The sequence below is a fragment of the Pseudomonas schmalbachii genome (assembly GCF_017589465.1).
Taxonomy (GTDB): Bacteria; Pseudomonadota; Gammaproteobacteria; order Pseudomonadales; family Pseudomonadaceae; genus Pseudomonas; species Pseudomonas schmalbachii.
Genome location: NZ_JAELYA010000006.1, coordinates 114,802 through 172,472 on the forward strand (window position 1 = coordinate 114,802; position 57,671 = coordinate 172,472).

Consider the following 57,671-nt stretch of genomic DNA (forward strand, 5'->3'; position numbering starts at 1 on the left):
CCTGCTGCGCAACGGCGAGCAGAGCATCGAGTGGCGGCGCGCCTGCGCGGTGGCCGAGCAACTGGTGTGGAGCGTCACGCCGCAGGACAGCGACGGCCGCGAGCACCTGCAGGCGATCCGCCCCGGCCTGCTGGAGGACCTGCGCAAGGGCCTGGAGGTTCTCGGCGGCTACCACGAGGACACCATCCGCCGCCTGCTGCAGGACATCGTCACCTGCCAGCACGCCATCCAGGCGAAGCAACCGCAGATCGCCGCCAATCTCACCCCGGACCTGCCGGAAAGCCCGCTCGGCGCGATGTTGGGGGACGAAACGGAGGATGCGGGTGGCGAGCCGGAGCTTTCCCACCGCGCCCGCACCTTCATCAAGGAACTGGAACAGATCGGCTTCGGCGTCTGGTTCGAGTTCAGCGACACCACGCCGCCGCGCCGGCTCAAGCTGTCGTGGTTCAGCCCGACGACCCACAACTACATGTTCGTCGATCAATCCGGTCAGCGCGCAGCGGTCAAACCGATCATGCAGCTGGCCCTAGAGATGGAGCGCGGCCAGGCCCGTCTGGTCCCCGAGGACCAGAACGCACCGCTGATGGACCGCGCCATGACCGCCATATACCGCATGCTGCAGCGCATCACCGCGCGCCCGCCGAAAACCAGTTGAGGGATAGCCGATGGATGAACGTCGCCAGCACGATCGACACGAGATTGCCTTGACCGTGGAAGTGTTCGATCGCAACTCGGGGCGTTACATGGGGCGCCTGGCGAATCTTTCCGCCGATGGCTTCATGCTTTGCGGCGCGGAGGTCCCGGCCGCCGACTCGGTATGGGAATGCCGCCTGGTGCCGGCGCCACCGCTGAGCGACCTGGGCGAAATCCACCTGGGCGCGGATTGCCTGTGGAGCCGCTACGGAACCGACGGCCAGCTCGGCTGGGCGGGCTTCCACATCATCGACATCGCCGAAGATCAGGCCGGGCTGCTGGAAGAGCTGCTTTCGCGGCTATAGGAACCGGGGCCGTTCTTTTTATTGGTTCCCCCTTCGGCTGAGGAAGCGTCTGTAGGAGCGCCCCATGGGCGCGAATCGCGGGCATGGCCCGCTCCTACGGATGATGTTGAGCTTGCGATACCCATCATTGCCGAACCCGCATGGGTATCGCTGCGCTCAACCCATCCTACGGGTCATCAGCCTCCGTAGGTTGGCGCTGAGCGCAGCGAAGCCCAACATTTGCAGAACCACCACACCACGCAGAACGAGAAAGCCCCGCATCGCGGGGCTTTCTCGTAGGTTGGGGGCCGGATCAGGCGAAGAGGATCTCGTCGTTTTCCACCTTGGCATGGATCTTCGCGCCCGGGTGGAACTTGCCGGCGAGGATCAGTTGCGCCAGCGGGTTCTCGATCCAGCGCTGGATTGCCCGCTTCAGCGGACGCGCGCCGTATACCGGGTCGAAACCGACGGCGATCAGCTTGTCCATCGCCTCCGCGGTCAGGTCCAGGCTCAGCTCGCGCTCGGCCAGGCGTTTGCGCAGGCGGCCCATCTGGATCTCGGCGATGCCGGCGATCTGCTCACGGGCCAGCGGCTCGAACACCACCACCTCGTCGATCCGGTTGATGAATTCCGGCCGGAAGTGCACGTTCACCGCATCCATCACCGCCGCACGCTGCGCCTCGCGGTCGCCGACCAGCTCCTGGATCTGCGCCGAGCCGAGGTTGGAGGTCATCACCACCACCGTGTTGCGGAAGTCCACGGTGCGCCCGTGGCTGTCGGTCAGGCGGCCGTCTTCCAGCACCTGCAGGAGGATGTTGAACACATCCGGGTGCGCCTTCTCGACTTCGTCCATCAGCACCACCGAGTACGGTTTGCGCCGCACGGCTTCGGTCAGGTAGCCGCCCTCTTCGTAGCCGACGTAGCCCGGAGGCGCACCGATCAGGCGGGCCACGGAGTGTTTCTCCATGAACTCGGACATGTCGATGCGTACCAGCGCTTCCTCGGTATCGAAGAGGAACTCGGCCAGCGCCTTGCACAGCTCGGTCTTGCCCACCCCGGTCGGGCCGAGGAAGAGGAACGAGCCGCTCGGCCGGTTCGGGTCGGCCAGGCCGGCACGGGAGCGCCGCACGGCATTGGAAACCGCGACAACCGCCTCGTTCTGGCCGATGACGCGCCGGTGCAGATCGTCTTCCATGCGCAGCAGCTTTTCGCGCTCGCCTTCGAGCATCTTCGCCACCGGGATGCCGGTCCATTTGGACACGACCTCGGCGATTTCCTCGTCGGTCACCTTGTTGCGCAGCAGCTGGTTTTCCTTCTTGCCGTGCTGGTCGACCATCTGCAGGCTGCGTTCCAGATCGGGAATGGTCTGGTACTGGATGCGCGCCATGGCTTCCAGGTCGCCCTTGCGCCGCGCGGCTTCCATCTCCTGCTTGGCCTGTTCGATCTTTTGCTGGATCTGCGCGGAGCCCTGCACTTCGGCCTTCTCCGACTTCCAGATTTCTTCGAGATCGGCGTATTCGCGCTCCAGCTTGGCGATGTCATCCTCCAGCTTGGCCAGACGTTTCTTGGTCGCCTCGTCCTCTTCCTTCTTCAGCGCCTCACGCTCGATCTTCAGCTGGATCAGGCGGCGGTCCAGACGGTCCAGTTCTTCCGGCTTGGAGTCGATTTCCATGCGGATGCGGCTGGCGGCTTCGTCGATCAGGTCGATGGCCTTGTCCGGCAACTGGCGGTCGGTGATGTAGCGGTGGCTGAGCTTGGCCGCGGCGATGATCGCGCCGTCGGTGATGCTCACGCCGTGGTGCACCTCGTAGCGCTCCTTCAGGCCGCGCAGGATGGCGATGGTGTCTTCCTCGCTCGGCTCGTCCACCAGCACTTTCTGGAAGCGCCGTTCCAGCGCGGCGTCCTTCTCGATGTATTGGCGGTATTCGTCCAGCGTGGTGGCGCCGACGCAGTGCAGCTCGCCGCGCGCCAGGGCCGGCTTGAGCATGTTGCCGGCATCCATGGCGCCTTCGGCCTTGCCGGCGCCGACCATGGTGTGCAGTTCGTCGATGAACAGGATGATCCGCCCTTCCTGCTTGGACAGCTCGTTGAGCACCGCCTTCAGGCGCTCTTCGAACTCGCCGCGGAACTTGGCGCCGGCGATCAGCGAGCCCATGTCCAGCGCCAGCAGGCGCTTGTCCTTCAGGCCGTCCGGCACTTCGCCGTTGACGATACGCTGCGCCAGCCCTTCGACGATGGCAGTCTTGCCGACGCCGGGCTCGCCGATCAGCACCGGGTTGTTCTTGGTACGACGCTGCAGGACCTGGATGGTCCGGCGGATCTCGTCGTCACGGCCGATTACCGGGTCGAGCTTGCCGTCTTCGGCGCGCTTGGTCATGTCGACGGTGTACTTGTCCAGCGCCTGGCGCGATTCCTCGGCGTTCGGGTCGTTCACCGCCTCGCCGCCGCGCAGGTTGGCGACGGCGTTTTCCAGCGCCTTCTTGCTCACCCCCTGCCCGAGCAGCAGCTTGCCGAGGCGGGTGTTCTCGTCCACCGCCGCGAGCAGCACCAGTTCGCTGGAAATGAACTGGTCGCCCTTCTGCTGGGCCAGGCGGTCGGCCTGGTTGAGCAGGCGCGCCAGATCCTGCGACAGGTTCACGTCGCCGGTGGGGCTCTGGATCTTCGGCAGCGCGTCCATCTCTTTATTCAGGGCGGTGCGCAGGGCTGCAATGTCGAAGCCGACCTGCATCAGCAGGGGCTTGATCGAGCCGCCTTGCTGCTCCAGCAGCGCGGAAAGCAGGTGCACCGGCTCGATGGCCGGGTGGTCGTGGCCGACAGCCAGGGATTGGGCATCGGAGAGGGCAAGCTGCAGCTTGCTGGTCAAACGGTCTATTCGCATGGGGTCGTCCTTCCTTCGTATAGCGGGCCGGAGCGATGAGTGCCCCTGGTCAAGAAATAACCCACCGGGATGCCAGATAGATAAGGACGATTGTGGCCGCTTCAAGCCTTCAGGCAATGATTCCGGTCAGATTGCAGGAAGGAGCCGATGTTTCCGTAGGTTGGCGCTGAGCGCAGCGAAGCCCAACATCTGCCAAACCGTTACATCGTTGGGCTTCGCAAGCTCAGCGCCAACCTACGCGAGCCAGACCAGGCTGGCGAAGCGACCGGTGCGGGCGCTGCGGCGGTAGGAATAGAAGCGTTCGGTGTCGCTGTAGGTGCAGAAACCGCCGCCATACACGGACTCGACACCGCGCGCGGCGAGGCGGATGCGTGCCAGTTGGTAAATGTCGGCCATGTAGCGCCCGGCATTGCTGCTCGGCTGGAAGGCCACGGCGGCTTGCGGATGTGTCGCGAGGAAGGCTTCGCGTACTTCGGGGCCGACTTCGAAGGCCTGCGGGCCGATGGCCGGGCCGAGCCAGACCAGCACCTGGTCCGCCGGCAGCGCCAGGGCGTCGAGGGTGGCTTCCAGCACGCCACCGGCCAGCCCGCGCCAGCCGGCATGGGCAGCCGCCACGCGGGTCCCGGCGCGGTCGCAGAACAATGCAGGCAGGCAGTCGGCGGTCAGCACGGCGCTGGCGATGCCGGGCGTCGAGCTCCAGCTGGCATCGGCTTCCGCCACCACGACCGGATCGGCCTCGGCCACGACGACGCCATGCACCTGGCGCAGCCAGGCCGGCTGGCAGCCCAGTTCGGCAGTCAGGCGCCAACGGTTTTCCGCGACAGCCTGCGGATCGTCCTCGACATGATCGCCGAGGTTGCGGCTATCGAACGGCGCCTGGCTGACGCCGCCCTCCCGGGTGGTCACGCAGGCGCGGACATTCGCCGGAGCCGGCCAGTCGGGAGTCAGCCAATCCGTCATACGAAGGACTCGTTATCCTGGCGCAGCAGGCTGAGCAGCCAGGTGAAATCGTCCGGCAGCGGCGACTCCCACTTCATCCGCACGCCGGTGGCGGGATGATCGAGCTCGAGGAAACGCGCGTGCAGCGCCTGCCGGGGATAATCGCGCAGCGCCTCGACCAGGGTCGGGTTGGCGCCCGGCGGAATGCGGAAACGCCCGCCATAGACCGGATCGCCCACCAGCGGATAGCCGATGTGCGCCATGTGCACGCGAATCTGGTGCGTACGGCCGGTCTCCAGCTTGACCCGGGTATGGGTGTGCGAGCGGAAACGTTCGAGCACGCGGTAATGGCTGATCGCCTGCTTGCCGGTGGGAATCACCGCCATCTTCTGGCGCATCACGCCATGGCGCCCCATCGGCGCGTCGATCTTGCCGCCGGAGACGATCACGCCGACCACGATGGCCTCGTAGATGCGGCTCACCGAACGCGCCTGTAACTGGGCGACCAGATTGGTGTGCGCCTCCAGAGTCTTGGCGACCACCATGAGGCCGGTGGTGTCCTTGTCCAGGCGGTGGACGATGCCCGCGCGCGGCACGCTGGCGAGCCCTGGCACATGGTGCAGCAAGGCGTTCAGCAGGGTTCCGTCCTGATGGCCGGCGGCCGGGTGAACCACCAGTCCGGCAGGCTTGTCGATGACCAGGATCTGCTCGTCCTCGTAGACGATTTCCAGGTCGATGTCCTGGGCCACCCACTCGCCCTGAACTTCCAGCTCGACCTCGAGTTCCAGGCGCGAACCGGCATGCACGATATCGCGCGGACGCAGCACGGCACCGTCGACGGTCAGATAACCGTCCTTGATCCAGCCGGCAAGGCGCGAGCGGGAGTGATCGGAAAAGAGTTGCGCGGCGATCTGGTCGAGACGCTGGCCGCCCAGCTCAAACGGCACTTCGGCCGCGAGTTGAATGCTATCGGACATGAGGGGACACGATGGGCGCGCGGCCTTTTGGTTTCGGCTACGCGCTGTGGTTAAATACGGGACTTTGTTCCAGGGAGGCCCTGGGGCACCAATCATAACAGACGGCTGCGGCCACGACAGCCGACCGTCCAGGGATGCAAGCCGCCATGCAAGTGAAACACCTGCTGCTGATCGCCACCCTCGCTTTCGTCACCGCCTGCTCGTCCAAGGGTGACAAGGTCGACGAGAACCTGAGCGAAAACCAGCTGTACCAGCAGGCGCAGGAAGATCTCAACAACAAGAGCTACACCAATGCCGTCAATAAACTGAAGGCACTGGAGTCCCGCTATCCGTTCGGCCGCTATGCCGAGCAGGCGCAGCTCGAGCTGATCTACGCCAACTACAAGAACATGGAGCCCGAGGCCGCGCGTTCCGCCGCCGAGCGTTTCATCCGTCTGCACCCGCAGCATCCCAACGTCGACTACGCCTACTACATGAAAGGCATGGCGTCGTTCAGCCAGGACCGTGGCCTGATGGCGCGCTTCCTGCCGCTGGACATGACCAAGCGCGACCCGGGCGCCGCCCGCGACTCCTTCAACGAGTTCGCCCAGCTCACCAGCCGCTACCCGAACAGCCGCTACGCCCCGGACGCCAAGGCGCGCATGGTCTACCTGCGCAACCTGCTGGCGGCCTACGAAGTGCATGTCGGCCACTACTACCTGACGCGTCACGCCTACGTCGCCGCCGCCAACCGTGGCCGCTACGTGGTGGAAAACTTCCAGGAGACCCCGGCCGTCGGCGATGGCCTGGCGATCATGGTCGAGGCCTACCAGCGCCTGGGCCTGAACGATCTGGCCGACAGCAGTCTGCAGACCCTCAAGCTGAACTACCCGGACAGCCCCAGCCTGCAGGACGGCCAGTTCGTCCCGCGCGAGGAAGCGGAGGACAACCGCTCCTGGCTGGCCAAGGCCACGCTGGGCCTGATCGAATCCGACGTACCGCCGCCGGACCAGGTGCAGACCCAGGCGAGCAAAGACGTGATCCGCCAGTACGAGGACGCCGTGCAGGCGCTTCCCTCCGAGCTGAAGCCGGAAAACCAGGCCGACGAGCCGGAAGAACAGCCGGAAGCGGAAGAAGAGCAACCCCAGGGCCGCTCCTGGTGGAGCCGTCTCACCTTCGGCCTGTTCGACTGATACGCCAGGGTTGCAGAAAAGGGAGGCCGAGGCCTCCCTTTTTCGTGGCCGACGATTGGCCTGCTCCGCACCCGATGAGCCGCCGCAAGCCACACATTGCAACGGAAACAATCCACAACTCCTGCACCGCGCGCCTGTGTTCGGCGCGCCGGCTTGGATACACTGCTGCAATCGATGGATTAAGGGGAAGCCATGATCCGCCTGCTCTTCTGGATCGCTCTGTTCGCCCTGGCCTGGTGGCTCTGGCGCAAGGCCACTCGTCCGGCCCCCCAGGCGCCACGCCGGGATGAAACCGCGGAGCCGATGGTGCGCTGTGCCCAGTGCGGCGTGCACGTTCCCCGCACCCAGGCGCTGCAGGACGATCAACGCTGGTATTGCAGCCGCGCCCATCTCGAACAGGACCATGCCAAGCGTGAGCGTTGAAGGCATCTCCCTGACCAGCCAGCAGGGACGGAACATCCTTCGCCTCTATCACCTCTACCGCCTGACCATCGGCCTGCTACTGGTGCTGCTGATCTCCAGCAACCTCGATGACGACCTGCTCAACCTCAGCCACGCCCAGCTGTTCCATATCGGCTGCTGGGTCTACCTGATCGTCAACATCCTGGTTGCCGTGCTGATGCCCGGCCCGCTGCATCTGCTGCCGATCTTCCTGCTGGCGGTGGTCGATATCCTCATGCTCAGCGGCCTGTTCTACGCGGCCGGCGGCGTGCCCAGCGGGATCGGCAACCTGATGGTCGTCTCCGTGGCGATCTCCAATATCCTCGTGCGCGGCCGCATCGGCCTGCTGATCGCGGCATTCGCGGCCAGCGGCCTGATCTACCTGACCTTCTATCTCAGCCTCAGCCTGCCCAGCTCGATGAACTACTACGTGCAGGCCGGCGGGCTCGGCGCGATGTGCTTCGCGTCGGCGCTGCTGATCCAGGCGCTGACCCGCCGCCAGCGTTTCAGCGAATCCCTTGCCGAGCAGCGCGCCGCCACGGTCGCCAGCCTCGAAGAGTTCAACGCGCTGATCCTGCAGCGCATGCGCACCGGCATCCTGGTCCTCGACCACCAGTACCGCGTGCTGCTGGCCAACCAGAGCGCACTGACCCTGCTCGGCCGGCAGGAGCTGGTCGGCCAGTCGATCGACCAGAGTTTTCCCGAACTGACCGCCAGCCTGCAGCAATGGCAGCGCAACCCCACCCTCCGCTCGCCGAGCTTCCAGGCGCAGGACACCAGTCCTGCACTGCAACCAGGCTTCATCCCGCTGCACCGCGGCAACGAGCAGCACATCCTGGTGTTTCTCGATGACATCTCGCAGATCGCCCAGCAGGCCCAGCAGCTCAAGCTGGCGTCCCTCGGCCGGCTGACCGCCGGCATCGCCCATGAAATCCGCAATCCGCTGGGCGCGATCAGCCATGCGGCGCAGTTGCTGCAGGAATCCGAGGTGCTCGACGTCCACGATCGCCGCCTGACGCAGATCATCCAGGACCAGTCGCGGCGCATGAACCTGGTGATCGAGAACGTCCTGCAGCTTTCCCGCCGACGCCAGGCGAATCCGCAACTGATCGACCTGAAGTACTGGCTGTACCGCTTCGCCGGCGAGCTGCGCGAGAGCCTGCGCGAGACCGAACGGCTCCATCTGCAGGCCGGCAGCGGCAGTATCCAGACGCGCATGGACCCGAACCAACTGACCCAGGTACTGACCAACCTGGTCCAGAATGGTCTACGGTACAGCACGCAGAAACATGGCACCGGCCAGGTCTGGCTGAACCTGTTCCGCGACAGCGAAAACGACCTGCCGGTGCTGGAAGTGCTCGACGACGGCCCCGGCATCAGCCCCGAGCAGCAGGCCAGGCTGTTCGAGCCGTTCTTCACCACCGAAACCAAGGGTACGGGCCTGGGTTTGTACATTTCCCGCGAACTGTGCGAAAGCAACCAGGCCCGCATCGATTACAAGACGCGCAACGTGGGCGGCAGCTGCTTCCGCATCACCTTCGCCCATCCGCGCAAACTCAGTTGAAAGAAGCCGAAAGCATGAGCCGCCAGAAAGCCTTGATCGTCGACGATGAACCGGATATCCGCGAGCTGCTGGAGATCACCCTTGGCCGCATGAAGCTGGATACCCGCAGCGCCCGCAACGTCAAGGAAGCCCGCGAATACCTCGCGCGCGAGCCGTTCGACCTGTGCCTGACCGACATGCGCCTGCCCGACGGCACCGGGCTGGAACTGGTGCAGCATATCCAGCAGCGCCACCCGCAGGTGCCGGTGGCCATGATCACCGCCTTCGGCAGCCTGGACACCGCGGTCAACGCCCTGAAGGCCGGCGCCTTCGATTTCGTGACCAAGCCGGTCGACCTCGGCCGCCTGCGCGAACTGGTCAACACCGCCCTGCGCCTGCGCACGCCCGACGCCGAGGAGGCGCCGATCGACAATCGCCTGCTGGGCGACTCGCCGCCGATGCGCCTGATGCGCAACCAGATCGCCAAGCTGGCGCGCAGCCAGGCGCCGGTCTACATCAGCGGCGAATCCGGTAGCGGCAAGGAGCTGGTAGCCCGGCTGATCCACGAACAGGGACCGCGCAGCGAAGCGACCTTCGTGCCGGTCAACTGCGGCGCGATTCCTTCCGAACTGATGGAAAGCGAATTCTTCGGCCACCGGAAAGGCAGCTTCACCGGCGCGGTGGAAGACAAGCTCGGGCTGTTCCAGGCTGCCAATGGCGGCACCCTGTTCCTCGACGAAGTCGCCGACCTGCCCTTGCCGATGCAGGTCAAGCTGCTGCGCGCCATCCAGGAAAAAGCCGTGCGCGCGGTGGGCGGCCAACAGGAAGTGGCGGTGGACGTGCGCATCCTCTGCGCGACGCACAAGGACCTGGCCGCCGAAGTCGCCGCCGGACGCTTCCGCCAGGATCTGTACTACCGCCTGAACGTCATCGAACTGCGGGTTCCGCCGCTGCGCGAACGCCGCGAGGACATCCCGCTGCTGACCGAGAGCGTGCTCAGGCGCCTCGCCAGCGACAGCGGCCTGCCCGCCGCGAGGATCAGCGCGGATGCCCTGGAAAAACTGAAGAACTACCGCTTCCCCGGCAACGTACGCGAGCTGGAGAACATGCTGGAGCGCGCCTACACCCTGTGCGAGGACGACCTGATCCAGCCCCACGACCTGCGCCTCGCCGAGTCCGCCTCGGCCGACGGCAGCGGGCAGGCCACCCTGGCGCAGATCGGCAACCTCGAGGACTACCTGGAAGACATCGAGCGCAAACTGATCATGCAGGCGCTCGAAGAAACCCGTTGGAACCGCACCGCCGCCGCCCAGCGCCTGGGCCTCACCTTCCGCTCGATGCGCTACCGCCTGAAGAAGCTCGGCATCGATTGAAGTAGGTTGGCGCCGAGCGCACATCCGCCAAGCCCCGCACCGATCGACACGTAGGTTGGTGCTGAGCGCAGCGAAGCCCAACACCTGCCGGGCCATTACACCGTTGGGCTTCGCAAGCTCAGCGCCAACCTACGAAATCACGAAACCCGGCGTCAGATCCGCCCCTCCGGCGCATAGGGCAGCGGATCAATGATCGCCTCCCGCCCCTGCATCAGATCGACCAGCAAGCGACAGGACGCCGGCGCCAGCACCAGGCCATTGCGGTAATGCCCGGTGTTCAGCCACAGCCCGGAATGTCCCGGCACCGGACCGATGAACGGAATGCCTTCCGGCGATCCCGGCCGCAATCCGGCCCAATGGCGGATCGGCTGCTGGCCGGCCAGCGCCGGCAGCAGTTCCTCGGCCGAAGCGCGCAGGCTGGCCAGCGCCTCGTCAGTGGGAGTCTTGTCGAAACCGGCATGCTCCAGCGTGCTGCCCACCAGGATATGGCCATCGCGGCGTGGAATCGCATAACGCCCCTTGGCCAGCACCATGCTGGAAAGGAAATCCGCATCGCACTTGTAAAGGATCATCTGCCCCTTCACCGGCTCGACAGGCAATTCCAGCCCAAGCTTCGCCAGCAGTTCGCCGCTCCACGCACCGGCCGCCAGCACGACCGACTCGGAGCGAATATCACCCTGCGAAGTACGGACGCCCAGGATGCTGCCAGCCGACTCGATGAAACCATCCACCTCGCAGCCTTCCCGCAAAGTGACATTGGGCATGGCTCCCAAAGCTTCCCGCAGCGAGCGAGTCAGTCGCGGATTGCGCACGTTGGCCACATCCGGCATGTGCACGGCACGGCCAAAGCCTTCGCCCAGCGCCGGCACTGCCGCCCGCACACTGTCGATATCGACTTCATGCAAGGGACGGTGGTTGACCCTGGCCCACTCCAGCGCCTCGGCCTGGTCTTCCAGGTCCAGCCAGTAAAGCCCGGTGACATGCACCTCGGGATCGACGCCGGTATCCGCCAGCAGGCGCTGGCCCAATTGCGGGTAGAAGTCCTGCGACCAGTGGGCCAGATTCGCCACCGCGCGGCTGTAGCGCCATGGATAGAGCGGGGAAACGATGCCACCGCCCGCCCAGGAAGCCTCGCGCCCCGTCTCGCCGCGCTCCAGCAGCGTAACCCTGGCGCCCTCCTGCCCAAGCAGCCAGGCGCTCAACAGCCCGACCACTCCCCCACCCACAACGATTACATCCGGCATGCCACACACCTTCTGGCCCAAGGAAAAACATGGCGCTCATGCGCGCCGCCACTATACCGGCCCGATTCCACTGCTGACCAATCGGTAAAAAACCCGAAGGCGCCCACGATTTCCAAGGCAACTCCCTACAAGATTCCCTGTAGGCCAGCCCCTCAAGGCCGCGCGAACAAGCCGATACTCCCGAAGCAGACCAACGGACCACGGAGCGGGCCATGTCGAAGACTCGGGGATTCAGCCTGGTGGAAATGCTCATTGTCTTGAGCATCCTGACAATCGCCCTGTCCTTCGCGGCGCCCTCCTTCGGCGACTTCATCGCCAAGCAACGTATTCAAACTGCCTTCGACAACCTGAATGGCGCCATCCACCAGGCCCGCTCGACCGCCGCCCTAACCGGTCGGTCAGTCAGCCTGGCCGCCACCAGTGGCGATTGGGCAAAGGGCTGGAGCCTGTTCTACGACGCGAACAACGATGGCATTCGCCAGGAACATGAAGAACTGATCAGCGTTCACGAAGCGCTGCAGGACATCCAGGTGCTGGCCGACAGTACAACCCGCCGCTACATCCACTACGTACCCGCCGGCTACAGCATCCAGAAGAGCGGCGCCTTCCACGCCGGCAACCTGGCAATCTGTGGAAAAAGCGCTCGCGGCTACAAGATCGTCATCAACCGCGCCGGCCGGATACGCCACGAAACCGCGGCGACCAGCGAGCTGTGTCCAGGCTGAAAACCTCACGGCCCTTGCGCGACCTAGTTCACAGGAAGCAAAACTCGACGACCGGATATCGCCCGAACGGTAACGGTCATCCATAGAGAAAGGAAATTTCCCTCTGAAGCAGGCAGCATTTCCGCTATCCAGAATGTAAGGAATGCGCCTATGCCCTCCCCCCTGAAGTCCGCGGGGTTTTCGCTGATCGAGTTGATGGTGGTGGTTGCGATCATCGCAATCCTCGCCTCCATAAGCGCACCCAACTTCCGCAACCTTATCCTCGATAACCGTCTGGCCAACACGACGAATATGCTGCTCGGCTCGCTGCAACTGGCCCGCAGCGAGGCGGTCATGCAACGTACGACCATCAGCGTCTGTGCAGCCAACGATGGCAAGAGCGCCTGTGCCACCAGCACCAACTGGAGCAATGGTGCATTGGTCATGAAGGGCTCGACCGTGCTGAAGGTGGTCAATCCGGTGAGCGACCAGGTCACCATCACCAGCTCAACGAACAAAGTCGACTACCTGCCTGACGGCACCACCACAGCAGCAACCATTTCGATCAGCGACACGCGCCCGGCATCCCGCCAGATCAAGGTCAACGCCATCGGACAGGCGTGCAGCGGGAGTGCCTGCTCATGAGACTCAGGAAGAAAAGCGGCGGCTTCACGCTGATCGAGGTGCTCATCGCGCTGGTCATTCTTGCAGTCGGGCTGCTTGGAATGGCCACACTGATGACCTCCAGCATGCAGTCCAGCCAGGGGGCCTATCGCCGCAGCCAGGCGAGTCTGCTGGCCTACGACATCGTCGAGCGGATGCGTTTCAATCGCGAGCAGGCCGTCACTACCAATGACTACGTCCTCACCACAACCTCTGGCGCAACCACCGAGCCTAGTTGCGGCACCGGCGGCTGCACCGCCACGCAACAGGCACAACTGGATATGTTCCAGTGGCGACAAGCGCTCTCCGCTGCCCTGCCGGGCGCGGTCGCAAGCATCAGCCGCAGCAATGACTTCCAGTACCAGATAATCATCGCCTGGGATGAAGTCGGCTCGACACTCAAGAAGCAGGACGACTCGACCGTCACCCCCACCTTCACCCTGAGAATCGACCTATGAAGCGGCAACTCGGCCTCTCCCTCATCGAGTTGATGATCGCGATCCTGATCAGCTCGCTGCTGTTGCTCGGTGTACTGCAACTGTTCAGCAACACCTCCGCTTCGGACCGCACCAACACAGCACTCGCTCGCGTCCAGGAAAGTGGTCGGATTGCCCTGGAAATCATCGGTACCGATGCCCGGCGCGCGGGATACCAGGGCTGCGGCTCCGCGGCGGAAACGACTACCGTGGGCAGCCTGACCTTCCCGGAAGCGGCAATCGCCACCGCCACCTCAAGTATTACCTTCCGTTATGCAACAGGCGTCGATACCGGGACGGCGTTTGCCTTCAAGACGGCTTGCAGCGGCGGTGCTCTTTATCTCAATACGATTACCTATAACAGTTGCCCGAATAATGGAGTGGCACGGTTGTGCAAGACGGTGAATGGCGCGACTGCCACGCCGATTCTCGACAATGCGAACATCACCGCAATCAGCTTCGGAATCCCCAGTGGCGGAACCTTCAAATGGAAGGACAACACCTCCATCACCACTGCCGAGCTAGCGGAGGCTCATGCGGTTCGCGTAACGCTGACTGTCAGTGACGCCCGAAACGAAATTTCCCGCTCGTTCACCGGCACCTACGAACTCAGGAATCGCCTCTGATGAAAACGCATGCATCCCAGACCGGCATGGCCCTGCTAGTCAGCCTGGTTCTGCTGCTCCTGCTTACCATCATCGCCATCACCGCCGCGACCCAATCCTCATTGCAGGAACGCATGGCCGCAAACAGCCAGCAACAGAACGTGGCGTTCCAGGCCGCGGAGAGCGGGATTCAGGGCTGGATCGAGAAGTTCAACCGCAATCAACTCATCGTCGCCATGTCCACTGAAAAAGTCAGCCTAATGCCGACTGTTTCCTACACAGCGAGCGCTGCTAAACCCAGCGACTGCACGGCCGTAATGCCACCTTTCTCCCTAAGCGCCAATGAGGACGGGGCTCCAGCACGATACGCCTGCTTCAACATAGAAAGTACCGGCAAATCGTGCGCCGACGCAGACTGCGCCGACGCCAACAATCCTGCCCGCGCCAAGCACCAGCAAGGCCATCTGGTTCGCTACTTCTAAGCCCTGTGATCAAGGACCTGGAGTCTTCATGAAAGCACCGATCTTCCTCCGCTCCGTTCTTGCATCCTGCATGGGAACCCTTCTGCTTTTGCAGGGAGCGATCAGCTATGCCGACGATACGGAAATCTTCTTCGGAGGATCGACCATCGATTCGGGTATCCGGCCCAATGTGCTGTTCATTCTCGACGACTCCGGGTCAATGAATGACAACAAGACCCCAACCCGCATGGCACAGTTGAAGAGCGCCTTCAGCACCATCATCAACAGCGCCGGTAGCATCAACGTCGGGGTCATGGCACTGAACACCAAAACCGGCGGCTCTCGACTGCTCTCTCCAGTCCGCCCGATCGACGAATCAATTAACGTCAAGCTATCCAGCCCGGTGCTTCTGGCCAGTGGCGATGATGCCAGTTATTTCAGCAGCGGCACGGCGAATATTACCGATCCGACACTGGTCATGGGTTACACGGGAAACAGTGAGCAAAGCGTTACCCGTTCGCTAGGAACCAGTTCCACTTATTCGACGGAGTTCGCCTCGTACTATGTAGTGCGCAAGGACAGCGTCGACTATGCCTGCTCATCCAAGATTGCAGACGCAGGAACGGTATGCCCGAGCGGCACCAAGGCCACGATCGATTCCACGACAGGCAGTTCCGGCAACGACGGAATACTGTTGTTCCGCAACCTGAATATTCCGGCGGGAGTCAAGATCGAATCCGCCCGACTGGTTCTGACACGTGCCAGCACTGGCACCACCAGGTCTTTTTCGGTAAAGATCGAAAACACAAAAACTGCGGCAGCCTTCAATAACGATGAAAGCATCGGTAGCGACCGGAGCTACAGCAACGGGGACTTGAATATATCCTCGATCACCCCCGCACTAAACGGAAATGAGCTGACCTTCGACCTCAAGAGTCAATTCGAGAAATTGCGGGTACTGTCCCCAGCGGCCAACCCCATCAGCGATGTCTCCCTGCGCCTACGAGGAACTGGCAGCAACAGTTACTCCTGGTACTTGGGCAATGGCACCACCTCCTCTCCAGAGAACACTCCCCGCCTGGAAGTCACATGGTCAAGCAGTGAAAGCGTAAACCGCACTACCGGCCTGCGTTTCCAGAATGTCGCCATTCCCAAGGGCGCCATCATTACTTCTGCCCGCATCGACTTCGTACCAGCGGCCTCCGATGATCGTCCCGTGACATTCAGTGTCACCGCACAGGACAGTTCGGACACAGCAGCCTTTACTGGTACCGCTGCCGACTTCACCGGCCGGGCCAAGACCGCGAACAGTTCAACATGGACACCTGCTGAATGGCGTACCACCAGCCCGCAGGTATACGTAGAAGGCCCCACTGTCACAGCCCTGGTGCAGACGGTCGTCAACAACACCGATTGGTGCGGCAACAATTCCATGGCCTTCTTCATCACCCCAACAGCTGGATCGGGAAACCGCACTGCCTTCAGTGTCGATGCGGCCAAGGATCTTCAACCCGTGCTGAACGTCAAATATGAAGGTGGTGACGACGGATGCCTGGACCCGATACTCAACATATCCGTCATCGACAATAAGGATGATGGTACGCAGGAAGGAACCACGTCAGGCGAAAGAACCCCCAACCTGACTTCATCCACACTTTCTTTCAGCAACGACTACATCGTCAGCCGCTATCAGAAGGTGCCTATCAAGAAAGGGGCCAAGGTAAAAGAAGCACAGATAATTGTTACTCCAAACAATACCAGCAGCGGAACTGCGACTGTTTTCATTGAAAATACAGATAACTCATCCGAGCTCAACACCAATAGCCGCAACCTGAGCAATCGTTTCCCTAGCAGCGGCAGTACTACATGCACCTTCTCCCCCAGTACCGCTGGAATTCCAGTCAGTTGCTCGGCTGCGGGAATCAAGACTCAACTGGAAGCCCTTTTCGCTCGCGACGGATGGGCTGACGGTAATGCACTCAGCCTCCTGCTCAAGCCCAGCAGTGGCACTCTGGCGTTGAAATCACGGGACAGCGGTGCGGGCAACAGCATCGTCCTGCGCGTCAAGCTCGCGTCCGGGGGATTGGGTACGAACAGCTACACGATTCGCGACTACACCAACGGTATCGTACAAGGGCTGTCGGCTAGCGGTAATACGCCTATCGTACCCGCCCTGAACGACGCCGCTGGCTATCTGAACCAGACACAGGGTAAACATTCCGGCTCCGTCCCCAGTCCCATTACCAGCTCGTGCCAGGCCAATTATCTGGTTCTGCTGACCGATGGCGAGGCCAACAACGGCAACAACTCGACCGAGGCAGGTCCAGCACGAACCAGCATTGCCAGCCTGACCGGCAAGACCTGTACAGGCGACGCAACGGACAGCGACGAGAAATGCGGGCGGACGCTGGTTGAATGGATGGCGACCGCAGACCAAGCAAGTTTCGATGGCCTGAATACCATCACGACCCACACCATCGGCTTCAACACCAGCAACAATGCCCAGGCCACGACCTTCCTCAAGGACCTGGCCAGGCTGGGCAAAGGCAAGGACTATCAGGCAGAAAACGCCGGTGAGCTGGCCAGCGCCTTCGACGATATTGTCCAGGCAGCCCTGGCCACCAACACCACATTCGTGAACACAAGCGCCCCGGTGAACACGTTCAACCGTGCCGACAACCGGGACGAGCTCTACTTTGCCCTGTTCCGCCCTTCCGAAACGGATCGCTGGATAGGGAACCTGAAGCGCTACCGCCTGCAAACCGAAGGAACGGTCGCCACTATCGTCGATGCCGATAACGCACCGGCCATTGATGCCAACACCGGCTTCTTCAAGAGCAGCGCACGCAGCTTCTGGACCCCCAACCAGGACGGTGCCGACATTGCCAAAGGTGGCGCTGCTCTCAACCTGCCGGCGCCCGACAGTCGCAAGCTGTTCACCTACTTCGGTAATTCCCCGGCAGGAGTTCCAACTGCCTTGGAAAGTCTGGTGGCTAGCAATACCAACGTTACTGCTGGAAAACTTGGCGACAGCAGTATGACCACGGTCGAACGCGCCAACCTGATCAAGTACATCCGTGGTACCGATACAGACGTAAATGGAAACGACACGAATCGCCAGGCACTCGGCGACCCCATCCACTCGTCCCCACGCCTGGTGACCTATGGGTGCCACACATATACCGACGACGAATGCACCGATCCGGATCTGAGCGCAATCATTGGTACCAATGAGGGCTTCGTCCATGCCCTCGATACCAAAACCGGTGCCGAGCAATTTGCTTTCATGCCCGAAGCGTTACTGCCGAATATCAAGCAACTTCGGACCAACGCGAAATCCACCTCGGGCAAACCCCGCCTGTATGGCATGGACAATACCGTGACCGTCTGGGTGAACGATGCCAACAACAACGGTGTCATCTATGGCGACCCAACCACCAGCACCACCACCGGGCTGAACACGGGAGAGTTTGTCTACGCCTATCTCACCATGGGCCGAGGCGGTAACAATATCTACGCGCTCGATATTACCAACCGAGATACACCACGCATGCTGTGGCAGATCCTCGGCGGCACGACACCAGGCTTCGAAAAACTTGCCCAGACCTGGTCCACCCCTGTCAAGACCCGGATCAAGGTGGGCACTACCATCCGGGACGTGCTGATCTTTGCAGGTGGATACGACAAGGACCAGGATGACCTGAATACCTCCACCAGCGTGTACGCCGAAGACAATATCGGCAACGCCATCTACATCGTCGACGCCAAGACTGGCGAAAAGATCTGGTCCGTCAGCAACACCAGCGGCCATGACCTGACACTGGCGAAGATGAAATACAGCATTCCCAGTAGCGTCCGGGCAATCGATATCCAGGAGGAAAATGGAGTGTTGGTGACTGACCCTGACAGACTGGCGGATCAGTTCTTTGTCGGGGATATGGGGGGCCAGGTCTGGCGCTTCTATATCAACAATGGCAGCAGCGGCGCCAACCTGGTAACTCCTGCCGGCACCAGTGGCGACGGCGTTTTCGCAAGCATAGGTGGCACAACGGCCGCCTCGGCAAGACGCTTCTACAACGAACCGGATGTCGCCGTACTGAACCTCAACGGCAACCGCTCCCTGACCGTGAACATTGGTAGCGGTTACCGGGGACACCCGTTGAACGAATACATCGAGGATCGTTTCTATTCATTCCGCACCTCGGTTCTATTCAAAAGCACCGGTGAAGGAACCCTGCGCGAAAGCGACCTCTACAATGCCACCCAGAACCTGGTACAGGCCGGTGACACGGCGCAAAAGAACACCGCCAATACAGCCTTCCAGCAAGCCTCTGGTGGCTGGTTCATCACGCTTACCAACTCCGGAGAGAAAGTGTTGTCACGCGCGCTGACTGCTGGCGGCATACTGTTCTTCAACACCTATGAGCCCACCACCAGCACGGCAGCGTGTAGCGCAGCAGTCGGCAAGAACCGCTCCTATTCGGTACGTCTACTCGATGCCACACCAGCCTCGATAGAAGCGAACGGCAACGGAACGCCTGCCGATCGCGCCGAACTCAGTAATAGCGGTGGCATTTCCGGTGACCCGCAATTGTTCTGTAGCGGTAACAACTGCTGGATCTTGAAGGACTTTCCGATACCACCTTCTTCTGCAAAAAATCCGCCCCTAGGAAAGACATACTGGATCGACACCTCCAACCCCGACTAATCAGGACGTCCAAGGCAGAGAACATCGAACCAATGAAAAAACAATGCGGATTCACACTGATCGAACTGATGATTGCCGTAGTCATCATCGGCATCCTCGCCGCCATAGCTATCCCCAGCTATCAGGGATACGTCCGCCGCTCTGCCTGCGAGGATGCCAAAGCCGTACTGATTGGCGCAGCCAATGTGATGGAGCGCTTCCGCGCGCAGAACAATACCTACGCCAACGCAGCGCTTGGCGCCTATGCCGCCAGTCCGGTCGATGGGGCGAGCAAGCAGGCGGATATCGCCATCAGCGCCTCAACCGCCACCACTTACACCCTGACGGCGACGCCTCGCGATAGTGGTCTGCTGAAGGGCAAGGGCACCCTGACCCTGGATTCCACCGGGGCTCGTGGCGGCACCGGTGCGCTGGCCAATACCTGGGGGAGTTGTAGCGGGATCTGAGCATCCGCCGGTGGGGGCGTTGGGCTTCGCTGCGCTCAGCGCCAACCTACAAATACGAAAAAGCCCGATCGTTTGATCGGGCTTTCTTGTTTCCGGGTGAGGCTTATACCGCCTTCACCCTCAACTCCTTCGGCATCGAGAACGTGATGTTCTCCTCACGCCCATCCAGCTCCACTTCCGGCTCGGCGCCCCATTCGCGGAGTTGTTCGATCACACCGCGCACCAGCACTTCCGGGGCGGAGGCGCCGGCGGTGATGCCGACGCGCTGGATTCCATCGAACCATTCGCGGCGCATGTCTTCGGCGCCGTCGATCAGGTAGCCGGGGGTTCCCATGCGTTCGGCGAGTTCGCGCAGGCGGTTGGAGTTGGAGCTGTTCGGGCTGCCTACCACCAGCACCAGTTCGCACTGGTCGGCCAGTTCCTTCACGGCGTCCTGGCGGTTCTGGGTGGCGTAGCAGATGTCGTTCTTGCGCGGGCCCTTGATGTGCGGGAACTTGGCGCGCAAGGCGTCGATCACCTTGGAGGTGTCGTCCATCGACAGGGTGGTCTGGGTGACATAGTGCAGCTTCTCGGGGTTGCGCACTTCGAGGGCAGCGACGTCTTCCTCGTCCTCCGCCAGATAGATGTCGCCGCCATTGGCCGTGTTGTACTGGCCCATGGTGCCTTCCACTTCCGGGTGACCTTCGTGGCCGATCAGGATGCACTCGTCGCCGTCGCGGCTGTAGCGCACGACTTCCATGTGCACCTTGGTGACCAGCGGGCAGGTGGCGTCGAACACCTTCAAGCCGCGATTCTCGGCTTCCTGGCGCACGGCCTGGGAGACGCCGTGGGCGCTGAAGATGACGATGGTGTCATCCGGCACCTGGTCCAGCTCTTCGACGAAGATGGCGCCACGATTGCGCAGGTTCTCCACCACGAACTTGTTGTGCACGACTTCGTGGCGCACGTAGATCGGCGGGCCGAACACGTCCAGCGCGCGGTTGACGATCTCGATCGCGCGATCAACGCCGGCGCAGAAGCCGCGGGGGTTGGCGAGTTTGATTTGCATGACGGGATATCTCGGCGCGCGGGAAAGGTTGCCAGTGTACTTCGAAACTTCGATGGGCATCGCTTTGCTCAACCCATCCTACGCGGAACATGCAGGCTGGGTTGAGCCTGCGAAGCCCAACGTAAGCAGACACCATTGTTGGGCTTCGCTGCGCTCAGCGCCAACCTACGACGCTGGCTTGACCTCGATGATTTCGACTTCGAAGGCCAGGGTCTTGCCGGCCAGCGGGTGGTTGAAGTCGATGGTGACCTGCTGCTCGTCGAAGGCCTTGACGATGCCTGGCAGCTCGGTCTTGGCGGCGTCGTGGAAGATCACCAGCAGGCCTTCGGCGAGTTCCATGTCCTGGAACTGCTCGCGCGGCATCACCTGTACGTTGGCCGGGTTGGGCTGGCCGAAGCCATGCTCCGGCTCGATCTGCAGGGTGCGCTTGTCGCCGGCCTTGAGGCCGTACAGCGCCTGCTCGAAGCCCGGCAGCAGGTTGCCGTCGCCGACCTTGAAGGTCGCCGGCTGCTTGTCGAAGGTGCTGTCGACGACGTTGCCGTCTTCCAGCTTGATGGCGAAATGCAGGGTGACTTCCGTGTCCGCTCCAATGCGCTGCATGTTTTCAGAAGACTCAACCATGAGCGGTCTCTCCGGATTTTTTCGATCTGAACATGTCCAGCGCCAGCATGACGGCGCCGACGGTGATGGCGCTGTCCGCCAGGTTGAACGCCGGGAAGTACCAGCGGTTCTGCCAGTGCACCAGGATGAAGTCGACCACGTGGCCGAGCATGATGCGGTCGTACAGGTTGCCCAGCGCACCGCCCAGCACCAGCGCCAGGGCGATGGCCAGCCAGGTTTCATTGGCCTTCAGGCGCTTCAGCCAGACCACCAGCACGACGCTGACGACGATGGCGATCAGGGCGAACAGCCAGCGCTGCCAGCCGGAGCTGTCGGCGAGGAAGCTGAACGCCGCGCCGGTGTTGTAGGCCAGCGTCCAGCTGAACAGATCGGGAATGACCACGATCTGCTGGTACAGCGTCAGCTCGTTCTGGAAGAACACCTTGCTGGCCTGGTCGAGGATGAACACCAGTGCGGTTATCCACAACCAGGGCAGGCGACCGAAACGGTCAGGCATAGTGGCGTACCTCACCCTCGCCTTCGATGTTCTCTACGCAGCGGCTGCACAGGGTCGGATGCGCGGCATGGCTGCCGACATCGGCGCGGTGGTGCCAGCAGCGGCCGCACTTGGCCTCGCCGGACTTGACCACTTTAAGCTTCAGGCCCGGCAGCTCGCTTTCCACTGCATCGGCCGGCGCCTGGGCCAGCGGAGCGACGGCAGCGGTGGAGGTGATCAGCACGAAGCGCAGCTCGTTGCCCAGCTTGTCCAGGTCCGCAGCCAGCGCGTCCTCGGCGAACAGGGTCACTTCAGCCTGCAGGTTGCCGCCGATGGCCTTGGCCGCGCGCTGGTTCTCCAGCTCCTTGTTGACCGCAGCCTTGGCCGCCATGACCTTGTCCCAGTACTCGCGACCCAGCTCGGCATCGGCCGGCAGCTCGGAAAGGCCTTCGTACCAGGTGGTCAGCATCACCGACTCGGCACGCTCGCCCGGCAGGAACTTCCAGATTTCCTCGGCGGTGAACGCCAGGATCGGCGCGATCCAGCGCACCAGCGCCTCGGCGATGTGGAACAGCGCGGTCTGGCAGGAACGACGGGCGACGCTGTCGGCCTGGGTGGTGTACTGGCGGTCCTTGAGGATGTCGAGGTAGAAGCCGCCCAGTTCCTGCACGCAGAAGTTGTGCACGCGGGAGTAGACGTTCCAGAAGCGGTAGTCGCGATAGGCCTCTTCCAGCTCGCGCTGCAGCAGCAGGGCGCGGTCGATGGCCCAGCGGTCCAGCGCCAGCAACTGGTCGTTCGGCAGCAGGTCCTTCGCCGGATCGAAGCCGCTCAGGTTGGAGAGCAGGAAGCGCGCGGTGTTGCGGATGCGGCGGTAGGCATCGGCGCTGCGCTGCAGGATGGTCTGGGAAACGGCCATCTCGCCGGAATAGTCGGTGGCGGATACCCACAGACGCAGGATGTCGGCGCCGAGGGTGTCGGTGACCTGCTGCGGGGCGATCACGTTGCCCAGCGACTTGGACATCTTGCGGCCGGACTCGTCGACGGTGAAGCCGTGGGTCAGCAGTTGGCGATACGGCGCGTGGTTGTCGATGGCGCAGCCGGTCAGCAGCGAGGAATGGAACCAGCCGCGGTGCTGGTCGGAGCCTTCCAGGTAGAGGTCGGCGGCCGGACCGCTGGCGTGGCCGAGCTCGGCGTGCGAGCCGCGCAGGACGTGCCAGTGGGTGGTGCCGGAATCGAACCAGACGTCGAGGGTGTCGCTGATCTTGTCGTACTGGCCGGCTTCGTCACCGAGCAGCTCGGCGGCGTCCAGCTTGAACCAGGCCTCGATGCCTTCCTTCTCCACGCGCTGGGCGACGGCTTCCATCAGCTCGACGGTGCGCGGGTGCAGGTCGCCGCTTTCCTTGTTCAGGAAGAACGGGATCGGTACGCCCCAGTTGCGCTGGCGCGAGATGCACCAGTCCGGACGGCCGGCGATCATACCGTGCAGGCGCGCCTGGCCCCAGCTCGGCACGAACTCGGTCTGCTCGATGGCAGCGACGGCACGCTCGCGCAGAGTCGCGCCCTGCTCCGGCTGCTTGTCCATACCGACGAACCACTGCGCAGTGGCGCGGTAGATCAGCGGAGTCTTGTGCCGCCAGCAGTGCATGTAGCTGTGGTTGACGGTTTCGTGGGCCAGCAGGCAGCCGACTTCTTCCAGCTTGGCGACGATGTTCGGGTTGGCCTTCCAGATGAACTGGCCGCCGAAGAACGGCAGCGACTCGACGTACACACCGTTGCTCTGCACCGGGGTAAGAATCTCGTCGTTATGCATGCCGTAGCGCTTGCAGGTGTGGAAGTCGTCCTCACCGTAGGCCGGGGCCGAGTGGACCACGCCGGTGCCGGCATCCAGTGCCACGTAATCGGCCAGGTAGACCGGCGAGAAGCGCTCGTAGAACGGGTGGCGGAAGCGGATGTGCTCCAGCGCCTCGCCCTTGGCGGTGGCGATCACCTGCCCTTCCAGCTTGTAGCGCGCCAGGCAGCTCTCGGCCAGCGCTTCGGCGACCAGCAGCAGCTTGTCGCCGGCATCGACCAGCACGTAGTCGATTTCCGGGTGCACGTTCAGCGCCTGGTTGGCCGGGATGGTCCACGGGGTGGTGGTCCAGATGACGATGTAGGCGGTCTTCGCCAGACTCGGCAGGCCGAAGGCGGCAGCCAGCTTGTCGGCGTCCTCGATGGGGAAGCCGACGTCGATGGTCGGGGATTTCTTGTCGGCGTACTCGACTTCCGCCTCGGCCAGTGCCGAACCGCAGTCGAAGCACCAGTTCACCGGCTTCAGGCCCTTGAACACGAAGCCCTGCTTGACCATCTCGGCCAGGGCGCGGATCTCGCCGGCCTCGTTGGCGAAGGCCATGGTCTTGTACGGGTTGTCCCACTCGCCGAGCACGCCCAGGCGGATGAAGTCGGCCTTCTGCCCTTCGATCTGTTCGGCGGCGTACTCGCGGCACAGTTCGCGGGTCTTGTCCGCCGGCAGGTTCTTGCCGTGGGTGGTCTCGACCTTGTGCTCGATCGGCAGGCCGTGGCAGTCCCAGCCCGGCACGTAGGGGGCGTCGTAGCCGGCCAGGGTCTTGGAACGGACGATGATGTCCTTGAGGATCTTGTTGACCGCGTGACCGATGTGAATGCTGCCGTTGGCGTAGGGCGGGCCATCGTGCAGGATGAATTTCGGGCGACCTTCGCCAATCTTCCGCAGCTTCTGGTACAGGCCAATGTCGTTCCAGAACTTCAGGGTTTCCGGCTCGCGCTGCGGCAGGCCGGCTTTCATCGGGAAGTCGGTTTCGGGAAGGTTCAGCGTCGGTTTGTAATCGGTCATCTCAGGGCCTGTTCAGGATCTCTTCAATCAAGCGGTTGGCCCAGCCAATAGGCCCGGGCGGCAGCGATATCCGCAAGGATCGCCGCCTTCAGCTCCTCCAGGGAGGAAAAGCGCTGCTCATCTCGCAGCTTCTGGTGGAAGGTCACTTCCAGGTGGCGACCATACAGGTCGCCGGAAAAATCGAGCAGATGCACTTCCAGGTGGGGACGGCCATCGCCTTTCACCGACGGCCGCGTGCCGATATTGGCGACCCCGTGGCAGCGCTGGCCATCGACCTGGGTGCTGACCAGGAAAACGCCATTCAGCGGCGCCTTGCGGCGCTTCAACTGGATATTCGCGGTGGGCGAGCCAAGCTGGCGGCCCAGTTTCTGCCCGTGCAATACGCAGCCGCTCAGGCTGTACGGACGCCCGAGCAGACGCTCGACGGTGTGCAGGTCGCCCGTGGCCAGTACTTCGCGCACCCGCGAACTGCTGACGCGGATGCCGTCGATCTCCACCGTGGTCGCCGCTTCGACGGTGAACCCTTCCGACTCGCCGGCCCTCGCCAGGAAATCGAAGTCGCCGGAACGGTCGCAGCCGAAGCGGAAATCGTCGCCGACTTCCAGATGGCGCACCTTCAGGCCCTCGACCAGCACGTGGTGGACGAACTCGGCGGCGGAAAGCTCGCGCAGGCGGCGGTTGAACGGCAGGCAGAGGACGAAATCGACGCCCTGCTCGCGCAGCAGTTCGAGCTTTTCGCGCAGCCGGGTGAGACGCACCGGCGCCGCATCGGGAGCGAAGAACTCGCGCGGCTGCGGCTCGAAGATCACCGCGCAGCTCGGTACGCCAAGCTCCAGCGAACGCTCGCGCAGACGCGCCAGGATCGCCTGGTGGCCGAGATGGACGCCGTCGAAATTGCCGATAGTGGCGACGCAGCCCCCGGAGAAGGGCCGCAGGTTATGTAAGCCTCGAAGCAGCTGCATGGTGCGCGTATTGCTCAGAAAGTGGTCGATTATACCTGCACCCGCCGCCCTGCGACAGGCTATCAGCCGTCGCCCGGCAGCAGATTTCCCGGCCCAGAGCCTGTTTACAATCTGCTGCGCGTCGGCATAACTGCGTTGAAAACGGGCTCGGGGTGCTCATTTACTGCGTGTAAACTCCGCTCCCTCCCCCGTTTTCGCCTTGTTCTGCTCTAGCTCGCGAGATCGTAAACAGGCCCTCAGGACACGGAACGTCGGGAAAAGTCGCGGATGCGGAAGCCCATCAGCGCCAGCATTCCGAAGTAAGTGACGACACCCGCCGCCACCAGCGCCCCAAGACGCAGCAGCCTGATCGGCATTCCACCCTGGTCCCAGGCCGGCATGTAGTGCATCAGCACCAGCAGCACGGCCGACATCACCAGCACGGCGACCACCAGCTTGGCGAGGAACATCGCCCAGCCGGGTTGCGGCTCGAACAGCTGGTGCTTGCGCAGTTGCCAGTACAGCAGCCCGGCATTCAGGCATGCCGCCAGGCTGATCGCCAGCGCCAGCCCGACGTGCTTGAGCGGGCCGATGAAAGCGAGGTTCATCAACTGGGTCGAAGCCAGGGTGAACAACGCGATCTTCACTGGCGTCTTGATGTTCTGCCGCGCATAGAAACCGGGCGCCAGAACCTTGACCAGGATGATGCCGAGCAGACCGACGGCATAGGCGATCAGCGCGCGCTGGGTCATCAGGGCATCGTTGGCGCTGAACTTGCCGTACTGGAACAGCGAGACCGTCAGCGGCTCGGAAATCAGCGCCAGCGCCAGCGAGCACGGCAGCACCAGCAGGAAGCACAGGCGCAGCCCCCAGTCCATCAGGCGCGAATATTCATGGCGGTCGTCGCTGGCGTAGGTCTTGGCCAGCGACGGCAGCAGGATGGTGCCCAGCGCCACGCCGAGCACGCCGGACGGCAGCTCCATCAGGCGGTCGGCGTAGTACATCCAGGACACCGAGCCGGCGACCAGGAAGGAGGCGAAGATGGTGTTGATGATCAGCGAGATCTGGCTGACCGAGACACCGAGGATGGCCGGCCCCATCTGCTTGAGCACGCGCCAGACGCCGCTGTCGCGCAGGTTCAGGCGCGGCAGCACGAGCATGCCGATCTTCTTCAGGTGCGGCAGTTGGTAGAGCAGTTGCGCCAGCCCACCGACCAGCACCGCCCAGCCCAGCGCCATCACCGGCGGGTCGAAGTACGGGGTGAGGAACAGCGAGAAGACGATCATGCTGACGTTCAGCAGGGTCGGCACGAACGCCGGCACCGAGAAGCGGTTCCAGGTATTGAGGATCGCCCCCGCCAGCGAGGCCAGCGAGATCAGCAGGATGTAGGGGAAAGTCACCCTCAGCAGGTCGGCGGTCAGGTCGAACTTTTCCGGCGAGGTGACGAAGCCCGGCGCGGTCACCCAGATCACCCAGGGCGCGGCCAGCATGCCCAGCGCCGTGACCAGCGCCAGCACCAGGGTCAGCAGGCCGGAAACGTAGGCGATGAAAACACGGGTCGCCTCCTCGCCCTGCTTGGTCTTGTACTCGGCGAGAATCGGCACGAAGGCCTGGGAAAATGCACCCTCGGCGAAGATCCGGCGCAGCAGGTTGGGCAGCTTGAAAGCCACGAAGAAGGCGTCGGTGGCCATGCCGGCGCCGAACATGCGCGCAACGATGGTGTCCCGGACGAAGCCGAGCACACGCGACAGCATGGTCATGGAGCTGACCGCAGCCAGCGATTTGAGTAGATTCATGAATTCCGCAGATCCAGGGTCGTCCGTCGCAACCTCCGGTCGGTGCGACGGCGCCGACAAGCGTCCCTGCCGGCAATCGAAAGCCGTGGAGTTTAGGGCTGCGCAGCGAATAAATCATCCACCGCGGCCCCCGACACCACTCGTCGGAGCCCGCGTATATGCTTGACAAGGCATCGGTGCGACGGCATCATTCGCGGCCTTAATTTATTCGCTACATCCCAAGTTTTTCTCGAGGAGCTCGACGGTGGCCAACACACCTTCCGCCAAAAAACGCGCCAAACAGGCTGAGAAGCGTCGCAGCCACAACGCCAGCCTGCGTTCCATGGTTCGTACCTACATCAAGAACGTAGTCAAGGCAGTCGATGCCAAAGACCTGCCGAAAGCCCAGGCTGCCCTGGTTGCTGCTGTGCCGGTAATCGACCGCATGGCCGACAAAGGCATCATCCACAAGAACAAGGCTGCTCGTCACAAGAGCCGCCTGAATGCTCACGTGAAGGCCCTGGCCACCGCGTAAGCTTCAGTTCTTGTAAAAAACCGGCCAATGGCCGGTTTTTTATTGCCTGCGTTTTTTGTAGGAGCGCGCCATGCGCGCGATCGTGGGCATGGCCCACTCCTACATGGACTCAATCACTTCGCCGGCCACGGCATGATCGGAATGGCCGTCACCGCGTTCTGCGGGCTGCCCTCGATCACCCGGTCGCTGTAGACCAGGTAGATCAGCGAATTACGCTTCTCATCGAAGAAGCGCACCACCTGCATGGTCTTGAACACCAGAGAAGTGCGCTGCTTGAACACTTCTTCGCCATCCTTGAGCTCTTCCCTGAAACGGATCGGCCCGACCTGGCGACAGGCGATGGAAGCCTCGGCGCGATCTTCCGCCAGCCCAAGCCCGCCCTTCACCCCGCTGGTCCGCGCCCTCGACAGGTAGCAGGTCACACCCTCCACCTGCGGATCGTCGAAGGCCTCGACCACGATCTTGTCGTTCGGCCCCACCCACTTGAATACCGTGGAGACCTCACCGATCTCTTCCGCCCCGGCCAGCGCCGGGAGCAGCAGCAATGCTCCGAACAATCCCTTGAACACGCGCATTGCCACCTCCTCAGACCAGGACCAGGTTGTCTCGATGCACCAGCTCGGGACCATCGACATAGCCCAGCAGGCTTTCGATGGCATCGGTCGGCTGGCCGATGATCTTCTGTGCCTCGACGGCGCTGTAGTTGACCAGTCCGCGGGCGATCTCCTGCCCTTTCTGGTCGACACAGACCACCATCTCGCCACGACGGAAGCTGCCCTGGACGACTTTCACGCCCACCGGCAGCAGGCTCTTGTGATCATCGACCAGCGCCTTGACCGCGCCATCGTCCAGCACCAGCGTGCCGCGCATCTGCAGATGCCCGGCCAGCCATTGCTTGCGCGCAGCCTTGCGGCTCCGCTCGGGGGTCAGCAGCGTGCCGAGACGCTCGCCGGCACGCAGGCGATCGAGCACGCGCTCGATGCGCCCGCCGATGATCACCGTATGCCCGCCGGAACGTGCCGCCAGCCGCGCAGCACGCAGCTTGGTCTGCATGCCGCCGCGACCGAGCGCACCGGCGCTGCCGCCCGCCACTTCGTCCAGCTGCGGATCGTCGGCACGAGCTTCATAGATAAGCTGGGCTTCGGGATTGTTGCGCGGATCGGCGTCGAACATGCCGTCGCGGTCGGTGAGAATCACCAGCAGATCGGCGTCGACCAGATTGGCCACCAGCGCCGCCAGGGTGTCGTTGTCGCCGAAGCGGATCTCGTCGGTGACCACCGTGTCGTTCTCGTTGATCACCGGGATCACACCGAGATCGACCAGCGTACGCAGGGTGCTGCGGGCGTTCAGGTAGCGCTTGCGGTCGGACAGGTCGTCATGGGTCAGCAGCACCTGCGCGGTCTGCAGGCCGTGCACGGCGAAGCTGGATTCCCAGGCCTGCACCAGCCCCATCTGTCCAACCGCCGCGGCAGCCTGCAGCTCATGCATTTCGCTTGGCCGGGAAACCCAACCCAGACGACTCATGCCAGCCGCCACCGCACCGGAAGAAACCAGCACCAGCTCGACGCCGGCGCAGTGCAGGGCGACCATCTGCTCGACCCACACCGCCATGGCATCGCGATCCAGACCGCGACCATCCGCGGTGAGCAGTGCGCTGCCGATCTTCACCACCCAGCGCCGCGCGCCGGTCACCTTCTCACGCATTTCTTCAACCTTAGAAGTCAGGCTTCACTACGTTTCATCCGGACCGGGTCGCCGATCCGATCAAGGTACGTAGAAGATCTCCGGCCCGTCGCCGTCGTCTTCATCATCCTCGAAATCATCGTCGTCGAGATCGTCGGCGCTCTTCAGGCCGGCGCGACGCAGGGCACGCGCGTCGTCCAGCGCCTGCAGGCGCGCCCGCGCCTCGTCCTCGATGCGCTGATCCAGCTCGGCCAGCGCCTCGGCGTATTCCGGCTCCTCTTCCATGCGCAGCGCACGCTCGTCCAGGTACTTCATGATGTCCTGGCTGAGCGCCTCGGTACCTTCGCGCTCCAGGGCGGAAATCACGTACACCGGACCCTCCCAGCCCAGACGCTCGATCACCGCCTGCTTGCGACGCTCGCACTCTTCCGGTTCGAGGATCTGATCCATCTTGTTCAGCACCAGCCAGCGGTCGCGCTCGGTCAGCGCCGGGCTGAACTTGCCCAGCTCATGAACGATGATTTCCGCAGCATCGGCCGGATCGCTTTCATCCAGCGGCGCCATGTCCACGAGGTGCAACAGCAGACGAGTGCGCGCCAGGTGCTTGAGGAAACGAATCCCCAGACCGGCGCCTTCCGCGGCACCTTCGATCAGACCGGGAATGTCGGCAACCACGAAGCTCTTGAAGCGGCCCACGCTGACCACGCCGAGGTTCGGCACCAGGGTGGTGAAGGGATAGTCCGCCACTTTCGGCTTGGCTGCCGAAACCGCACGGATGAAGGTGCTCTTGCCGGCATTCGGCAGACCGAGCAGACCGACATCGGCCAGCACTTTCAATTCCAGCTTGAGATCGCGCGCCTCGCCCGGCTTGCCCGGAGTGGTCTGCCGTGGAGCGCGATTGGTGCTGGACTTGAAGCGGGTATTGCCAAGGCCGTGCCACCCGCCCTGGGCCACCATCAGGCGCTGCCCGGCCTGGGTCAGGTCACCGATGATCTCCTGGGTGCCAGCATCGATGATGGTAGTTCCTACCGGCACCGGCAGGATCAGGTCCTCACCCTTGGCACCCGTGCAGTCCTTGCTGCCGCCATTCTGCCCACGCTGGGCATCGAAGCGCCGGGTGTAGCGGTAGTCCACCAGGGTATTCAGGTTCTCGTTGGCTTCGAGGTATATCGAGCCACCGTCACCGCCATCACCGCCGTTGGGACCGCCTTTTTCGATGAACTTCTCGCGGCGAAAGCTCATGAGGCCATTGCCGCCGTCACCGGCTTTCACGTGAATGGATACTTCATCGACGAATTTCATGGGAACGCCTCCCGCCCGTGCGGCGGGTTGAATAAGAGAAAAGGAGCATAGGATACAGGCAAGTCCACGCAAACGCAGTTGCCCACAGCCCAGCCGAAAAACGACAGAAACAAAAAAGCCCCGTCGCGAGACAGGGCTTCTTCAGTGAACGCTCGCTTAGGCAGCGACGACGCTTACATAGCGACGGCCAAAGGCGCCTTTCACTTCGAACTTGATCACGCCGTCGATCTTGGCGAACAGGGTGTGATCCTTGCCCATGCCAACGCCGTAGCCAGCGTGGAATTGGGTGCCGCGCTGACGCACGATGATGTTGCCGGCTTTGACAACCTGGCTGCCGAACATCTTCACACCAAGGCGTTTACTTTCTGAGTCGCGGCCGTTGCGGGTACTACCGCCAGCTTTTTTGTGTGCCATGAGTCAAATCCTCCAAAAAAGGAATTAGGCCTGGATGCCGGTGATTTTGATTTCAGTGAACCACTGGCGGTGGCCCTGACGCTTCATGTGGTGCTTACGACGGCGGAACTTGATGATGCGCACTTTGTCGTGACGACCGTGGGAAACCACTTCAGCGGTCACTTTCGCACCTTCTACCACCGGCAGGCCGATCTTGACGTCGTCGCCATTGGCAACCAGCAGAACGCGGTCGAAGTTGATGGCTTCGCCGGTAGCTACGTCGAGCTTCTCGACCTTGAGGAATTCGCCTTCGGTGACTTTGTGTTGCTTGCCACCAGTAACAATAACTGCGTACATCTGGATGTCTCCGTTAGACCTGCTCACCCGACGCTTTATAGAAAGAGGAATGGGTCGGCATGGCTGCTTGGGGCCGGAAGCGGACGCCCTTGCAATTGCGTAAGGCAGGATGTGCCATGGAAGTTCGGGGCCGCGATTGTACGGAAAGAGAACCCCCGAAGCAAGCGCCCGCCGGGCTTTCCTTGACAGCCCCACCCCCTGCCCCTAGCATGCCGCGCAATCTAAGAGGAGCGCTGTCCTTGATGCAACCCCAGGCTTTCTATCGCGTGGTAGCGGACGATTTCACCGTCGTCGACGGGATCATCCGTCGCCAACTCACTTCCCGCGTCCCCCTGGTGGAAAAGATTGGAGATTACATCATCTCCGCCGGCGGCAAACGGCTGCGCCCCCTGCTGGTGCTGCTCTCCGGCAAGGCCCTGGGCTATTCCAACGACGACCTGCGCCTGCTGGCCGCGATCATCGAGTTCCTGCATACCTCCACCCTGCTGCACGACGACGTGGTTGACGCCTCCGGCCTGCGCCGCGGCCGCGCCACCGCGAACGCCCAGTGGGGCAATGCACCCAGCGTGCTGGTCGGCGACTTCCTTTATGCGCGCTCCTTCGAAATGATGGTCGAGCTGGGCTCCATGCCGGTCATGCAGATCATCTCCCAGGCCACCCGGGTGATCGCCGAAGGCGAAGTGCTGCAGCTGACCAAGGTCCGCGACGCCAGCACCACCGAAGAAACCTATATGGAAGTCATCCGCGGCAAGACCGCGATGCTCTTCGAGGCCTCGACCCACGGTGCGGCAGCGCTGGCCCAGGCTCCGGCCGAGCAGGCGGAAGCGCTGCGTCAGTTCGGCGACGCGCTGGGCATTGCCTTCCAACTGGTCGATGACCTGCTCGACTACCGTGGCGATGCCGCCAGCCTGGGCAAGAATGTCGGCGACGACCTGGCCGAAGGCAAGCCGACCCTGCCGCTGATCGTCACCATGCGCGAAGGCACGCCGGAACAGGCCGCCCTGGTACGCAAGGCCATCCAGCAGGGCGGCAGCCAGGACCTGGAAGGCATCCGCGCCGCAGTGGAAGCTGCCGGAGCGCTCGACTACACCGCCCGCCTGGCCCGCGAATATTCCGCGCGCGCCATCGATTACCTGAAGGTCCTGCCGGACAGCGAATACCGCGCGGCCATGATCGAGCTCGCCGAGTTCGCGGTCGCCCGCACTCACTGACAGTTCGCCAGTCTCCGAGACGCCCGCCCCGGCCCAGCCGCGGCGGGCGTCTTGCTTTCAGCCCCGCCGAATTGTCGAACTCGTCGCTCAACCGCCTGGCGATTTCATGCGGGAACTTGCAATCGATGCTTGCCATTTTAGAAATGAGAATTATTATCATGTAAGGCTCATCACGGAGATAACGCCATGACCTACATGATCGATGCCTGGCTGGATCGCCCGCATCCCTACGTCCGCATCCTGAATCGCGATACCGGGGAAGTCTGCGCGCTGCTGGAGGACGATGCCCTCGATGAGTTGCGCGAACAGGGCGGTCTCGACCCGGCCGAGCTGAGCACCAACGAACCTGGAGTCGTCAAGGAGCTGGTGCGCAACCTGTTCCTGTTCTGCTACGCCCGCGCGCTGCGGTGAACGGGCCTTGTTGCGAGGACAGTTCGCGGGCATGGCCCGCTCCTACGGGCTGCAATGCCCATCGTAGGTTGGCGCTGAGCAACGCGAAGCCCAACATCGCCATCGTTGGGCTTCACTGCGTTCAGCACCAACCTACGCGGGCTCTGGCCCGCCCACGCAGGTGCAGGGCGGACAATGCTCCGGCCCCACGAAAGGTGGAAATGCTTCGCGATTTCCACCCTACGCTCTTGCCATACCTGTAGGAGCAAGTGTCTTGCACGGCCGCGAGGCTACCCCCTCTCCCTCGAGGGAGAGGGGACTATTCGGAGTCGCCGGCTGGCACGGTGTACCACCTCACACCGTCGCGCCCCCTCTCCCTCCGGGAGAGGGTTGGGGTGAGGGGATCGCAGCGCCGGAGTATCTGTAGCGGGCCATGCCCGCGATAACAAAAAAGGGACGCAAGCGTCCCTTTTTGCTGCAATGCGGCCAATAAAGGCCGCAGCGCTGGAATTACAGGATGTCCAGCAGTTCGACGTCGAACACCAGCACGCTGTGCGGCGGGATGCTGCCGACGGACTGGCCGCCATAGGCCAGTTCGCTCGGTACGTGCAGGCGCCATTTGCTGCCGGTATTCATCAGTTGCAGGGCCTCGACCCAACCGGCGATCACGCCGCCCACCGGGAACTCGGCCGGCTCGCCGCGCTGGTAGGAGCTGTCGAACACGCTGCCGTCGATCAGGGTGCCGTGGTAGTGGGTGCGCACGGTGTCCTCGCGGGAGGGTTTCGGACCGTCGCCGCTGACCAGCACTTCGTACTGCAGGCCGGACGGCAGCACGGTCACGCCTTCGCGCTTGGCATTATCGACCAGATAGGCCTTGCCAACGCCGGCGGCGGCTTCCGCCTTGGCCTGCGCTTCGGCCTGCATCTGCTCGCGGATAACACGGAAGGCGTTCGACAGATCCTCGCCGGAAACCCGGCTTTCGATGCCGGCGAAGGCATCGGAAACGCCAGCCAGAACGGCATCCAGGCTCATGCCCGGCACGGGGTTGGCGCGCAGCTGATCGCCCAGTTGGCGGCCGATGCCGTAGCTGACGCGGGCTTCGTCGGTGGTGAGGTTGAGTTCGCTCATGGCGGGGCTCCGCAAGGTGCAAAAAAAGGGCGGCCAGCCTAGCACAGAAGACCGCTCTCCCCTACCGCGCCCCGGCCATGGCTAATGCAGGGGCATGGGCACGCCTTCGGCGGTCTCGTGTTCCTGCTGCATGCCGCACATTTCGTCATGCACCACCGCATGCACGAGCTGGAAAGGCAGTTTCGGCAATCCGGACAGCAACTGGCGGGCATGTTCGACCGAGCGCACGCTGAGCACGTGGCCGAGATTGTCCTGGATCGGATGGAAACGCTGGCCGATCAGCGCTTCGAGCACGTAGATATCGCCCTCCATCGACACCAGGTGTACCGCATCGACCTCCTTGGCGGCAGCGCGACGACTCAGCTCTTGCAGATTCATGACCTCTCCTCCAAAGAAAGACCTTCGCAGGAAAAGTCTCGCCCAGCAGATTGTCAGCGCAAGGCGGAAACGCAACCGCCCGTCCGTTTTGCAACGGACGGGCGGCTGGGAGTGCCTTGCGGAGCCGATCAGTGATCGTGACGGGTCAGCTTGTCCAGATAACCCATGGCGAAGGCCGAGAGGACGAAAGTGAGGTGGATGATCACGTACCACATCAGCTTGTTGTCCGGAACGTTCTTCGCATCCATGAAGATGCGCAGCAGGTGGATCGAGGAAATCGCCACGATGGAGGCCGCCACCTTGTTCTTCAGCGAACCGGCATCCATCTTGCCCAGCCAGTTGAGCTTGTCCTTGCTGTCGTCGATATCCAGTTGCGAGACGAAGTTCTCGTAGCCGGAGAACATCACCATCACCAGCAGGCCGCCGACCAGCGCCATGTCGATCAGCGAGAGGATCACCAGTACCAGGTCGGCCTCGGCGATCGAGAATACGCTCGGCAGGACGTGGACGATTTCCTGGAAGAACTTGATGGTCAGCGCCAGCAGGGCCAGGGAAAGACCTATGTAGATGGGCGCCAGCAACCAGCGGGCGGCATACAGACCATTTTCGATGAAACGTTCCATAGCACTCTTGGGGTAGTAAGGGAGCGCGGGATTATAGCGGAAACGTTGGTACGAGTTATCCAGCAAAACTGTGGATAAATATGTGCACTACGCCGGGATGGATGTCTCCCGCCGTTGCCTGGCGCGGCTTCGAAGCGATTGAGCAGAGTCCGTCCAGCGGAGCGGTCAGGGGTCCGGATGGAATTGGTAGTCGCCGAGATTGCGTACCCGCTCGCCGTTCAGCCGCCGCAGTTCGGCCTGCAGGTGCAGTTGCCAGATCTGCGGATCGTCCACCGCGATATAGCCCTGCTGGACCAGGCAATCGACGATCGCATCGAGCACGCCTTCGGCGACGAAAGGCCCGGGAAACGGGCCCTGCGCCTTGATTGCGGTGGGTTGCGCACCGGCCATGCCTGCAGCGCAGAGCAGGGTCCAGAGTCCTTTCTCTCCGGCCAGCGGCCTGATCTCGCACTCGATGCGCGTGGTCAGCCCCAGACAGGGACGGATAAGGCAGAGGTTACGCGGCATGGCGGCCCCCTCGCGATTGGCCTGGGTTTTAGCCTACACCCAGCCTAGCACGCGAAAAAGCCGTGGGTTATCCCGAGCGCCTGTGGATAACCCTGTGGACGCCGTCTCGCGGGACGCACTGCAGGCGGCTGGCAGGGCACCGTTCAAGGACCAGCCAGCCACCCGCGAGCCCTGAGGGTCAGTCCGCGTCCTTCTTCTTCCGCGCCCGCTCCTTCTCCACCGGCGCCTTTTCGCTCTTGGCCGTCTTGCTGGCGACTTCCTTCGCCGGCTTTTCCTTCTCTTCCTCGTCCATGCCCATCTCGGAGATTTCCTTGAGGCGCTCGACCACCCGCGCATTCACGCTGCCGGCCGGGAAGTTGCCCTTCTCGTCCGGCGCGCCCGCCGGCTGTCCGACCAGCAGGCTCAGCGCCTCGTCCACGTAGCGCACGGCGTAGACATGGAACTGCCCGTTGCGCACGGCCTGCAGCACGCGCTCGTCGAGCATCAGGTTGGAGATGTTGGCGTGCGGGATGATCACCCCCTGCTCGCCGGTCAGGCCGCGCGCTTCGCAGAGGCGGAAGAAGCCTTCGATCTTCTCGTTGACCCCGCCGACCGCCTGCACCTCGCCGAACTGGTTGATCGAGCCGGTGATGGCGAAGCATTGCCGCAGCGGGATGCGCGACAGAGCCGAAATCAGCGTGCAGACCTCGCCCAGCGAGGCGCTGTCGCCGTCGACATAGCCGTAGGACTGCTCCAGGGCGATGCTCGCGGAAATCTCCAGCGGGAATTCCTGGGCGTAGCGACTGCCGAGGTAGCCGGTGAGGATCATCACGCCCTTGGAGTGGATCGGCTGGCCGAGGCTGACTTCGCGTTCGATATCGACGATACCGCTGCCGCCCGGGTACACGGTGGCGGAAATCCGCGCCGGTACGCCAAAGGCGGAATCGCCCACTTCCAGCACCGTCAGGCCGTTGCACTTGCCGACGGCCGCGCCTTCGGTGTCGATCAGGATGGTGCCGGCGAGCATGTCGTCGAGAATCCGCCCGGAAACCCGGCCGGTGCGGGTTTCCTTGGCCTTCAGGGCGCGCTCGATATGGCCGAGGTCGGTGACCTTCTCGCTGGCCAGGTGGCGGATGAAGTCGGCTTCGCTGACCAGTTGGAACAGGTCGCTGATCCGCGCCGACAGCCGCCCCTGGTGCTCGGCCAGGCGCGCGCTGTAGGTCGCCAGGCGCGCCACGGCGGCGGAGGTCAGCGGCGCCAGGCCCTCTTCCGAGGTGCGCGTCTTCAGCAACTGGGAGAACTGCTCCAGGCTGTCGTCGGCCAGCGGGATGTCCTCGTCGAAGTCCACCAGCACGCGGAACATTTCCTGGAAGTCCGGATCGAGGTCCTGCAGCGTGTAGTAGACCTGCCGCGAGCCGATGATGATCACCTTGAGGTGCAGCGGGATCACCTGCGGGGTCAGGGTCATCGCCGCCAGACGGCCCAGTTCGGCGAGCGGCGATTCCATCTTCAGCTGGCGCGACTGCAGGGCGCGCTTGAGCGCATCCCAGACGAAGGGCTCGCCGAGCATCTTCTCCGCTTCCAGCACGAGGAAGCCGCCGTTGGCGCGATGCAGCGCCCCCGGGCGCAGCTGCCGGTAGCTGGTGTACAGGGCGCCCTGGTCGGAGGCGTATTCGATGCGGCCGAACAGGTTGTCGTAGGTCGGGTGCGACTCGAACACCACCGGCGCGCCACTGGTGGTGTGGTGACCGATCACCTGGTTCGGCGCGTACTGCTCCATCAGCATCTGCTTGCGCTGCGGGTCGGTGCGGTTCTCGTCGACCAGTTGATCGACGATGGTCTTCAGCAGGTTGAGCTGCATCGCCTGCAGGTAGGCGCTGACCCCGGAGTTGTTGTTGTACTTCTCCACCAGCGGCGCCAGCAGCGGCTGCAGCGCCAGGGTGATGGTTTCCTCGTTGAGCTGGCGCAGCTGGTTGCTCGACTCGCGTTTCCACTGCGGCAGGCCGACCAGCTCCTCGTTGAGCTGCTCCTCCAGGTCGGCGATATCGACATGGAAACGCTCGCGCTCGGCTTCCGGCAACTGGGCGAACTCGGCCTCGTCGAGCGCCTTGCCGTCCTTCATCGGGGTGAAGGCGATGTTCGCGCTATCGCGGTACAGCGCCACTTCCTTCTCCAAGGCGCGCCGTTCGATGGCGTCCAGGGCCTTGTCGTAGCGCTGGTTGAAGGCGCGGTCGATGGCGCTCTTCTTCTGCTGGTAGGCCGGGTTCTCGAACACCGAGGGGAAGGTGGAGAGCAGGTTGTCGATCAGATGATCGATATCCGTACCGAAATCCGCCGCGCTGCCCGGCGGCAGCTCGATGGCCTTCGGCTCGCGCGATTCGTCGAAGTTGTTGACGTAGACCCAGTCGGCCGGCGTGACCAGGCGCTTGCCCTCGGCTTTCAGGTAGCGCTGGACGAAGGAGAAGCGGCCGGTGCCCGGCTCGCCCATGACGAATACGTTGTAGCCAGGGCGCGGCATCGCCACGCCGAATTGCAGGGCCTCGACGGCACGTTCCTGGCCGAGCACGCCAAGGAACGGCTCCAGTTCGTCGGTGTTGGCGAAGGGGAACTGGTCGGGGGAGAAGGGACGGGTCAGTTCATCGGGCGCCAGGCGCAGGCCGGCGGCAACGGGATCGGGCATCGGGAGTCCTTGCATCGAGCGGCGCGACGCCGCGGAGAGTTGCCCGCATTCTCGCGCCGCCCGAACACCACTGGCAAGGCGATCCGCCCGTGCACGGACTCACTTCTGCAGATCGGCGCAGCGCAGGCAGTACTCGGCCGCCGGCAGGGCCTGCAGGCGCCTGCTTTCGATCTCCTCGCCGCAGCGCTCGCAGTAACCGTAGTTGCCATCGGCCAGGCGCAGACGGGCCAGCCCGACCAGGCGCATGCCCGCCTCCGCCTCGGCCAGCAGCGCCCGCAGCACATCGTCGTTCTGCCGCTGCTGCGCCTGTTCGGCAAAGTCCGGCGAGTGGGTTCGCCCGAGGTCACGGCGGATCGCTTCCGCACGCTGGGAATATTCGGCAGCCAGCGCATCCAGCGCGGCACGAGGATCGAAAGCGGACATGAAAGCCCTCCACGAATAAAGGAACTGTTCTTAGTCTGGCTGGTTCCAAGCGAATCGCTGCTGATATCAATCAACAGCCCCCTGCCCGGTTGCAGAGGCGATGGCCTGTGCGGCCTCGGCCAAGCATCGCGCCTTGACACCCTCAAGGCATTCCGAAAAGCTCTGGCGGGCGCCATACGCTGTCTTCCAATCAATTATGGCCCCTGGACCAGGAAAGAGAGACACGACGATGAAAAGGATTCTGCTCGCTACCCTCCTCGCCTCCGCATCCGCAGGTGCATTCGCCGCCGCCCCCGGCAGCGACGGCTGTGGCTGGGGCAACATGCTGTTCAAGGGTCAGCGCGGCGTCGCCACCCACGTACTCGCCGCCACCACCAACGGCAGCTCCGGCAACAACACCTTCGGCATGACCACCGGCACCAACGGCTGCCACACCAACGGTGCGCTGACCTACGGCGGCAAGCCGATGATCATCCTCAGCAGCATCATGGACGAACTCTCCGAGGACATGGCCAAGGGCAATGGCGAAGCGCTCACCACCTACGCCGTGGTGCTCGGCGTGCAACCGGAAGACCGCGCGCACTTCGCCGAGGTCACCCAGGCGCACTTCGCGCAGATCTTCGACAAGTCCGACGTCACCGCGGCGGACGTGTATGCCAATACCCAGGCAGTCCTGAAGCAGGATGCCCGTCTGGCCAAGTACGCAGAACAGGCCTGACCCGTTAGCCCGCCAACCCGGCGGGCTTTTTCCTTCACTCATCAAGTCATCCCGATGCCCAAACGCCTGTTGCCCTGGATGGCGCTGTGCGCCTGTGCCACCTCATACGCCGCACCGCAGATCAGCACCGAGAAAATCCAGGCGCTGGCGGCGCAGCCGTACTGGATCGCCCTCGGCCATTACGAGCACGCCAAGCTCGGCGGCTGGCGCAGCTTCGTCGATGACGAGGATTTCTTCCTGTCAAAGGAGGATGGCGCCCGGCATCCGGATGCCGAACTGGCGGCCACCGTGGAGGCGCTCTACGCCCCGGCGAGCCTCGGCGACAAGCATGCCCAGTGCGTCTACCCGGCACGCACGCGCTGGCTGCGCGATCAGTTGCAGCTCGACGACCTGCCGAAAGTGGAGTGCCAGGAATTCCGCACCTGGTACAACGACATCAACCCGCACAGCGCCGTGCTGGTGTTCCCCGCCGCCTACCTGAACAGCCCGTCGTCGATGTTCGGCCACACCCTGCTGCGCATCGACCAGCAGGATGTCGACTCGAACAACACCGCCCTGCTCAGCTACGCGCTGAACTTCGGCGCTTTCATCGAAGGCATGGACAACAGCATCCTCTATGCCTGGAAGGGCCTGATGGGCGGATATCCCGGCCTGTTCGCGCTGGTTCCCTACCGCGAGAAGCTCTCCGAGTACAGCCGCCTAGAGAACCGCGACCTGTGGGAATACCGGCTTAACCTGACGCCCGAGGAAACCGGGCGCATGGTCGAGCACGTCTGGGAGCTGAAGCAGATCCGCTTCAAGTACTTCTTCTTCGACGAGAACTGCTCGTTCCGCCTGCTCGAACTGCTGGAAATCGCCCGTTCCGGCATCGAGCTGACCGATGATTTCCCGATCACCGCGATCCCCACCGATACGGTGCGGGCGGTGAAGAACGCCGGGCTGATCGATCGCGTCGACTACCGCCCTTCGCGGGAACGGGAACTGCTGGCTCGTGGCGCCCCGCTCGACCATTCCGAACAGCGCCTGGCGCGCCGTCTGGCCGACGACGACAGCCTGCTCGACAGCGCCGAATTCAAGGCACTGCCGCCCGACCGCCAGGCGCTGGTACAGGACACCGCATTCCGCCTGGTGCGCTACCGCGCCACCGGCCAGGAGCGCGACAGCAACATCGCCTCGCGCAGCTACAACCTGCTCCGCGCGATCAACCGCAACCCGCCGCCGCCGATGCAGATCGAGCGCCCCGGCCAGCCCGAGGACGGCCACCAGTCGCGCACCTGGCAGCTCGGCCTCGGCAGCCGCGACGACCAGGCCTTCGCCGAGTACGGCCTGCGCATGGCCTACCACGACCTCGACGACAACGCCTACGGCTTCCCGCTCGGCGCGCAGATCGAGATCGGCCAGCTCAAGCTGCGCCAGTACGAGAGCAACCAGTGGCAGTTGCAGCAGCTCGATCTGGTCACCATCCGCTCGCTGACGCCGCGCAACGAGCTGCTACAGCCGCTGTCCTGGCAGGTTTCCTGGGGTTGGGAACGGGTCATGGGCAAGGACAGCGACGACGGCCACGACACCCTTGTCCACCATGTGAACGGCGGCGCCGGCGGCAGCTGGAAGCTCACCGAAGACCTGCAGGTCTTCGCCCTGGGCACCGCGCGCATCGAGAACAACCAGGACTTCGCCGCCACCATCGCCCCGGCGCTGGGCTTCGATGGCGGCCTGCTCTGGCGCAACGGCCTCGGCAACCTGACCCTCGAAGCCAAGGGCGACTACTTCCACAACGGCGAGGTGCGCCGCAGCCTGAACTTCGGCCAGCAGGTCGAACTCGGGCGCAATCTCGGCCTGCGCCTGTCCGCGCAAAGGGAATTCAGCCAGTTCGCCAGTCCGATCAACGAAGTCATGCTCGAACTGCGCTGGTACCATTACTGATCTCCCTGACGATGCCCGCCCGCGCGCGGCGGGCTGGAAGCGCAGCATGTCCGGCCCAACCATTCTCGACGTCCCCGGCGGCAAACCGGTCAAACTCTGGACCCAGGGCGTGCCGGTGGAAGACGAAGCCCGCCAGCAACTGATCAACACGGCGAAGATGCCGTTCATCTTCAAGCATCTGGCGGTGATGCCGGACGTGCACCTGGGCAAGGGCTCGACCATTGGCAGTGTGATCCCCACGGTCGGCGCGATCATCCCGGCGGCCGTCGGCGTCGACATCGGCTGCGGCATGATCGCCGCGCGCACCTCGCTGATCGCCAGCGACCTGCCGGACAACCTGCACGGCCTGCGCAGCGCCATCGAGAAGGCCGTGCCGCACGGCAAGACCTTCGGCCGCCGCGACCAGGGCGCCTGGGATGACGTGCCGGACGCCGCCGACCAGGCGTGGAAGTCGCTGTCCCGCCGCTTCATGGCGATCACCAACAAGTACCCGCGCCTGGAAAAGACCAACAACCGCCACCACCTCGGCACCCTCGGCACCGGCAACCACTTCATCGAGGTCTGCCTGGACGAGGCCAACCGCGTCTGGTTCATGCTGCACAGCGGCTCGCGCGGGGTGGGCAACGCCATCGGCTGCCTGTTCATCGAACTGGCGCAGAACGACATGCGCCAGCACATCGCCAACCTGCCGGACCGCGACCTCGCCTACTTCGAGGAAGGCAGCCGGCATTTCGACGACTACGTGGAGGCCGTCGGCTGGGCCCAGGACTTCGCCCGGCAGAACCGCGCGCTGATGATGCAGGCGGTGATCGCCGCCGCACGCAAGATCATCCGCAAGCCGTTCGAAGCCAGCCTGGAGGCAGTGAACTGCCACCACAACTATGTGCAGAAGGAGCGCCACTTCGGCCGCGAGGTGCTGGTCACCCGCAAGGGCGCAGTGTCGGCGCAGAAGGGCGAGCTGGGCATCATCCCCGGCTCCATGGGGGCGAAGAGCTTCATCGTCCGCGGCCTCGGCAACGAGGAATCGTTCTGCTCCTGCAGCCACGGCGCCGGCCGCGTGATGAGCCGCACCCAGGCGAAGAAGCGCTTCAGCGTGGAAGACCAGGTCCGCGCCACCGCCCATGTGGAATGCCGCAAGGACAAAGACGTGATCGACGAGATCCCGATGGCCTACAAGGACATCGAACGGGTGATGCAGGCGCAGAACGAGCTGGTCGAGGTGGTGCACACCCTGCGCCAGGTGGTTTGCGTGAAGGGCTGATGCCAGATCGAACGTAGGGTGGATCACGCTTCATCGATCCACCAACCACGCTTCTGCCCGGCAGCGAAGGTGGATGGAAAAGCGCCATCCACCCTACTCCTGACGGAAACCCCGGCCTCCTACAGAAGAGCGACCATCCCACGGGGAATGCATGCGGCGATTGGTAGCCGGGGCGGCCGGTTCGCTTCGTCTAGAGTTGGATGTGCCCTCGGAGCCCGCTCTCTCCAAGGCGATTAGCCCGACAAGGAGAAATGCCATGCATCCCACACACCTGCTGCCGCTCGGCGGCCTGCTGCTTTTCGGCTGCATATCCCAGGTCCACGCCGACGCTTTGCGCGACCAGGCGAACACGATGTTCAAGCCGATCCCCGACAATGTCACTGAAGTCCGCGGCCACCCCATCAGCGCCGAGCAGCAGGAGCTCGGCAAGCAACTGTTCTTCGATCCGCGCCTGTCGCTCAGCCACATCATCAGTTGCAACAGCTGCCACAACCTCGGCACCGGCGGCGCCGACAACATTCCCACTTCCATCGGCCACGGCTGGCAGAAAGGCCCGCGAAACTCGCCGACGGTGCTCAACTCGGTGTTCAACGTCGCGCAATTCTGGGACGGCCGCGCCGAGGACCTGCAGGCCCAGGCCAAGGGGCCGGTGCAGGCCAGCGTGGAGATGAGCAACACGCCGGACCGGGTGGTCAAGACACTGAACAGCATCCCCGAATACGTCGAGTCGTTCCGCAAGGCCTTCCCCAAGGCGGACAAGGACAAGGCGGTCAGCTTCGACAACATGGCCCTGGCGCTGGAAGCCTTCGAGGTCACCCTGACCACGCCGGACGCGCCTTTCGACCGCTATCTCAAGGGCGACGACAACGCCCTCACGGCGGAACAGAAGAAAGGCCTCGAACTGTTCATCAGCAGCGGCTGCGCCGCCTGCCACAACGGGGTGAACGTCGGCGGCCAGGCCTACTTCCCCTTCGGCCTGATGCAGAAGCCCGGCGCCGACGTACTGCCCAAGGGCGACAAGGGCCGCTTCGCGGTGACCAAGACGGTGAGCGACGAGTACGTGTTCCGCGCCGCGCCGTTGCGCAACGTGGCGCTGACCGCGCCCTACTTCCACAGCGGCCAGGTGTGGGACCTGAAGGAGGCCGTGGCGATCATGGGCACCAGCCAGCTCGGCAAGGAGCTCAACGAACAGGAGGTGGCGAGCATTACCGACTTCCTGCACACCCTGACCGGCAGGCAGCCGAAGGTGGAACTGCCGATCCTGCCGCCGAGTTCGGACAAGACGCCGCTGCCGGAATGAATCCGCAGCAATGAAAAAGGGCCGCATCGCGGCCCTTTCTCGTTCAGCGGCTGGGCTGGATCAGACCACGCCCTGGGCCAGCATGGCGTCGGCGACTTTCACGAAGCCGGCGATGTTGGCGCCCTTGACGTAGTTGATGCGGCCGTTTTCCTCGCCGTAGTGCACGCAGGCATGGTGGATGTTCTGCATGATGCTGTGCAGACGCTGGTCCACTTCGCCGGCGGTCCAGTGCAGGCGCATGGCGTTCTGGCTCATTTCCAGGCCGCTGGTGGCCACGCCGCCGGCGTTGGACGCCTTGCCCGGCGCGTAGTAGATGCCCGCTTCGATGAACAGGTCCACGGCTTCCAGGGTCGACGGCATGTTGGCGCCTTCGGCGACGCAGATGCAGCCGTTCTTCAGCAGGGTGCGGGCGTCTTCGGCGTCCAGTTCGTTCTGCGTGGCGCACGGCAGGGCGATGTCGCACGGCAGGTGCCACGGACGCTGGCCGGTGCGGAATTCCAGGCCGAAGTGGGCGGCCATCTCGCTGATGCGGCCGCGACGAACGTTCTTCAGGTCCATCAGGTAGTCCCACTGCTCGACGGTCAGGCCGGCTTCGGCATACAGGGTGCCTTCCGAGTCGGACATCGAGATCACCTTGCCGCCCAGCTCCATGACCTTCTGCGCGGCGTACTGCGCGACGTTGCCGGAACCGGAGATGGTCACGCGCTTGCCGTCGAAGTCCTGGCCGCTGCGCTTGAGCATTTCCTGGGCAAAGTACACGCAGCCGTAGCCGGTGGCTTCCGGACGGATCAGGCTGCCGCCGTAGGTCAGGCCCTTGCCGGTGAGCACCGAGGTGAACTCGTTGGCCAGGCGCTTGTACTGGCCGAACAGGTAGCCGATCTCGCGACCGCCGACGCCGATGTCACCGGCCGGCACGTCCAGGTCGGCGCCCACGTGGCGGTACAGCTCGCTCATGAACGACTGGCAGAAGCGCATCACTTCGGCGTCGCTCTTGCCCTTCGGATCGAAGTCCGACCCGCCCTTGCCGCCGCCCATGGGCAGCGAGGTCAGCGAGTTCTTGAACACCTGCTCGAAGGCGAGGAACTTCAGTACGCCGAGGTTCACCGACGGGTGGAAGCGCAGGCCGCCCTTGTACGGGCCGATGGCGCTGCTCATTTGTACGCGGAAGCCACGGTTGACGTGCACCCGGCCCTTGTCGTCGACCCACGGTACGCGGAACAGGATGGCGCGTTCGGGTTCGACGATACGGTCGATGAGGCCGGCTTCGAGGTAGCGCGGGTTGGCCTCCAGGAACGGCCACAGACTGCGCAGTACCTCTTCCACTGCTTGATGGAACTCGGGCTGATCGGGGTCGCGCCGCTTCAGACCTTCGAGGAAGGAGTCAACTGATTGGATCATGTCTTCACCGGTACTTTCTGATTTTAAGTAATGCTTTTGGGCCGGAGACTTTACCAATCGGAAATGCACCTAGATAGTGCGACCTGTCGTTTTGATGAAAGTTTTTGGTGCAAAAATGTAAATTCGCACCGATCTGGTGGGAATCTCCCGTTAACGAACGCCCCAATCCGATGCACCGGACACAATGAAAAACGGGGCCCGCAGGCCCCGTTTCTCGTCGTTCGGCAGTTACGCCAGCTTCTTGTAGCGCACGCGGTGCGGCTGGGAAGCTGCGTCACCCAGGCGTTTCTTGCGGTCCGCCTCGAACTCGGTGTAGTTGCCTTCGAAGAAGGTCACCTGGCCATCGTCCTCGTAGGAGAGGATGTGGGTGGCGATCCGGTCGAGGAACCAGCGATCGTGGGAAATCACGATGGCGGCGCCGGGGAAGTCCAGCAGCGCTTCTTCAAGGGCGCGCAGAGTTTCCACGTCGAGGTCGTTGGACGGTTCGTCGAGCAGCAGCACGTTGGCGCCCTGCTTCAGGGTCAGCGCCAGGTGCAGGCGGCCGCGCTCACCGCCGGAGAGGTCCTTGACGAACTTCTGCTGGTCGCCGCCCTTGAAGTTGAAGCGGCCGACGTAGCCACGCGACGGCACCTCGTAGTTGCCGACCTTGATCATGTCGAAGCCGTCGGAAACCTGCTCCCACACGGTCTTGTTGCCTTCCAGGCTGTCGCGGCTCTGGTCGACGCTGCCGATCTGCACGGTATCGCCGATCTCGATGGTGCCGGAGTCCGGTTGTTCCTTGCCGGTGATCATGCGGAACAGGGTCGATTTACCGGCGCCGTTACCGCCGATCACGCCGACGATGGCGCCCTTCGGCACGCTGAACGACAGGTTGTCGATCAGTACGCGGTCGCCGTAGCCCTTGCAGACGTTGTTGAACTCGATGACCTTGTCGCCCAGGCGCGGACCGGCCGGGATGTAGATCTCGTTGGTTTCGCTGCGCTTCTGGAATTCCTGCGATTGCAGTTCCTCGAAGCGTTGCAGGCGGGCCTTGGACTTGGCCTGGCGGCCCTTGGCGCCCTGGCGGACCCACTCCAGCTCGGCCTTCATGGCCTTGGCATGGGAGGCTTCCTGCTTGGCTTCCTGGGCCAGGCGGCTGGCCTTGGATTCCAGCCAGCCGGAGTAGTTGCCTTCGAACGGGATGCCCTGGCCGCGGTCGAGTTCGAGAATCCAGCCGGCGACGTTGTCGAGGAAGTAGCGGTCGTGGGTGATCGCCACCACGGTGCCCGGGAAGTCGTGGAGGAAGTGTTCCAGCCAGGCGACGGAGTCGGCATCCAGGTGGTTGGTCGGTTCGTCCAGCAGCAGCATGTCCGGCGCGGACAGCAGCAGGCGGCACAGCGCCACGCGGCGCTTCTCGCCACCGGAGAGGTGTTCGATCTTCGCGTCCCACGGCGGCAGGCGCAGCGCGTCGGCGGCAACTTCCAGCTGGCGCTCCAGGTTGTGGCCGTCGGAAGCCTGGAGGATGGCTTCCAGCTTGGCCTGTTCGGCGGCCAGCGCGTCGAAGTCGGCATCCGGCTCGGCGTAGGCGGCATAGACCTCGTCCAGGCGGGCCTGGGCCTGTTTGATCTGGCCGACGGCTTCTTCGACGATATCGCGAACGGTAGCCTGCGGGTCGAGCTTCGGTTCCTGCGGCAGGTAGCCTACGTTGATGCCCGGCATCGGGCGGGCTTCGCCCTCGATCTCGGTGTCGACGCCGGCCATGATGCGCAGCAGGGTGGATTTACCCGCGCCGTTCAGGCCGAGCACGCCGATCTTCGCGCCAGGGAAGAACGACAGGGAAATGTTCTTGAGGATTTCACGCTTGGGCGGAACGATCTTGCCGACCCGGTGCATGGTATAGACGTATTGAGCCATGGATACCTGACTTCTGGGATGAAAAGTGACTTGAAAGACGCCGGGCTGCTGCCGGGAGACTCGCGGCATTCCGGCCGAGGCGGCGGAGGCGGTCGATTGCCCTGGCGGTGGGCACGATCGGCCTGCTGGAGCCCGTCGTGAAAGCAAGGCGTGGCAGTACATCCACGCGCGTGCGGCAAAGCTACCGGAATGGGGGCGGAAGGGCAAACCACGCTCGTCGATCTACTGGCACTTAGCCGCGCTTCCGGGCATCCTAATCGTAGGAAAACTCTCACCCTTCGCTTCCAGGCAGCCCGCCCTTGTCCGAACACACGCGCCACTCACCGGCCCATCCGGCCACCAAAGGCAGGCTGGCCCACAAGAGCACCATCTGGGTACTCATCCTGCTGGTGGGCGGACTGTTGTTCTGGCATTTGCAGGATGAGTTCCGCACCCAGGAGCGCATCGAGCGCGAGCGCACCACCCTGCACGCCAGGCAGTTGGCGCAGCACCTGTCGCTGTCCCTGAAACTCAAGGCCCAGGCCGCGCAGGCGCTGGTCGAGCAGCACGACCTCCACGCCGCCGGCATGGATGGGCAACCTACGGATCTGCGCGGCAGCCTGCAGAGCATCTACCCCGCCCTGCACAGCCTGTCCCGGCTGGACAGCAACGGCCAGCGCCTGCCGGACGGCGACACCGCCATCCGCGACCAGGAGTTCATCGACGGCATGCTGCGGCGCACGGCCGGCCAGCCCTATCGCTACGCCTTCAGCGAGGACGGCGGCGGGCTGTTCTACCTCCTGCTGCACCGGCCTGACGGCAACGGCGATGTCGTCCTGCGCTTATCCGGGGCGGCCGTACGCGCGAACTGGGAAAGAACATTGAGTTCCGGTTCCACCACGAACTGGCTGCTGGAAGATCGGGAGCGCAACAAGGTGCTCACGCGCGCCAGCGGCGCCGCCAACGCCCCGCTCAGCGCCGCGACCCCGCGCGAACAGGCGCTGGGCCTGACCGGCCTGCCCATCGAAAACTCCGACTGGCAACTGCTCCCGCTGTTCGACAATGGCCGGCTGTACCTCGCCATACTGCCGCGCCTGGCCGGCGAGCTGCTGCTCTACATGCTCGCCGGCGGCATCGCCTGCGTTGCGCTCTTCCGCCTGCAACGGCTGCGCGAGCTGAGCCACTCCTCCAGCGCCGAGGCGCAGAGCCGGCGGCTTGCCGAACAGGCCCGCCGACGCTATCGGGAAACCTTCGAGGACGCCGGCATCGCACTCTGCGTCGTCGACCTCGCCGACCTGCGGGAAAGCCTGCAGGAACAGGGCCTGCATACCGCCGACGACCTGCAGCCCTGGCTGGCCGCGAAAGCGGAACGGCAGGAGTGGTTGCTGCGCAAGATCCGCGTCGTCGAAATCAACAGCGTCGCCCGCCAGCTGCTTGGCGTCACCTCGGCCGAACAGGCCTGGCAGCAACTGATCGGCGGCCCCGGCATGCGTCCCGGCGGCGTACGCGCCAAGGTCATCGCCGCCGTGCTGGACGGTCAGGGAACAGTCGCCACGGAAACCATGATCCGCACGCCGCAGGGCGAGAGGCGCCATGTCTGGGTGCAACTGCGCATCCCGGACAGCCGCGAGGAACTCTCCTCGGTCACCCTCAGCCTCTCCGACATCACCCAGCGCAAGCAGATGGAGCTTTCCCTGCTGGAGCGCGAACGCTTCTGGTCGGAAGTGGTGCAGGCGGTGCCGGACACCCTCTACATCCAGGACCTGGTCAGCCAGAAGGTGCTGTTCAGCAATCACAGCCTGGGCGGCAAGCTCGGCTACAGCAGCGCCGAAATCCAGCAGATGGGCGAGCAGTACTGGAAAAAGCTGATCCACCCCGACGAGCGGGAATACTGGTGGCGCCTCGGCAACCTGCGCCAGGTGATGGGCGACAACCTGCTGCTGGAAAGCCAGACCCGCTGGCGCCACCGCGACGGCAGCTGGCGCTGGCTGGACTTCCGCGAGCAGGCATTCGGCCGCGATGCCGACGGGCGTGTGGCCCGGGTGCTGGTGACCGTCAAGGACATCACCGAAACCGTCGAAGGACACGAATCGCTGCACGAGAGCAACCGCCGCTACCGGCTGCTGGCGGAAAGCATCAGCGACGTGATCTTCTCCACCGACGGTCGGCTGAACCTCAACTACATCAGCCCGTCGCTGCAACAGAACCTCGGCTACAGCCCGGAATGGGCGCTGCAGCACGGTTTCCAGCATATCGTCACCAACCCGGAACAGCTCGACCGCCTGTATGCGCTGCTCAGCCAGGCCCGCGCCACCATCGGCAACCCGCAGCTCGCCGCCGAGCTGCGCGAGTCGGGCGATCCGCACCTGTTCCACATCGACTGCCTGCGCGCCGACGGGCGCAAGGTCCCGCTGGAGCTGCGCATCGCCCTGATGTGGGATGAGCTGGGGCGCTTCGAAGGGCTGCTCGGCGTGGCCCGCGACATCAGCCAGCAACGCCGTGCGGAGCGCGAGATGCGCATGTCCGCCACGGTCTTCGAACATTCCTCGGCGGCGATCATGGTCACCGACCCGGCCGGCTACATCGTCCAGGTCAACAGCTCGTTCACCCGCCTGACCGGTTACTCCGCCGGCGAAGTGCTCGACCAGCAGACGCGCATGCTCACCGCCGATACCCAGAGCGGCAACCAGTTCCAGCACATCCTCGACAGCCTGCAGGACAGCGGCACCTGGGAAGGCGAGATCCTCCTCAAGCGCCGCGGCGGCGGGCTCTATCCGTCCTGGGTCGGCATCACCGCGGTGTACGACGAGGAAGGCGACCTGGTCAGCTTCGTCTGCTTCTTCAGCGACATCAGCGAGCGTAAGGCCAGCGAACGGCGCATCCACCGCCTGGCCTACTACGACGCCCTCACCCACCTGCCCAACCGCACGCTGTTCCAGGACCGCCTGCACACCGCCCTGCAGCATGCCGAACGGCACGGTCAGTGGGTGGTGCTGATGTTCCTAGACCTCGACCGCTTCAAGCCGATCAACGACTCCCTCGGCCACGCCGCCGGCGACCGCATGCTCAAGGAAGTGGCCGAGCGCCTGAGCCAGTGCGTGAGCGACGACGACACCGTGGCGCGCATGGGCGGCGACGAGTTCACCCTGCTGCTGACCGGCCAGGGCAGCCGCGAACAGGCGCTGAACCGGGCGATCCAGGTCGCCGAGAAAATCCTCGCCGGCCTCACCCGGCCGTTCGCCCTGGAGGGCCGCGAGTTCTTCGTCACCGCGAGCATCGGCATCGCTCTGTCGCCGCAGGACGGCGCCGAGCTGAACAAGCTGATGAAGAACGCCGACACGGCGATGTACCACGCCAAGGAAATGGGCAAGAACAACTACCAGTTCTACCAGGCCGAGATGAACGCCCGCGCGCTGGAACGCCTGGAGCTGGAAAGCGACCTGCGCCGCGCCATCGAGCAGAACGAATTCGTCCTGCACTACCAGCCGCAGTTCACCGGCGACGGCCGCCGCCTGACCGGCGCCGAGGCCCTGCTGCGCTGGCAGCACCCGCGCCGCGGGCTGATCACCCCCTCCGAGTTCGTTCCGGTGCTGGAAGAGCTCGGCCTGATCACCCAGGTCGGCGACTGGCTGCTCGGCGAGGCCTGCCGTCAGCTCAAGGTCTGGCACCGGGAAAAAGTGCGGGTGCCGAAGATCTCGGTGAACCTCTCCGCCCGCCAGTTCGCCGACGGCCAGCTGGGCACGCGGATCGCGCGAATCCTGGAAGAAACCGGCACGCCGCCGGCCTGCCTGGAGCTCGAACTGACCGAAAGCATCCTGATGAGCGACGTGTCCCAGGCGATGCATACCCTGTCCCGCCTCAAGCACCTCGGCCTGGCGGTGGCGGTGGACGACTTCGGCACCGGCTATTCCTCGCTCAACTACCTCAAGCAGTTCCCCATCGACGTACTGAAGATTGACCGCACCTTCGTCGACGGCCTGCCCCACGGCGAACAGGACGCCCAGATCGCCCGCGCCATCATCGCCATGGCCCACAGCCTGAGCCTGATGGTGATCGCCGAGGGCGTGGAGAGCCAGGAACAGCTCGACTTCCTCCGCGAACACGGCTGCGACGAGGTACAGGGCTTCCTCTTCGGCCGGCCGATGCCGGCGGAACAGTTCGCCACGCTGTTCGCCAACCATGCGTTGCTGATGCTGGAGTGAGTCCCCCTGCAGGAGCCAGCTTGCTGGCGATCAAGGCGTCAGCCGGCCCTGCTATATCCGCTGGAAAGTGAGGATCGCCAGCAAGCTGGCTCCTACGGGACTCCACAAGTCCATGGACGCTTTCCACCGGCCTCGTGAGCGCCACTTATCCGCCACGTGACTGGCTTTCATATGCCATCAACCCCCGCATGGGTTAGAATGCGCGCCTTTTCCCAGCACCCGATCCTTAGAGGACCGCCATGTTCAGCCGTGATTTGACCCTCGCCCGCTACGATGCAGAACTCTTCGCCGCGATGGAGCAGGAAGCCCTGCGCCAGGAAGAGCACATCGAGCTGATCGCCTCCGAGAACTACACCAGCCCGGCGGTGATGGAAGCCCAGGGTTCGGTGCTGACCAACAAGTACGCCGAAGGTTATCCGGGCAAGCGCTACTACGGTGGTTGCGAGTACGTCGACATCGTCGAGCAGCTGGCCATCGACCGCGCCAAGCAGCTGTTCGGCGCCGACTACGCCAACGTCCAGCCGCACGCCGGCTCCCAGGCCAACTCCGCCGTCTATCTGGCCCTGCTGAATGCCGGTGACACCATCCTCGGCATGAGCCTGGCCCACGGCGGCCACCTGACCCACGGTGCCGCCGTCAGCTCCTCCGGCAAGCTGTACCATGCCGTGCAGTACGGCATCGACGACAACGGCCTGATCGACTACGACGAAGTCGAGCGCCTGGCTGTCGAGCACAAGCCGAAGATGATCGTCGCCGGCTTCTCCGCCTACTCCCAGGTCCTGGACTTCGCCCGCTTCCGCGCCATCGCCGACAAGGTCGGTGCCTACCTGTTCGTCGACATGGCCCACGTGGCCGGCCTGGTCGCCGCTGGCGTCTACCCGAACCCGGTTCCGTTCGCCGACGTGGTCACCACCACCACCCACAAGACCCTGCGCGGCCCGCGCGGCGGCCTGATCCTCGCTCGCAAGAACGAAGAGATCGAGAAGAAGCTGAACTCCGCCGTCTTCCCGGGCGCCCAGGGCGGCCCGCTGGAGCACGTGATCGCCGCCAAGGCCGTGTGCTTCAAGGAAGCCCTGCAGCCCGAGTTCAAGGAATATCAGCAGCAGGTCCTGAAGAACGCCCAGACCATGGCCGGCGTATTCATCGAGCGCGGCTTCGACGTGGTTTCCGGCGGTACCCAGAACCACCTGTTCCTGCTCAGCCTGATCAAGCAGGACATCACCGGTAAGGACGCCGACGCCGCCCTCGGCCGCGCCTTCATCACCGTGAACAAGAACTCGGTTCCGAACGACCCGCGCTCCCCGTTCGTCACCTCCGGCCTGCGCATCGGCACCCCGGCCGTCACCACCCGCGGCTTCAAGGAAGCCGAGTGCCGCGAACTGGCCGGCTGGATCTGCGACATCCTGACCAACATGGGCGACGAGTCCGTGGTGGACAGCGTGCGCGAGAAGGTCAAGGCCATCTGCGCCAAGTTCCCGGTGTACGGCAAGTAAGTCGGACCCACGAACCGCGATATGAAGAAGCCCGGTAGATACCGGGCTTTTTCATGGGTTCAGTTTTTTGACCCTTGCGTCTGTCGCTCCACCTCCCGCATGAAGCAGACGAACTCCTTGCTGTTCTTCCCATCTCGGCAGAACTGCTCCACTTCCTCGGCGCTCGGCTGGCGCGAGACGGCGGAGTCCAGACGCTTGTAGACGAAGCCGCCGATCGCGAGAACAGCGACCAGCAACAGCGCAATGATCCCCATGGCGCGCTGGCGACGAACCATCAGATTCTCCAGCACCAGGCGAGCTCGCTCGAGCAGACTCGCCCGGCGAGTGAGTGCCAAAACCAGCGCGGCCAGCAGTGCGAGCATGGGCACCCAATACAAGGGTACCCCTTGCCCCAGGCCAATCAGCCCCACTATCGCAATGGCCACTACATAGCTGACCATCCCCAGCCACAGTGGTCGAATGCCGGCGCCATATTCGTGCCAACTGGTTGGCAACCGGCGGCTCAAACGGTAGTCGAGCCGGTTAAACCAGTTGCCGGTCAAGGCTTGGCCCCAGTCGATGATCCTGTTGATTCCGCCCGCCACGATAGCCGATGACATGGGAATGAAGATGAACAACAGGCCCATGTCCGCCTTGGGCTTGACCAGCTCCCGGGGAATGGCAGACAGGTACAGGAACACCATGAAAACAGTCCATAGCAGCGGCATCCGCCCCACTGCCGGCCCGCTTTTGGCCAGGTCGCCCCAGAACGCCTCATCCAGTGGCGCCCCCGGCAAACGTTCCAGCAGATGCGGATATCGGTAGATCAGAATCTCGGCGATTTCCTGGCTGCGCTGTCTGTCCTCGTCTGCGAAGTCCCGACTGAAGCGACGCCGCTGGAAGCGGTCGAACGGCGCCACGATCAGCCGCGCCGCCCGGCACTCGGGCGTTAGCTCCCAGCGCTGCGCGTCGCTGGAAATCCTCGAATAGAAGCGTTCCGCATCCCAACGCAGCAGCAATGCCTGCCATTGATGATCAGGACAATTCGCCTCGCGCAATCCCTCGTGCCATCCAAGCACCGCAGCAACCGAGTCCAGCGTCTCGCCGGACCAGCTCGGCATCTCCAGCAGCATCGAAACCAGCGAGGTTTCCAGTAGCGTGCGGCCATCGTAGCTCTGCAGCCAGGGTTGCCTGAGCAAAGTGTTCAGACCGTCGACAAGCGCCTCCGGTTCGCCTCGATTGTGCAGCGCGCGCAAGTTGAACAGGCGGCCGTTCAGTATCCGTTCATACAACGGCAGCAGTTCAATCCCTTTCAGACCAGACGACTCGCGCACTTCCAGCCAGCCATATTCAGCGCAGGCCGCGTCACGCAGGTTGGTCCCCCACTCTTCGTTCAAACAAAGGCGCAACACGCCGCGCTCGAACTCCACTGCCAACCCGGCCTCTTCCGCCTTCAGTCGACGCTCGGCGAGCAGCGACGGGCGCAAATCCGCCAGCAACTCAACCAGTGGGTGCGGTCCGTGACAGACCTCCGCCTGCGCAACGGCCGACTCCACCACCGACCGCACGGCCACCGCCAGATCGCCCGCCTCCACGGCTTCGATCAGGGTTTCGTTCGCTTCCGCTCCCGCATCGGCCCGCCATTGCACCCAACGTAGAGCCTGTTCGTAGGCTTCCCGAAGCGCCTGGAAGGCGGCGGGGTCTTCATCGGGCCGCGTGGACTTCAGCAGGCGTGCATAGTGGCGCTTGATGGCGCGTTCATCGGCCTCTTCCTCGAGACCGAGGATTTCCCAGCAGCTCATAGGCACTTCCTTTTATTGCCAGGGTGAGCGTTCCAGCTCGTCGAGTCGGTGTGCAATGGATTCACGCATCTGCGCGATGCACTCCACGTCCTGGGAAGCCAGTGCCTGCTGGAAACTGCCGGCCATGTTGCCGAGCATCTCCCGCACCTCGCCCAGGTGTTCCTGGTAGAGCCGCTCCAAACGCGCCACCAGGGTGGTATTGACCATCTGGTCCCGTGGATGGACCTTCAGTTGCGCGAGGGCCGCCAGACGCTGACGCACTTCCTGCGGTGCCAGTACGCCCGGATTATTCTCGATCACAAGGTGATGCATCTCGCCGCTGGCCGGAACCTTCACCTCCGCCTCGAGGATACCGTTGTTGTCATAGGTGAAGCGCACATCCAGCTCCACCTCGCCAGCCGGCCGAGCCGGCACAGGGATGCTCAGTTCACCCAGTGCGATGTTGTCCTTCACCAGGCGGCTCTCTCCTTGGAACACTTTCACCAGTACGTGAGTCTGGTTGTCGTGCAACGTCTGGATAGTCTTCACCCGGCTGACCGGCACCACGCAATTGCGCTCGATGATCGGCAGGTAATGGCCACTCTCCAACACCCGTCCGAACTGCTCGACAGTCTCGATGCCCAGGGTGTAAGGGCAGACATCGGTGAGAACCACCTCTTCCAATGCCGCCGCACGCTGCTTGAGCGCCGCCTGGACAGCCGCACCAAGGGCCACCACTTCATCGGGATTGATATGCATGGCAGGGAAACGGCCGAACAGGGTGGTGGCCAGTTTCCGGATCAGGGGCATCCGCGTCGTACCACCCACCAGCAGGACTTCATTGAGGTCAGCAACGCGAATGCGCGCATCGCGCAGCGCCCGTTCGACAGGCCCGCGCAACCGTTCCAGCAGTGAGGCAGAAACATGCTGCAGGTCGTCCTGGCTGATCGCCAGTTCCCACTGGCGGCCGCCCTGGGCCAGAGAAAAAGTGGCGGTGGGTTGCTGCCCGAGAGCGTGGCGCACACGCTCCGCTTCGCAGCGCAAGCGGTTGCGCATGCCGGGAACATTGACATCGGGGAAGTGCTTGTCCTGGCGCTGGCTGGATACAAAATGCTGGATCAGAGCGGTGTCGAAGTCCTCGCCGCCCAGGAAGTTGTCACCGGCACTGGCGCGAACCTCCATCACACCCTCGAAGAGCTCCAGGATGGAGACATCGAAAGTGCCGCCTCCCAGGTCGAAGACCAGGAAGGAAGTCTCCTTGTCCTTCTGGTGAACACCGTAGGCCAGTGCCGCCGCCGTGGGTTCGTTGACCAGCTTCTCGACCTTCAGCCCTGCCAGTTCGCCGGCGATGCGCGTGGCCTTGCGCTGTGCATCGCTGAAGTAGGCAGGCACGCTGATCACGGCTTCCTCCACTGGCTCGCCGAAAGCGCGCTCGACATCCTCCTTGAGGCTGCGCAGAACCAGCGCCGAGAGTTCCTCAGGGCGGAACTTGCGCTTACCCAGGGCGATTTCCTGGGCGCTGCCCATGTGGCGCTTGAACAGGGCGGCGGTGAGCTGAGGGTGGGTCTGCAGGCGCTCGCGGGCGGCCTGGCCCACCAGCACCTGGCCCTGGTCATCCAGGCCGACCACGCTGGGCGTGAGGACGCTGCCCAGGACGTTGGGCACCAGTTGCGGAGCCTCGTCGCGCCACACCGCGACGAGGCTGTTGGTGGTACCCAGATCAATGCCGACTATCATGCTGGCGCTCTCCTTGCTGAAGGATCGCCTGGCGGCGCCTGGCGATCTATCTCCCAATCGAAACAACCATTAGAGCCAGTGGAGACTGGCGGGTAAAGACCTGCCTCCGCCTCTCAGCCGACTACACGACGCCAGTCAATCAAGGGAGTAAAACCCCATGCTACCCGTCCGGTCAGAAATTCTCCGCGCCGGGGCAAGCTGGTATCATTCGCGGCTTTTTCCTGCCCCCGAGCAGGCGCGGCCATCCGGCATGTGCTTTGCTTTTCGGCGGAACGACAAACGGCGCACGAGGCGCCTTGGGGAGCCAGTCATGCTGGAAAAGCTGTTCCAACTGCAAGCGCACAACACCAACGTGCGCACGGAGATCCTGGCGGGGGTCACCACCTTCCTGACCATGGCCTACATCCTGTTCGTCAACCCGAGCATCCTCGGCGCGACCGGCATGGACAAGGGCGCGGTGTTCGTCGCCACCTGCCTGGCCGCGGCCATCGGCTCGGTGGTCATGGGCCTGATCGCCAACTACCCGATCGCCCTGGCGCCCGGCATGGGCCTGAACGCCTTCTTCACCTACACCGTGGTCCTGCACATGGGCCACACCTGGCAGGTGGCGCTGGGTGCGGTGTTCCTCTCGGCGTGCATGTTCTTCCTGATCTCGATCTTCCGCATCCGCGAATGGATCATCAACAGCATTCCCCTGGAGCTGCGCTCGGCGATCGCTGCCGGCATCGGTCTGTTCCTCGCGCTGATCGCGCTGAAGGAAGCCAACATCGTCATCGCCAACCAGGCGACCCTGGTCGGCCTCGGCGACCTGACCAAGCCGGAACCGATCCTCGCCATCCTCGGCTTCTTCCTGATCGTCGGCCTGGAAGCGCGTCGCGTCACCGGCGCGGTGATGATCGGCATCCTCGCCATCACCTTCGCCGCCATCGGCCTGGGCATCACCCAGTTCGGCGGCGTGATGTCCGTCCCGCCGTCGCTGGCGCCGACCTTCCTCCAGCTGGACATCAAGGGCGCGCTGGATATCGGCCTGTTCAGCGTGATCTTCGCCTTCCTCTTCGTCGACCTGTTCGACAACTCCGGTACCCTGATCGGCGTGGCCAAGC

General features: G+C 63.7%; 48 protein-coding genes (2 of these 48 only partly in view). 23 read left to right on the forward strand and 25 right to left on the reverse strand.

Going from position 1 to position 57,671, the window contains the following annotated elements; genetic code table 11:
• On the forward strand, positions 1–655 hold the 3' portion of the coding sequence (locus JFY56_RS16105) for a DUF1631 domain-containing protein (RefSeq protein ID WP_208314851.1). The gene continues 1,637 nt to the left of window position 1, outside the view; 655 of the gene's 2,292 nt are visible here — the last part of the coding sequence; its start codon lies beyond the left edge, outside the window; it ends in the stop codon at positions 653–655.
• Between the two features lie 10 nt (positions 656–665).
• Positions 666–998, forward strand: coding sequence for a PilZ domain-containing protein (locus JFY56_RS16110; RefSeq protein WP_208314852.1), 333 nt, complete (start codon positions 666–668; stop codon positions 996–998).
• 292 nt (positions 999–1,290) lie between these two features.
• Here JFY56_RS16110 and clpB read toward each other — a convergent pair whose 3' ends face one another.
• From clpB to rluD, 3 genes are all read right to left on the reverse strand, one after another.
• Entirely contained in the window at positions 1,291–3,855 is a 2,565-nt protein-coding gene (gene clpB / locus JFY56_RS16115) for an ATP-dependent chaperone ClpB (protein ID WP_208314853.1), read from the reverse strand.
• Positions 3,856–4,089: 234 nt separating this feature from the next.
• On the reverse strand, positions 4,090–4,815 hold the full coding sequence (pgeF, locus tag JFY56_RS16120; RefSeq protein WP_208314854.1) for a peptidoglycan editing factor PgeF: 726 nt from the start codon (positions 4,813–4,815) through the stop codon (positions 4,090–4,092).
• Positions 4,812–5,771, reverse strand: coding sequence for a 23S rRNA pseudouridine(1911/1915/1917) synthase RluD (gene rluD / locus JFY56_RS16125; RefSeq protein ID WP_208314855.1), 960 nt, complete (start codon positions 5,769–5,771; stop codon positions 4,812–4,814). Before rluD ends, pgeF begins: the two co-directional genes overlap by 4 nt.
• A 146-nt stretch (positions 5,772–5,917) precedes the next feature.
• On the opposite strand from rluD, the gene JFY56_RS16130 reads away from it, so the two are divergent.
• The 4 genes from JFY56_RS16130 to JFY56_RS16145 all read left to right on the forward strand — a co-directional run bounded on the left by JFY56_RS16130 (position 5,918) and on the right by JFY56_RS16145 (position 10,300).
• Positions 5,918–6,943, forward strand: a complete 1,026-nt coding sequence (locus JFY56_RS16130; RefSeq protein WP_208314856.1) for an outer membrane protein assembly factor BamD — start codon at positions 5,918–5,920, stop codon at positions 6,941–6,943.
• A 192-nt stretch (positions 6,944–7,135) separates the two neighbouring features.
• On the forward strand, positions 7,136–7,366 hold the full coding sequence (locus JFY56_RS16135) for a PP0621 family protein (protein WP_208314857.1): 231 nt from the start codon (positions 7,136–7,138) through the stop codon (positions 7,364–7,366).
• Positions 7,347–8,948, forward strand: coding sequence for a sensor histidine kinase (locus JFY56_RS16140; RefSeq protein WP_236032763.1), 1,602 nt, complete (start codon positions 7,347–7,349; stop codon positions 8,946–8,948). Before JFY56_RS16135 ends, JFY56_RS16140 begins: the two co-directional genes overlap by 20 nt.
• 14 nt (positions 8,949–8,962) lie before the next feature.
• On the forward strand, positions 8,963–10,300 hold the full coding sequence (locus JFY56_RS16145) for a sigma-54-dependent transcriptional regulator (protein ID WP_208314859.1): 1,338 nt from the start codon (positions 8,963–8,965) through the stop codon (positions 10,298–10,300).
• 152 nt (positions 10,301–10,452) lie between these two features.
• Here JFY56_RS16145 and thiO read toward each other — a convergent pair whose 3' ends face one another.
• The gene (thiO, locus tag JFY56_RS16150) at positions 10,453–11,544 is read right to left on the reverse strand and encodes a glycine oxidase ThiO (protein WP_208314860.1); all 1,092 of its coding nucleotides are present in this window, start codon (positions 11,542–11,544) and stop codon (positions 10,453–10,455) included.
• Between the two features lie 212 nt (positions 11,545–11,756).
• Here thiO and JFY56_RS16155 point away from each other — a divergent pair, with 212 nt between their 5' ends.
• From JFY56_RS16155 to JFY56_RS16185, 7 genes are all read left to right on the forward strand, one after another.
• Entirely contained in the window at positions 11,757–12,269 is a 513-nt protein-coding gene (locus tag JFY56_RS16155; RefSeq protein WP_208314861.1) for a GspH/FimT family pseudopilin, read from the forward strand.
• Positions 12,270–12,419: 150 nt separating this feature from the next.
• Entirely contained in the window at positions 12,420–12,893 is a 474-nt protein-coding gene (locus JFY56_RS16160; RefSeq protein ID WP_208314862.1) for a GspH/FimT family pseudopilin, read from the forward strand.
• Entirely contained in the window at positions 12,890–13,369 is a 480-nt protein-coding gene (gene pilV / locus JFY56_RS16165; RefSeq protein ID WP_208314863.1) for a type IV pilus modification protein PilV, read from the forward strand. Before JFY56_RS16160 ends, pilV begins: the two co-directional genes overlap by 4 nt.
• Complete coding sequence (locus JFY56_RS16170) at positions 13,366–14,013, forward strand: PilW family protein (protein WP_208314864.1); 648 nt, start codon at positions 13,366–13,368, stop codon at positions 14,011–14,013. The genes pilV and JFY56_RS16170 overlap by 4 nt, the downstream gene beginning before the upstream one ends.
• Positions 14,013–14,474, forward strand: a complete 462-nt coding sequence (locus JFY56_RS16175) for a pilus assembly PilX family protein (protein ID WP_208314865.1) — start codon at positions 14,013–14,015, stop codon at positions 14,472–14,474. Before JFY56_RS16170 ends, JFY56_RS16175 begins: the two co-directional genes overlap by 1 nt.
• A 28-nt stretch (positions 14,475–14,502) precedes the next feature.
• Positions 14,503–19,161: a PilC/PilY family type IV pilus protein gene (locus JFY56_RS16180; RefSeq protein WP_208314866.1), complete on the forward strand. Its 4,659-nt coding sequence runs from the start codon at positions 14,503–14,505 to the stop codon at positions 19,159–19,161.
• 32 nt (positions 19,162–19,193) lie between these two features.
• Complete coding sequence (locus JFY56_RS16185; RefSeq protein WP_208314867.1) at positions 19,194–19,607, forward strand: type IV pilin protein; 414 nt, start codon at positions 19,194–19,196, stop codon at positions 19,605–19,607.
• 103 nt (positions 19,608–19,710) lie between these two features.
• Here the strand turns inward: JFY56_RS16185 and ispH are convergent, their stop codons facing one another.
• The 6 genes from ispH to murJ all read right to left on the reverse strand — a co-directional run bounded on the left by ispH (position 19,711) and on the right by murJ (position 27,336).
• Positions 19,711–20,655 (reverse strand): 4-hydroxy-3-methylbut-2-enyl diphosphate reductase, encoded by a 945-nt coding sequence (gene ispH / locus JFY56_RS16190; protein ID WP_208314868.1) that lies wholly within the window; start codon positions 20,653–20,655, stop codon positions 19,711–19,713.
• A 165-nt stretch (positions 20,656–20,820) separates the two neighbouring features.
• A complete protein-coding gene (fkpB, locus tag JFY56_RS16195) occupies positions 20,821–21,255 on the reverse strand; it encodes an FKBP-type peptidyl-prolyl cis-trans isomerase (protein ID WP_408004423.1) in 435 nt (144 codons plus the stop codon).
• A gap of 13 nt (positions 21,256–21,268) precedes the next feature.
• Positions 21,269–21,772, reverse strand: coding sequence for a signal peptidase II (gene lspA / locus JFY56_RS16200; RefSeq protein ID WP_208314870.1), 504 nt, complete (start codon positions 21,770–21,772; stop codon positions 21,269–21,271).
• A complete protein-coding gene (gene ileS, locus JFY56_RS16205; RefSeq protein WP_208314871.1) occupies positions 21,765–24,599 on the reverse strand; it encodes an isoleucine--tRNA ligase in 2,835 nt (944 codons plus the stop codon). The genes lspA and ileS overlap by 8 nt, the downstream gene beginning before the upstream one ends.
• A gap of 23 nt (positions 24,600–24,622) precedes the next feature.
• Positions 24,623–25,561, reverse strand: coding sequence for a bifunctional riboflavin kinase/FAD synthetase (ribF, locus tag JFY56_RS16210; protein ID WP_208314872.1), 939 nt, complete (start codon positions 25,559–25,561; stop codon positions 24,623–24,625).
• Positions 25,562–25,797: 236 nt separating this feature from the next.
• The gene (gene murJ / locus JFY56_RS16215) at positions 25,798–27,336 is read right to left on the reverse strand and encodes a murein biosynthesis integral membrane protein MurJ (RefSeq protein WP_208314873.1); all 1,539 of its coding nucleotides are present in this window, start codon (positions 27,334–27,336) and stop codon (positions 25,798–25,800) included.
• A gap of 244 nt (positions 27,337–27,580) precedes the next feature.
• Here murJ and rpsT point away from each other — a divergent pair, with 244 nt between their 5' ends.
• Positions 27,581–27,850, forward strand: coding sequence for a 30S ribosomal protein S20 (gene rpsT, locus JFY56_RS16220; RefSeq protein WP_009617555.1), 270 nt, complete (start codon positions 27,581–27,583; stop codon positions 27,848–27,850).
• A 113-nt stretch (positions 27,851–27,963) separates the two neighbouring features.
• Here rpsT and JFY56_RS16225 read toward each other — a convergent pair whose 3' ends face one another.
• The 5 genes from JFY56_RS16225 to rplU all read right to left on the reverse strand — a co-directional run bounded on the left by JFY56_RS16225 (position 27,964) and on the right by rplU (position 31,585).
• Positions 27,964–28,425, reverse strand: a complete 462-nt coding sequence (locus tag JFY56_RS16225; protein ID WP_208314874.1) for a CreA family protein — start codon at positions 28,423–28,425, stop codon at positions 27,964–27,966.
• A gap of 10 nt (positions 28,426–28,435) precedes the next feature.
• Positions 28,436–29,554, reverse strand: a complete 1,119-nt coding sequence (gene proB, locus JFY56_RS16230; protein WP_208314875.1) for a glutamate 5-kinase — start codon at positions 29,552–29,554, stop codon at positions 28,436–28,438.
• Positions 29,555–29,614: 60 nt separating this feature from the next.
• Entirely contained in the window at positions 29,615–30,835 is a 1,221-nt protein-coding gene (gene cgtA, locus JFY56_RS16235; protein WP_208314876.1) for an Obg family GTPase CgtA, read from the reverse strand.
• A 156-nt stretch (positions 30,836–30,991) separates the two neighbouring features.
• Entirely contained in the window at positions 30,992–31,249 is a 258-nt protein-coding gene (gene rpmA / locus JFY56_RS16240) for a 50S ribosomal protein L27 (RefSeq protein ID WP_208314877.1), read from the reverse strand.
• 24 nt (positions 31,250–31,273) lie between these two features.
• Entirely contained in the window at positions 31,274–31,585 is a 312-nt protein-coding gene (gene rplU / locus JFY56_RS16245) for a 50S ribosomal protein L21 (protein WP_208314878.1), read from the reverse strand.
• A 242-nt stretch (positions 31,586–31,827) separates the two neighbouring features.
• On the opposite strand from rplU, the gene JFY56_RS16250 reads away from it, so the two are divergent.
• Entirely contained in the window at positions 31,828–32,796 is a 969-nt protein-coding gene (locus tag JFY56_RS16250; RefSeq protein ID WP_208314879.1) for a polyprenyl synthetase family protein, read from the forward strand.
• A gap of 186 nt (positions 32,797–32,982) precedes the next feature.
• Positions 32,983–33,207, forward strand: coding sequence for a PA4570 family protein (locus JFY56_RS16255; RefSeq protein WP_208314880.1), 225 nt, complete (start codon positions 32,983–32,985; stop codon positions 33,205–33,207).
• A gap of 489 nt (positions 33,208–33,696) precedes the next feature.
• Here JFY56_RS16255 and JFY56_RS16260 read toward each other — a convergent pair whose 3' ends face one another.
• From JFY56_RS16260 to JFY56_RS16285, 6 genes are all read right to left on the reverse strand, one after another.
• On the reverse strand, positions 33,697–34,314 hold the full coding sequence (locus tag JFY56_RS16260; RefSeq protein ID WP_208314881.1) for an FKBP-type peptidyl-prolyl cis-trans isomerase: 618 nt from the start codon (positions 34,312–34,314) through the stop codon (positions 33,697–33,699).
• Positions 34,315–34,395: 81 nt separating this feature from the next.
• A complete protein-coding gene (locus tag JFY56_RS16265; protein WP_208314882.1) occupies positions 34,396–34,692 on the reverse strand; it encodes a DUF6482 family protein in 297 nt (98 codons plus the stop codon).
• A gap of 128 nt (positions 34,693–34,820) precedes the next feature.
• Entirely contained in the window at positions 34,821–35,315 is a 495-nt protein-coding gene (locus tag JFY56_RS16270) for a TIGR00645 family protein (RefSeq protein ID WP_208314883.1), read from the reverse strand.
• 165 nt (positions 35,316–35,480) lie between these two features.
• The gene (locus JFY56_RS16275) at positions 35,481–35,822 is read right to left on the reverse strand and encodes a PA4575 family protein (RefSeq protein WP_208314884.1); all 342 of its coding nucleotides are present in this window, start codon (positions 35,820–35,822) and stop codon (positions 35,481–35,483) included.
• Between the two features lie 178 nt (positions 35,823–36,000).
• Positions 36,001–38,481: a Lon protease family protein gene (locus JFY56_RS16280; RefSeq protein WP_208314885.1), complete on the reverse strand. Its 2,481-nt coding sequence runs from the start codon at positions 38,479–38,481 to the stop codon at positions 36,001–36,003.
• 99 nt (positions 38,482–38,580) lie between these two features.
• Positions 38,581–38,904 carry a TraR/DksA family transcriptional regulator gene (locus tag JFY56_RS16285; protein WP_208314886.1) on the reverse strand — a complete coding sequence of 108 codons (324 nt, stop codon included), beginning with the start codon at positions 38,902–38,904 and terminating at the stop codon, positions 38,581–38,583.
• Positions 38,905–39,133: 229 nt separating this feature from the next.
• Here JFY56_RS16285 and JFY56_RS16290 point away from each other — a divergent pair, with 229 nt between their 5' ends.
• The 4 genes from JFY56_RS16290 (at position 39,134) to JFY56_RS16305 (ending at position 44,106) form a co-directional block, all read left to right on the forward strand.
• The gene (locus tag JFY56_RS16290; protein WP_208314887.1) at positions 39,134–39,622 is read left to right on the forward strand and encodes a DUF3015 domain-containing protein; all 489 of its coding nucleotides are present in this window, start codon (positions 39,134–39,136) and stop codon (positions 39,620–39,622) included.
• A gap of 54 nt (positions 39,623–39,676) precedes the next feature.
• Positions 39,677–41,545 carry an Lnb N-terminal periplasmic domain-containing protein gene (locus JFY56_RS16295; RefSeq protein ID WP_208314888.1) on the forward strand — a complete coding sequence of 623 codons (1,869 nt, stop codon included), beginning with the start codon at positions 39,677–39,679 and terminating at the stop codon, positions 41,543–41,545.
• A gap of 46 nt (positions 41,546–41,591) precedes the next feature.
• The gene (locus JFY56_RS16300; RefSeq protein ID WP_208314889.1) at positions 41,592–42,806 is read left to right on the forward strand and encodes an RtcB family protein; all 1,215 of its coding nucleotides are present in this window, start codon (positions 41,592–41,594) and stop codon (positions 42,804–42,806) included.
• Between the two features lie 256 nt (positions 42,807–43,062).
• Positions 43,063–44,106, forward strand: a complete 1,044-nt coding sequence (locus JFY56_RS16305) for a cytochrome-c peroxidase (protein WP_208314890.1) — start codon at positions 43,063–43,065, stop codon at positions 44,104–44,106.
• Positions 44,107–44,166: 60 nt separating this feature from the next.
• Here JFY56_RS16305 and gdhA read toward each other — a convergent pair whose 3' ends face one another.
• Positions 44,167–45,504, reverse strand: a complete 1,338-nt coding sequence (gene gdhA / locus JFY56_RS16310; protein WP_208314891.1) for an NADP-specific glutamate dehydrogenase — start codon at positions 45,502–45,504, stop codon at positions 44,167–44,169.
• 228 nt (positions 45,505–45,732) lie between these two features.
• Positions 45,733–47,397: an energy-dependent translational throttle protein EttA gene (gene ettA / locus JFY56_RS16315; RefSeq protein WP_208314892.1), complete on the reverse strand. Its 1,665-nt coding sequence runs from the start codon at positions 47,395–47,397 to the stop codon at positions 45,733–45,735.
• A gap of 299 nt (positions 47,398–47,696) precedes the next feature.
• Here ettA and JFY56_RS16320 point away from each other — a divergent pair, with 299 nt between their 5' ends.
• Positions 47,697–51,578 (forward strand): sensor domain-containing protein, encoded by a 3,882-nt coding sequence (locus JFY56_RS16320; RefSeq protein WP_456239178.1) that lies wholly within the window; start codon positions 47,697–47,699, stop codon positions 51,576–51,578.
• Positions 51,579–51,817: 239 nt separating this feature from the next.
• Positions 51,818–53,071 (forward strand): serine hydroxymethyltransferase, encoded by a 1,254-nt coding sequence (gene glyA / locus JFY56_RS16325; protein ID WP_208314893.1) that lies wholly within the window; start codon positions 51,818–51,820, stop codon positions 53,069–53,071.
• Positions 53,072–53,130: 59 nt separating this feature from the next.
• Here the strand turns inward: glyA and JFY56_RS16330 are convergent, their stop codons facing one another.
• Both JFY56_RS16330 and JFY56_RS16335 read right to left on the reverse strand, forming a co-directional pair.
• Entirely contained in the window at positions 53,131–54,852 is a 1,722-nt protein-coding gene (locus JFY56_RS16330; protein WP_208314894.1) for a J domain-containing protein, read from the reverse strand.
• 12 nt (positions 54,853–54,864) lie between these two features.
• Positions 54,865–56,568, reverse strand: a complete 1,704-nt coding sequence (locus tag JFY56_RS16335; RefSeq protein WP_208314895.1) for a molecular chaperone HscC — start codon at positions 56,566–56,568, stop codon at positions 54,865–54,867.
• Between the two features lie 310 nt (positions 56,569–56,878).
• On the opposite strand from JFY56_RS16335, the gene JFY56_RS16340 reads away from it, so the two are divergent.
• Positions 56,879–57,671, forward strand: partial view of an NCS2 family permease gene (locus tag JFY56_RS16340; RefSeq protein WP_208314896.1) — the 5' portion only. 503 nt of this gene lie beyond the right edge of the window; only the first 793 of its 1,296 coding nucleotides appear in the window; it begins with the start codon at positions 56,879–56,881; its stop codon lies beyond the right edge, outside the window.

Excerpts from the sequence above, each read along its gene's own strand:
- JFY56_RS16110 (WP_208314852.1), top strand. The coding sequence starts at position 666 with ATGGATGAACGTCGCCAGCACGATCGACACGAGATTGCCTTGACCGTG.
- clpB (WP_208314853.1), bottom strand. The coding sequence starts at position 3,855 with ATGCGAATAGACCGTTTGACCAGCAAGCTGCAGCTTGCCCTCTCCGAT.
- pgeF (WP_208314854.1), bottom strand. The coding sequence starts at position 4,815 with ATGACGGATTGGCTGACTCCCGACTGGCCGGCTCCGGCGAATGTCCGC.
- rluD (WP_208314855.1), bottom strand. The coding sequence starts at position 5,771 with ATGTCCGATAGCATTCAACTCGCGGCCGAAGTGCCGTTTGAGCTGGGC.
- JFY56_RS16130 (WP_208314856.1), top strand. The coding sequence starts at position 5,918 with ATGCAAGTGAAACACCTGCTGCTGATCGCCACCCTCGCTTTCGTCACC.
- JFY56_RS16135 (WP_208314857.1), top strand. The coding sequence starts at position 7,136 with ATGATCCGCCTGCTCTTCTGGATCGCTCTGTTCGCCCTGGCCTGGTGG.
- JFY56_RS16140 (WP_236032763.1), top strand. The coding sequence starts at position 7,347 with ATGCCAAGCGTGAGCGTTGAAGGCATCTCCCTGACCAGCCAGCAGGGA.
- JFY56_RS16145 (WP_208314859.1), top strand. The coding sequence starts at position 8,963 with ATGAGCCGCCAGAAAGCCTTGATCGTCGACGATGAACCGGATATCCGC.
- thiO (WP_208314860.1), bottom strand. The coding sequence starts at position 11,544 with ATGCCGGATGTAATCGTTGTGGGTGGGGGAGTGGTCGGGCTGTTGAGC.
- JFY56_RS16155 (WP_208314861.1), top strand. The coding sequence starts at position 11,757 with ATGTCGAAGACTCGGGGATTCAGCCTGGTGGAAATGCTCATTGTCTTG.
- JFY56_RS16160 (WP_208314862.1), top strand. The coding sequence starts at position 12,420 with ATGCCCTCCCCCCTGAAGTCCGCGGGGTTTTCGCTGATCGAGTTGATG.
- pilV (WP_208314863.1), top strand. The coding sequence starts at position 12,890 with ATGAGACTCAGGAAGAAAAGCGGCGGCTTCACGCTGATCGAGGTGCTC.
- JFY56_RS16170 (WP_208314864.1), top strand. The coding sequence starts at position 13,366 with ATGAAGCGGCAACTCGGCCTCTCCCTCATCGAGTTGATGATCGCGATC.
- JFY56_RS16175 (WP_208314865.1), top strand. The coding sequence starts at position 14,013 with ATGAAAACGCATGCATCCCAGACCGGCATGGCCCTGCTAGTCAGCCTG.
- JFY56_RS16180 (WP_208314866.1), top strand. The coding sequence starts at position 14,503 with ATGAAAGCACCGATCTTCCTCCGCTCCGTTCTTGCATCCTGCATGGGA.
- JFY56_RS16185 (WP_208314867.1), top strand. The coding sequence starts at position 19,194 with ATGAAAAAACAATGCGGATTCACACTGATCGAACTGATGATTGCCGTA.
- ispH (WP_208314868.1), bottom strand. The coding sequence starts at position 20,655 with ATGCAAATCAAACTCGCCAACCCCCGCGGCTTCTGCGCCGGCGTTGAT.
- fkpB (WP_408004423.1), bottom strand. The coding sequence starts at position 21,255 with ATGCAGCGCATTGGAGCGGACACGGAAGTCACCCTGCATTTCGCCATC.
- lspA (WP_208314870.1), bottom strand. The coding sequence starts at position 21,772 with ATGCCTGACCGTTTCGGTCGCCTGCCCTGGTTGTGGATAACCGCACTG.
- ileS (WP_208314871.1), bottom strand. The coding sequence starts at position 24,599 with ATGACCGATTACAAACCGACGCTGAACCTTCCCGAAACCGACTTCCCG.
- ribF (WP_208314872.1), bottom strand. The coding sequence starts at position 25,561 with ATGCAGCTGCTTCGAGGCTTACATAACCTGCGGCCCTTCTCCGGGGGC.
- murJ (WP_208314873.1), bottom strand. The coding sequence starts at position 27,336 with ATGAATCTACTCAAATCGCTGGCTGCGGTCAGCTCCATGACCATGCTG.
- JFY56_RS16225 (WP_208314874.1), bottom strand. The coding sequence starts at position 28,425 with ATGCGCGTGTTCAAGGGATTGTTCGGAGCATTGCTGCTGCTCCCGGCG.
- proB (WP_208314875.1), bottom strand. The coding sequence starts at position 29,554 with ATGCGTGAGAAGGTGACCGGCGCGCGGCGCTGGGTGGTGAAGATCGGC.
- cgtA (WP_208314876.1), bottom strand. The coding sequence starts at position 30,835 with ATGAAATTCGTCGATGAAGTATCCATTCACGTGAAAGCCGGTGACGGC.
- rpmA (WP_208314877.1), bottom strand. The coding sequence starts at position 31,249 with ATGGCACACAAAAAAGCTGGCGGTAGTACCCGCAACGGCCGCGACTCA.
- rplU (WP_208314878.1), bottom strand. The coding sequence starts at position 31,585 with ATGTACGCAGTTATTGTTACTGGTGGCAAGCAACACAAAGTCACCGAA.
- JFY56_RS16250 (WP_208314879.1), top strand. The coding sequence starts at position 31,828 with ATGCAACCCCAGGCTTTCTATCGCGTGGTAGCGGACGATTTCACCGTC.
- JFY56_RS16255 (WP_208314880.1), top strand. The coding sequence starts at position 32,983 with ATGACCTACATGATCGATGCCTGGCTGGATCGCCCGCATCCCTACGTC.
- JFY56_RS16260 (WP_208314881.1), bottom strand. The coding sequence starts at position 34,314 with ATGAGCGAACTCAACCTCACCACCGACGAAGCCCGCGTCAGCTACGGC.
- JFY56_RS16265 (WP_208314882.1), bottom strand. The coding sequence starts at position 34,692 with ATGAATCTGCAAGAGCTGAGTCGTCGCGCTGCCGCCAAGGAGGTCGAT.
- JFY56_RS16270 (WP_208314883.1), bottom strand. The coding sequence starts at position 35,315 with ATGGAACGTTTCATCGAAAATGGTCTGTATGCCGCCCGCTGGTTGCTG.
- JFY56_RS16275 (WP_208314884.1), bottom strand. The coding sequence starts at position 35,822 with ATGCCGCGTAACCTCTGCCTTATCCGTCCCTGTCTGGGGCTGACCACG.
- JFY56_RS16280 (WP_208314885.1), bottom strand. The coding sequence starts at position 38,481 with ATGCCCGATCCCGTTGCCGCCGGCCTGCGCCTGGCGCCCGATGAACTG.
- JFY56_RS16285 (WP_208314886.1), bottom strand. The coding sequence starts at position 38,904 with ATGTCCGCTTTCGATCCTCGTGCCGCGCTGGATGCGCTGGCTGCCGAA.
- JFY56_RS16290 (WP_208314887.1), top strand. The coding sequence starts at position 39,134 with ATGAAAAGGATTCTGCTCGCTACCCTCCTCGCCTCCGCATCCGCAGGT.
- JFY56_RS16295 (WP_208314888.1), top strand. The coding sequence starts at position 39,677 with ATGCCCAAACGCCTGTTGCCCTGGATGGCGCTGTGCGCCTGTGCCACC.
- JFY56_RS16300 (WP_208314889.1), top strand. The coding sequence starts at position 41,592 with ATGTCCGGCCCAACCATTCTCGACGTCCCCGGCGGCAAACCGGTCAAA.
- JFY56_RS16305 (WP_208314890.1), top strand. The coding sequence starts at position 43,063 with ATGCATCCCACACACCTGCTGCCGCTCGGCGGCCTGCTGCTTTTCGGC.
- gdhA (WP_208314891.1), bottom strand. The coding sequence starts at position 45,504 with ATGATCCAATCAGTTGACTCCTTCCTCGAAGGTCTGAAGCGGCGCGAC.
- ettA (WP_208314892.1), bottom strand. The coding sequence starts at position 47,397 with ATGGCTCAATACGTCTATACCATGCACCGGGTCGGCAAGATCGTTCCG.
- glyA (WP_208314893.1), top strand. The coding sequence starts at position 51,818 with ATGTTCAGCCGTGATTTGACCCTCGCCCGCTACGATGCAGAACTCTTC.
- JFY56_RS16330 (WP_208314894.1), bottom strand. The coding sequence starts at position 54,852 with ATGAGCTGCTGGGAAATCCTCGGTCTCGAGGAAGAGGCCGATGAACGC.
- JFY56_RS16335 (WP_208314895.1), bottom strand. The coding sequence starts at position 56,568 with ATGATAGTCGGCATTGATCTGGGTACCACCAACAGCCTCGTCGCGGTG.